Raw genomic sequence first — 42,906 nt, 5'->3', positions numbered from 1 at the left:
AAGACCCCTTGAAGACGACGAGGTAGATAGGCTGGGGGTGGAAGTGCAGCAATGCATGGAGCTGACCAGTACTAATCGGTCGAGGGCTTATCCAAATAAGCAAGCTAATGAGCGTAAGTTTCGTTTCGAATCTAGTTTTCAGAGAACAACACTCTGAATGATATGGAAAGAAGATAAACTTCGATCCAATCGCGTTTGGTGGCGATGGCGGAGGGGTTCCACACGTACCCATCCCGAACACGACCGTTAAGCCCTCTAGCGCCGATGGTACTTGGACCGCAGGGTCCTGGGAGAGTAGGACGCCGCCAAGCAACTGGAAGACACACTTGATGAACATTAGGTGTGTCTTTTTTTATTTTTTTTGATGTATACGATATGAGAATACAGGACATGTCTTTCCGTTTGGACTTCTTTTATACATAAAATACTGCCCTTTCCATGGACTAACCTGTGATACAATAGGTGGGGTCTATATATAAATACGGAACACGCATATGTACGAGGAGGAAAAGTAACACCATGAAATCAGCCCCTTTTATTGCCGTTGAAGGTCCGATTGGAGCGGGAAAAACAACGTTGGCCACGATGCTTTCCCAGGAATTAAACCTTCCTCTGGTTAAAGAAATTGTTGAGGAGAATCCATTTCTGGCCTCCTTTTATCAAAATATTGACGAGTGGAGCTTTCAGCTTGAAATGTTTTTCCTGTGCAACCGATTTAAACAGCTGGAGGACACGGGGGCACATTTTATTAAGCAGAACAGCCCGGTTATTTCGGATTATCATATCTACAAAAATATGATTTTTGCTGAACGTACTTTAAAAGGAACAAAGCGGGATAAATATCGCCAAATTTATCATCTGTTAACAGATGATTTGCCAAAGCCGAATCTGGTGCTTTACATTGAAGCTGAGCTCGATACGCTAATGTATCGGATTAACAAACGTGGACGTTCGTTTGAGCAAAATATGGACCCGGCATATATGAAGCAATTGATCGCTGATTACAAGACAGGCATGGATACTCTCGCAAAAGGAGAAAATCCGCCACTTATTCTAAAAATTAATGCGGAGCAGCTTGACTTTGTGCAGTATCCTGAGCATTTCAGGCAGATCGTTAATCAGGTAAAGGAGCTTATGATATGAATAACTATGGCATTCCAGCGAATGCATTGATTACAGTAGCAGGAACAGTAGGTGTGGGGAAATCGACATTAACAGCAGCGCTTGCCGAGCGTTTGAATTTCAAAACCTCTTTGGAGCAGGTGGATCATAATCCGTATTTGGAAAAATTTTATCATGACTTTGAACGCTGGAGCTTCCATCTGCAAATCTACTTCCTCGCAGAACGGTTTAAAGAGCAGAAGAAAATTTTTGAGATGGGTGGCGGGTTTGTACAGGATCGTTCGATCTATGAGGATACGGGCATTTTTGCACAGATGCATGCGGATCAGGGAACGATGTCGGCTACTGATTTTGAGACCTACAGCAGCTTGTTTGAAGCAATGGTTATGACGCCTTATTTTCCACACCCGGATGTTCTGATTTATCTGGAAGGCAGTCTGCCTTCGATTCTGAACCGAATTACGGAGCGTGGACGTGAGATGGAAATTCAGACCGACCGCTCGTATTGGGAGCATATGCATGAACGCTATTCGGTGTGGATTAACCAGTTTACTGCGTGTCCTGTGCTGCGTCTGAACATTGACGAATATGACGTGCATGACCCAGCATCGCTTGATGCTATTTTGGAGCAGATTGCGGCTGTTATACAGCCTTCTCAAGAAGCTCAGGTATAATAATCGTTTGAACCTCTGGGTCCAAACGATGGGAAATAGACATCTCTTTTACAGTGAAATCAGGCTGTAGAAGGGGTGTTTTTTTAGTTAAGTCAGCAGTGAAAAATGTGTATCAGGTGAGAGAATCTTATCAGATAGAGTTACATATGGGTAAAGAAAGTAGAAAATTGTTGAAATTTGAAGCTTTATGTGGTTTTATAGTAAAGGTGAATTATGGAAAAATAGTATTAAAATGACTCAGGAGGGAAAGACATCGTGGAAAAAAAACAGGGAATTACAATCGGGATGCCGATGATCGGTGGTTTGATTGCTGCCATACTGGGAGGTGTGGTATGGGCTGCGGTTGCAGCTATGACGGAGTATGAGGTTGGGCTTATCGCCATACTGGTAGGGGTGCTGTGCGGTTACGCTGTAGTGCTGTTCTCAAACAAACAAATTGCGACGGTACACAAAATCATTGCTGTAGCATTCTCACTCGTAGGTATTCTGTTGGGCAAGTATTTGACGGTTGTATATTTTACAGCGGAGTTGTACACGGATATGGGTGTGATGAGTCTGATGTTTAAAGGAGAAATGATCAGTGCGTTTGCAGAAACATTCGCGGAATATTTCAGTGAGCCCATTGATCTGTTGTTTGTCGTTTTGGCTATCGTCTCTGCTTGGCAGATTCCAGGCCGGATGGCGAAAACAAGTATGGCAGCAGAGGCTCAGGCCCCGAATCAAGCACCTGGAGCTTAGGAGACAGGTCAAGCTGATACGGAATGCAAATGCAGAACACGATTTAACAGGAAGATGTAAAAAAGTATTCGGAGTGAGCTTCATTAAAAGGGCTCATATTGCGGCCGTGATACTTTAATTACTTCTTAAAGGGTAAGGACGATACGCCATAGGCGTAACGTCCTTTTTTGATGTGTATTTTGATAATGCAGATCATGTCATGACTGCAACTGGCTCGGCGTTCTAGAGCAGGGGTATGAATGAAGGAGACCCTTGGGAAGCTAGTTGTCGATGAGGTCTGCAAATACGGCCATCGCCTGGCACATAAACGGTGCCAGTCCCTCGCCAAATTGATCCATATTTCGGGTGAAGCGTTCATCTTCTACATACATTTGACCAAGTCCTTTGAAGGCAGCTGGAGTGTAGTTTCCAATCTGATTCAAATATATATACCATTGCTTGATCTCAGCCTGGGCTGCTGCGGAATCAGGTGCCGTGTGGCGAAGTGCTGCCAAGCGTGCCAAAATATCGTTCATTTGGTTAGCCAGTGCTTTCTGTTTGTCGGCGGGCTGCTGCTGTAATTTCTGATTGGCCTCATTCACGGCGTGATCCCCCCAGCGTTCGCGCGCTTCTTTTTCGTAAGGGTTATGGCTGAAATCGAAGCCTTGGAATTGTTCTTTGGCAGTCATCTTAATTTCTCCTCTCAGGTGCAATACGGTTTTATCAATGGTTGCAATCATTTGGTCCAGACGCTGACGTTTGTCCAGCAATATGAGCCTGTGCATATGCAGTGCTTCCTCCGCGCTGAAGGAGGGGTCATCTATTATATTTTTGATTTCTTTCAGGGAGAAGCCGAGCTCTTTGAAAAATAAAATCTGCTGCAACCGTTCCAGATTGGCATCGGAATACATGCGATACCCGGCAACGGTAATCTCATCCGGGACGAGTAGCCCGATCTCGTCATAGTGATGCAGTGTGCGCACACTGATGGAAGCCAGTTCGGAGACTTCCTTAACTTTCATGGACATGAGTAAGACCTCCTTACTACATGAATTGTACAGTGTCACGTTACGTGAGAGTCAACATGCAATTTGCGGAAGGACGTGTCTATGATGGGCTTCAATATGAGATACATGCACAGTAAGGATTCATCAGTTAGAGGGCTGGTGCTGTGAGGCCCATATATATGTGTGGAGTTCGGGAGGGCAAGTGGCTGAATAGGTTATAAGGAGAGACGGGGTGCAGAAGTGTGAATGTAATGGAGGTGTAGAGATAACCGTGATGAGAAGAAGAGAGTGAGGTAGATAGACACTGAAGGGGCGTATGAGAAAGCGGAGTGTGAAGAGGGGAGGTTAAGACAGGAGAGATTATAGGAGAGCTGGAGTTGGAGAAAGGAAGCAAGGGGCATGAATAGTAAGGGTGATGGAAGTGAAATAAACATGGGGGAAGCAAGTGAAAGAAAGCAAGATGCAGAAGTGCATGGATGCATCTTGCTTTTTGTTGGGTGTTCGGGGAGCGCGGCTATGCCTGCTCCCCGGACACGATCGCAGCGAGCTGTGCAGCCGCTGCGCGTACATCGGCCGCACCCGCGATGGCGGAGATGACGGCTACGCCGTCGGCTCCAGCCGCCATCACGGCGGCCGCGGTATCGGGCGCAATGCCGCCGATACCAACCACCGGAACTGCGATGCCTGCGGCGCGCAGTTCCGCAACCCCTGCGGGGCCCAGCACGGCGTGGGCATCCGCTTTGGAGCGCGTCGGGTACATCGGCCCGACGCCAACATAGCTTGCGCCCGCCTGCACGGCACGGCGGGCCTCAAGGGCGGAGTGGGCGGATACGCCAAGCATCCGCCCTTCTCCGATGCGGGCGCGTACCAGCGCCGCGTCCGCATCGCCCTGGCCGACATGCACGCCGTCGGCCTCCACCTGCACAGCCAGCTCCATATCATCGTTCACGATGAACGGCACCCTGTGCTGGCTGCAAACCTTGCGAAGCCGCCACGCAAGCGCGACGCGGGCTTCGCCTGCCAAGGCTCCAGTTCCCTTCTCTCGGAACTGGAACATCGTAATGCCGCCAGCAATCGCCTGGTGCAGCACCTCCACCGGGTCACGCGTCGTATTGACGCTGCCCATCACCAAATACAGACGCAGCGCGCAACGCACCGCTTCGGTATCCCATGCTCGCATCAGCGCTCACCCCGCTGTCTGCGCTGGTACGCAAAGTGATTCGTTGGTCCGTGTCCGGCCCCGATTCCCAGCTCATCTTCGATGGCTGCCTGGATAAACGCGCGCGCGGTTGTAACGGCATCCACAACAGCCGAGCCCTTGGCCAGTTCGGCCGTTATGGCAGCAGAGTATGTGCAGCCGGTTCCGTGGGTGTGACGTGTCATTACACGCCGGTTCTCCAGATAATGAAAGGCCTGTCCGTCATACAGAACATCTACAACCATGCTGCTCCCAGCGTCATGTCCTCCTTTGATCAAGGCATACGTTGTGCCCATCTGCACTAATTGTTTCGCGGCTTCTTCGCGTTCGCTCAAACAGCTAATGCTCATGCCTGTAAGCAGCTCTGCTTCGGGGATGTTGGGCGTGGTAATCAGGGCATGAGGCAAAAGCTCCTGAATGAGAGCCTGCACAGCTTCCTGCTGAAGCAGCGGCGCTCCGCCTTTGGCTACCATTACCGGATCAATGACCAGATTGGACCAACCGTATTGTCGCCATTTAGTCGCAACGAGATGAATGATCTCGGCATTATACAGCATGCCGGTTTTGACTGCACGTGGCTCAAAGTCTGCTCCTGTCGAATCAAGCTGCTGAGCAATGCCAGCGTAGCTGATGGGAAATACCCCTTGGACACCGGTTGTGTTTTGTGCTGCAATCGCTGTAATCACCGTCATCCCGTATACCCCGAGCTCCTGAAAGGTTTTGAGATCCGCCTGAATACCCGCACCACCGCCGTTGTCGGCACCTGCTATTGTTAAAGCCTGGGCTACACTCATCGTACACCTCCACGAATCTGACGGATCTGTGCATGGGCTGACAACAGCTCGGGTGTCACCTTTGCAAGCTGGTTTAATAACTCGATCTGGAAGCTGCCTGGACCCAGTTGAGCGGTTAGAGCGGCAGCTTGTTCAGCTGCAACACCGTAAAATGAAACGGCCTGGGCAATGCTGCTCAGTAAATCATCTCCCGGCTGGGCGACGGCGGCAAAAGCACCAACGACCGAGCTGAGAAGGCATCCCGCGCCAGTGACCTGCGTAAGCAGCACATGTCCGTTGCTGGCGATAAACGTCTGATACCCGTCTGTGATGATATCGTACTGACCTGTAATGACAACAATGCATTCAAGCTGCTGTGCAGCCCGCTCGGCGATACTGATGCGATCGCCCTCACCTGCTCCCGCATCGACACCTTTAATAGTCCAGGGGACGCCAATGACATGGGCTACCTCGGCCACATTCCCGCGTAATACAGTCAGACGAAGGTCACGGACAAGCTGCTGCACCGTCTCGGTACGATATGCAGTCGCCCCGGCACCGACAGGATCAAGCACAACAGGTACATGATTTGCATTAGCGGACTGACCTGCCAGGCGAATGGAATGAACCACCTTTTCATCTAACGTACCAATGTTCAGTACAACTGCACCAGCAATACGTGCAACGTCAGCAACCTCTTCTTGTGCGTAGGCCATGAATGGAGAGGCTCCAAGGGCGAGTAGTCCATTGGCAGTGAAAGGAGCTACCACCAGATTCGTAATGTTATGAACCAAAGGATTAAGTGCGCGTACACGCTCAAGATAAGACATCTCATTACCTCCTTGATCTAAAATGAATGGCAGGGTGACACAAACAGGTATTGTACAGACCATTACATAGGTGAACCTGCAATACGGCTGGTTTATGCCTGAATCTCTATGAACATCCGCTTTGTACTCCAAAGTTTCTAAGGTCATACCAGGGAAAGCTGTACATTCATCTGGCTGTTATTCTCCCGATCACAACAGCCTCTTTAGAGCTTTTTTGTGAAGCTTGTGTTTGAGCTGTTGCTTCCCTGGTTTTGAACTTTGTTCAGAGCCAAACGTCGCTCCATTTCGATCACTCGCTCCAGCCATTTAACTACTGTTTTTAAGGTTCATACGCGGCGAGAGCAAGCCTTTCATAAACGTAAACCATGCGATGAGAACACAAAAAAAGCTCCACTCATTTCCAGAGGAAATGAGCGAAGCTATAGAGGTTTAACTAACGTTGGAAACTGCCAAAACCATGCAGAATCCATTACCAATAAGAGCCGCTCCACTTCCCTCCGCTGGTATGATCCAGATCAGGTTCAAAGGGTCCGAATGAATAAATTCGTCTCAGCCGTAAGGCTCCCCCAGTGTGATGTGCAACAAAATATGCAGTTATGATCCAAGCATATATCACATGTGTCCAGAATGTAAAGGGGGATGGGGCATGACGCTGATTTGGCGACGCTGCGGTTTACCGATTTACCTTCGCTCGTTAACCCGATATAATGGGGATTGGCCCACATGGCCGTATCACGAATGAGGGTAGGAATTGTTTCACGTTTCCTCCCGGCAGAATGGGGACCCGGAGTTGAAAACATTCAAGAAAGTATATATCGAGATCACTAGCATCTGTAATCTGGCATGTAGCTTTTGTCCACAAACAAAGCGCGCCAAAGGATTTATTGACCCTGAAGTTTTTAATCATATATTGGATCAGATCAAACCGCACACCAAACATATTTACCTGCACGTCAAAGGGGAGCCCTTGCTTCATCCCAAAATTGACCTGCTGCTGGATTCCGCTCATGCGAAGGGATTCAAGGTTAACATCACAACCAACGGTACGCTGCTGCCGAAGACACAGCATAAACTGCTGGGCAAGCCTGCACTGAGACAGATGAATTTCTCTCTGCACAGTTTCGACGGACATGAGGGATCGACAGATCGCGATGGCTATTTGGCTAATATTCTGTCGTTTGCTCGTGAGGCTGTGAAGCATAATGTGATCATTTCGTTCCGCCTGTGGAATCTGACACAGGATAATTTTACAAATGCCCAGATGAACCGAAATCGGGAAACCCTTGAGGTGCTGGAGCGTGAATTCAATCTGGATTTCCGTATCGAAGAGAAGGTCGTTCCGGGCAGCGGTGTAAAAATTGCACCCAATGTATATTTGAATCAGGATCACGAATTCCAGTGGCCGAGTCTGGATGCACCCGAAGATGATGGCAAAGGCTTCTGCCATGCGCTGCGCAGTCAGGCTGCGGTGCTGGTGGATGGAACGGTTGTTCCGTGCTGTCTGGATGGAGAGGGCGTCATTAACCTTGGCAATATTCATGAGCAGTCCTTCTCTGAAATAGTGGACGGGGAGCGGGCTAACAATCTGGTATACGGCTTTTCGAAACGGGAGGCTGTGGAGGAACTGTGCCGCAAGTGTGGATATCGCCAGCGGTTTGGCACGGGTGCTTGAGGCTGGATGACTCTATGCCCTTCGGATTTTGACCGATTTGAGAGATGAGACCCTATTGTCTGTAAGCAGCCAATAGGGTCTTTTCTGTTATTCTGCCTTATGAAAAAGGGGTAAAAGCAGCATATTGCTAGTTAATATCGGTACATATCAATTGAATTCGAATGCTAGGAAGTGGAGACTACATTTAATTCTTTGCTGGAATTGGTAAATCTAATCCAGGGATTATTCCTGTAATCCTCCTTTTTTTGTATGGTTGGATCAGGCTCCGTACAAGGGGTGAGCCCGCAGGGTGCCTGTAGACAAGCCAGCGGCTTGTTTATCAAATTACTTAAATTAAGGGAGGATGTTGATGATGAAAAAAATGTTAACGCTCTTGCTGTCTGCCGGTCTTGTTGCTTCCATATTTGGTGTAATGCCTGCCGCGGCTGCGCCAACCGTCGTCAATTCAACGATCGTTGTACCGAAGGGCACGACCTATGATGGACAGGGGAAAACCTTTGTAGCGAATCCCTCTACATTAGGTGACGGTTCTCAAGCGGAGAATCAGAAGCCTGTATTCCGGCTGGAAGCAGGGGCAACTTTGAAAAATGTTATTATTGGTGCACCCGCAGCGGATGGTGTGCATTGTTACGGCAGCTGTAATATTTCCAACGTTGTATGGGAAGATGTAGGCGAGGATGCATTGACACTGAAATCATCAGGAACCGTTAATATTACCGGCGGAGCAGCGTATAAGGCTTACGATAAAGTGTTTCAGATGAACGCTTCGGGTACGATTAATATCAAAAACTTCCGTGCGGATGATATCGGCAAGCTGGTGCGGCAAAATGGAGGAACCTCCTATGCGGTTAACATGACACTGGATAATTCCAACATATCCAACGTGAAGGATTCCATTATGCGCACGGACAGCAGTGTATCTCAAGGGAAGATCACGAACACACGTTACTCCAAAGTGCCAACGCTGTTCAAGGGCTTTGCTTCAGGCAAGACGAGCCAGTCCGGAAATACACAGTATTAACGCACGCTTGCAGTAAAAAATAAAGAAGCGGCTGAAGTTCAAGTACCACCTGCTCAGCCGTTGAGGAGAACCAAATAAAACGGGATGAACCAGTCAACATGGCCTCATCCCGTTTTGATTTGGTTTGTTTGGTTACAGCCATGAATCTGTATCCATATCGAATTACTTCTCTCCAGGCACCTCAACGAACAGTTTGCCTTGGGATGGAGCAGCAGAACCGCTATCCAAGGAGCCGGATTTGTTCATGATCTCATAAGCGGTTTCCTCCAGCATGCGAGAATATTTGAAGGATACGAGCGTTTTTCCGGCTACAGATGGACGGGTTCCTGCCTCGGCAACGGGTTTTGCCTTGATAAAGAACAGGTCACCAATGGTTCCGGCTTGTTTGCTCAGATTGGCTTGCCATTTCAACAGTGCATTTCCGTTCTCCATCGTATAATAACTGACCAGATCATTATCCTCTATCGTGAAGAAGCGGTCCTTCTGACCTTGTTCAAAAATATACGCCGTTGACGCATCGACGGGTCCAAGCGGATTGCTTACCTTCAGGCGAGGCTGACCGAGATCCGAAAATTGAGGCAGCTGTATTGCGGCTTCACGAGCCGCAGTCAGATCAGAGTTGTTGTAATCTTTTAATAAGTCGGCATTCGTATTATAAATATAAGCTTCCTTGGCGGCTTGATTCCAGCGTACCTGTGCGCCAAACGTTTCACCGATCGCCCGAAGCGGCAGCATCGCTTTTCCCTTAACGAGAATTGGAGCTGAGGACAAGGAGGCCATCTGTCCATTCTTTTTCATCGTTTTGCTATCCGGTGTAAGCACGTATTGGTCAATGCCAGCGGAGATTCTGATTTGTTTGCTTTTATTATCGTAACCAAAAGTATAATCTCCAAGGAATTGCAGTTCAGTTAATGCAATGTACGTAACACCTTGGCGGATGACCACATCATATTGTGCAGGCATATTGTTAATATAAGCCGCTGGTTTAACTGTGGTGGCTGCTTCAGCCACTGAAGGGGTGAACAGTGCAGGAGCTGCTCCTGCGGTCAATATCGAGGCGGCCAGCATCATCTTCCATGTTTTCTGCTTCCAACGTGTGCTGTGTGATGGGTTTGTTGTGTTCATGTTCATTCTCCTTTCAATTTCATTAGACGGACTGTTTATCCCAAAAGTTGCATATTAATGGAATACTCATTAGATATTAACCCAAAATCTGTATGATAACCTTCTGAACGCAGGGCGAAATCATATAGTAACTTTTGAGAGAGACGGAACGTCTTATATGGAAATAAATTCTATTGGGGGATGGGTAGACGTGAAAAAAGGACCTGATCGCAGAACATGGTTTTACACATGCACAACGTTAACTGGAATAGCGGCTGTGTTGCTGAGCGGAACGATGCTGTCGGGTACCCGGACAACGTTAATGGATGGACAGGTTCAGGATTCCGCATCACAAACGTTGGAGGCAAATGCCCATACACAAGTCCCGAGCACCGCTTGGACTACCTCAACGTTATCTCATTCGCCAGCTCCAACTTCAATCGAACCCATTGCAATCAAAGGAATGACGGAGCGGAATATTCACGTACCTTACAAGAAAGGCGAAAAAGTAACACTGAGCGACGGTCTGCCGTTATTTAGCGGACCGAAGGATCACCGTACTGCAACCGATCAGATGAAGATTACACATCGCACATCCAGAGCGGAGAAGTATACCTTCGCAGCGGTTCAGGGCGAATGGATCAAGATCAAAACCAAGGAGCAAGATGGCTACTGGCTGCCCGGCTGGTATGTGCTCAAGCAGAGCCGCAGCATGACAGAGACATCCCCCAGGACGTTCAACGTTCGAACCGGAAGCAAGCTGCATTTGACTCCAGACAGTACAGCTATCTGGCCCTCCAGCCAAGCGAAGCTAAACGAAGCACTGATTGTCGCAGAATGGAAAGAATGGTATGGCGTAACGATTGCCCCGCGCAATTGGAAGACTGAATCAAGCGATTATCATCATGTGCTGCTATGGATCAGGAAAACCGATATTACGGACCAGACCCCTGTTACCGATGGATGGTTTACGAGAGAACAGCCCTTGTCATTGCCCTTCATTCAGCTTCTTGCCGATACCAAGCTGAGCCAGGCCACAACCTCCAAGCAGGCCGTGAAGTGGTTGGGCGAGCCGGATTGGAAGGAACATTCGAGAAATATGAAGGATACAGGATATACGATGCAGCTAGGACAAACCTGGAGATATGAGCGCCAGGATGCACATCTGCTGCTGACTTTTAATCCAAAGGGCAGGTTGATTGAGATGCGGTGGAATAAGCCAGCAGATCCGGGGAATGGTGAGCCCTACTACCGGGACTACGGTCGCTTTGATGTATTTTCTTACACGACTGAAATCGCTGGCAGGGTTTTGCCGCAGACACTTCCCTGGAAGCCTGAATGGGTGAATCAGGGGGATTTGAATTATACCTTTTTGCAAGCGGGTACAGAGGATGTTCTCCTAATGAAGGGAGATGACGGCGGATTTAGCGGTATGCACTTCGAGAGCTCATACTATGCGCTGAATCGGCATACAGGCCAATTGCTCTGGAGGATACACAGCGGTGCTGGCCTTGCCCAAGCGTTTATCAATAACAAGCGTGATGCGGTTACGTTATTCACAAGCTATGACACCGACCATAAAGAATATCGGGACCGGGTGAGGCACATCGGCCTCAAGGATGGAAAGCTTCGATGGGAATATAAGCACGAGGCGCTGGCAGTGAAAGGGATCAAGACGGCTCAGGATGTGGTCATTGTGGATAGCTCTGTTGCTGATGGCTCCACGAACGGACGGATTCATGTGCTGAATAGTTCAAATGGTAAGCGGTTATGGAGCAAAAAGCTGACTACAGGTTATCGTTTGCTGAATCGAAGCGCAGACGAGCCTTATGTTCTGTACTGGGATCAAGACCAGCTCACTGCAGCAGACCCCATGACTGGACGGATCGTATGGCAGATTGAAGCTGCACAATCATCGGAGATGAGTCATATTGAGAACAACTCTTATTTTGATGGCGTGGATCGTTATGATCCGTTTGGCACGGTGTCCCTTGAGCGATGGATGCCACTCGATCATCAGTGGGTGCTGCTTGATCTGAATTCAGGCAAGAAGTTATCGCAATTTCCTGTTCATGCAGGCCAGGAATTAGAGGTGCTGAATGATGGCATGGTGCTGATTCGGGATAATCAAAAAGGAGACCAATACGGTGATTACGAGGATTTCAGAACATCTTTGTTTGATCCGAAGACAGGAGAGCTTCGGTGGACACGTGACGTAAAGCTGCAACGGGGGTTGGTTGAAGGGGAGCAGCTATACATCATCATGAACGGCTATCCTGCCGCTGTGGATTACAGGACCGGGAAGACGCGCTGGAGTGCGAAGAGAGCGCTCGGCTCAGCTAAATATACGACGAATCAAGGCAGCTATCTGATCATCGGAGATCGGCTTTTGCTTCCGCTGAATGATGATTTACTGGTGATGCACAAAAGGGAGGGTACACTGCTAGGGTGTGTACACGATGTTGTTATGGGTACACCGGAGCATCGGGATCGTGAGGCTAAAAATGGCATGATCAACCAGATTGGCAATAAAGTGTACATCGGATCAGCCAATGGTCGTTTCCGGGTCTTGCCAGCCAGTGGTTTTGAAGGAGAAATCTTACCCTAAAGCTTGTCTGACTGGTGATGTTGTTTTATTATATATGAACAGGATTGCTCGCGCTCCGGATATCGGCTGTGCGGGCTTTCTTCATGTGTTCTGGGAAGAACCATGGTTGATCATTCACGGGAGGAATCTCCATGATTTCATTAGATGGTGTAAGCAAAAGATTCTATGAGCGCGGTTCCCGTGCAGATCAGGGATATGAGGCGTTACGTTCTGTTTCTCTCGAAGTGAAGCAGGGGGAGATTCATGGCATTATAGGTTCCAGTGGGGCGGGCAAGTCTACTTTGCTGCGGATGCTTAACGGACTGGAGCAGCCTGATGCAGGCGATGTTATCGTGAATGGCCAGCATCTGACCCGAATGAGTGACCGTGCATTGCGACAGGTACGCCAGTCTATTGGCATGATCTTTCAGCACTTTAATCTGGTCAGCAACAGAACGGTGCTCGGTAATGTAAGCATGCCGCTGGAGCTTGCCGGGGCATCACGTCCAGAGCGGCGCGAGCGAGGACTTGAAGTGCTGCGCTTTGTCGGACTGGAAGAGAAAGCGAGACAATACCCGGCCCAGCTGAGCGGAGGACAGAAGCAGCGTGTTGCCATTGCCAGAGCACTGGCCAGTCACCCGGCAGTGCTGCTCTGTGATGAACCTACATCCTCTCTTGATCCCCAGACAACGGGAGGAATTCTGGAGGTGCTCCGTCATGTGAACGAAACGATGGGCGTGACGATTGTGCTGGTTACACATGAGATGGAAGTGGCTCGGCGATTATGCCACCGGATCTCCGTGATGAGGGAAGGGCAGCTCGTCCGCACACTGTCTGAATCCGAGGTTAACCGTATTCCGGCTCCGCAGCCAGATATGCTCACTTCATTGCTCGAAGGCGATTCATGGGCTGGCACAGGTTCGGATACGCAGCGTTTGAAGGAACAGGAGGACAACGAAGATGTTACCTGAGTCGGTGCTGAAATATCAGCATGAAATCTGGCAGGCCATTGGAGAGACCTTTGTGATGGTTGGTATTTCCATCGCAGCAGCGGTATTGATTGGCCTGCCGCTTGGCACACTGCTGTATCTGTGTCGCAGAGGTCAACGATATCAGAATCAGGTATTAACTGTCGTGCTGGGCAGTCTGGTGAATATCATTCGTTCGTTTCCATTTCTGCTGCTGGTGGTGTTCCTGATCCCGTTCACACGTATGATTGTAGGCACATCCATCGGTACGTTAGCGTCAACGGTGCCCTTGTCGGTCATTGCGGTTGCTTATTACGCTCGGCTGGTCGAGCAGGCTCTGCTGGATGTACCTAAGGGAGTTGTTGAAGCGGCGTCATCCATGGGGGCATCGACGGTACAGCTTGTCGTGAAATTTCTGTATGTGGAGGCGCGCTCAGGTTTGGTGCTTGGGCTTACCACCGCAACGATCAGTTTTATTTCCTATTCTACGGTCATGGGCATTGTTGGCGGCGGCGGGGTGGGTGATTTTGCTATTCGTTACGGTTATCAGCGCTTCGAAACGGAAATTATGATATTTACGATTATCATTATGATTATTCTGGTGCAGATGATTCAATTGACAGGCAGCGGGCTATCACGCTGGCTTGATCGGCGATCCTGAGGAACGCAGCGACAGTATGGAAGTACAGGAAGCACAGCAGGACTTCGATTCGTCAGAAAGACAGATTCTAGAGAAAACCAATTGCGATGATGAGATCGCCTGTAATGACTATCAGATTATACAGAGAAGGGGTAAATATTTAATGAAAGCCAAATTAATGCTCATGCTGCTCGCAGTTATGCTGGTTGTATCTGCCTGCGGCAAAAAAGAAGAAACACCTGCGGCTGAGGGCACCAAGCAGGAAGCACAAGCTGGACAGGCAGTTACACTGAAAGTAGCAACGTTGATTCCACCAATGACCGATGTACTTGATATCGTTAAACCACTTCTTAAAGAGGATGGCGTGAATCTGGAGGTTGTGGTGCTGTCAGATAACGTACAACCCAATACAGCACTTGCCAACAAGGAAGTAGACGCGAACTTTTTCCAGCACGTGCCTTATATGAAGCAGTTTAACGAAGCGAACAATGCCAATCTCGTTCCTGTACAGCCCATCTACAATGCAATCTATGGGGGGTACTCCAAAACATACAAGTCCATAGATGAATTGCCTGAAGGTGCAGTCATTGCGATTGCCAACGATCCTTCTAACATTGGACGCTCTCTGGTGATGCTGGAGCAAAATGGTCTGATCAAGCTCAAAGAAGGTGTAGGTTTTAACGCTACGCAAGCGGATATCACAGAGAACAAAAAGAACTTCAAGTTCAAAGAGGTGGATCTGTTGATGCTTGCCCGTATGATGGACGATGCAGATCTGGTAGCCATGACTCCGGCCTATGCCAGCCCGCTCGGTCTGACACCGAAGAAGGATGCGTTGCTGACGGAAAAGGATGATTCCCATTTTGCCATTACACTCGTAGCCCGTGAGGATAATAAAGATTCTGAAGCGATTCAGAAGCTGGCTAAACGAATGGCGGGTCCTGAGGTTAAAGCCTTTTTTGAGAAAAACTACGCGGATATTGCGATCCCGGCATTCTAGATGTTCCTTATTCAACAGAGATCCGAGCCATGCTGCTCGGATCTTTTTTTTATTTGTCGTTTATGAACGAGTCGCGTAGCGCGGAATACATGTTAGAGGAAAGGAGGCAAGTTTGGCCAAAAACAGATCAATATCTGCAATTGAATACAAGGGTTTCACGTAATATGATTGATTATTGTTGAGGTGAAAGTTGTGGATGTGGTTTGTCTTTTTTTGTATTAAGTTCTACTGAAGTCGTAACTTGGATGGTGAAATTTGCTGCGCGATCTGGTTTTAAATTTTACGTTAATACTGATTATTGTCTTTCTGGTTCATCACTATCTAAATCAATTGAGCAATCGACAGGAATTGTCGTTTACCTCAAAAGTGATTATAGGTATTTCTATGAGTATGTTAGGCACAGCTTTGTACTATTTCTCGATTGTATTAAAAGATGGTACGATATTAAACTTTCGTTCTATTGTTTATCTTTTGGCTGCGTACTACGGTGGAGGAGGAACGGCATTTATTACGTATGCTGGCTTATGGATGTTTCGGATAAACGTAGGAATGTGGCCCTCGATTGAGAATTGGGAGTATGCGATGTATGAGGGAATATTTGTTCTAATCATTACGCTGAATTTCAGGTATATTGATGGCTTTATCCACCGCTGGATATCCGGGTCATTGCTGCTGATTTCAGCTTATCAGTTGACCACGTTAATTACCTCTTATCCTTCGACCCTCCAAAGCAGGGGCATACTCTTGATATGCCAGTTCCTCTGCATGCTGCTGCTTGTATTATTCATCTATTATCTCAATCAGAATCATCATTACAGACATCTGGTGGTCCAGAAGGAGCAGGAGATGATCAAGATGCTTCGTATGCAGCCAGGATTTACGTTAAAATTTCGCAAGGCTAACGGGAAATTTGAATTTCTTTTGCTGGAAGGCGAGATGTTGTCACAGCTTGGAATGGATATGCAAAGTCTGGAGGAGAGTTTGCAGCTGGGCACGATAAACGTTCTGCCGCCGGAGAAAATTCAGTTTCTGAAAACACAGTTTAACAGGGCCTGGAAAGGTGAGTTCTTTTTTTTTGAAATCGAGCATCAGGGGAGATATGCACTCGTCAAATTGGGGCCATATGTAGAAGATGAAGTGGTGAAATATGTCATTGGATACGGACTTGATATTACAGAGCATCGAGCGGTCAGACGCAGAGTTCAGGAGAGCGAGGAACGCTATCGTATGCTGGAGCGAGTATCTGCGAATTGGGTGGCGGGTCTGGACAGCAGAGGTACAATCGTGTCAATTAATCAGAAGTTTCTTGATGTTCTTCAGGCAGGAAGCGAGCAGGTAATCGGTCGTGAGCTTGGCGACTTGCTTGTGATGGAGAAATCGGAATGCTGGTTTGCGGTTTTGAAGAACGTACTGTCATCCGGAGCTACGCAAGAGACGGAGTTAATCTTCCGTATAGGGGAAAGTGAAGAGCTGCATGTTCGCGTTCATCTGCATCCGCTCAAATCATCGAGGTCTAAAGAGAAGATTAGAGCTGTTTTTCAGGATATTACAGATCAGCACAGACGTATGAAGGCCGATAAGGCAAGTCAGGCAAAGAGTGAGTTTCTGGCATTAATGAGTCATGAGCTGCGGACACCGCTGAATAGTATTACCAGTTTCAGCTCTTTGTTACAGCGAACGGATCTTACCCCGCAACAGCTGGATTATGTGGGCAAAATCATGATTTCCTCTCAGTCCTTGCTCACCCTGGTCAAGGATATCCTGGATTTTTCGAAGATTGAAGCCGGGAGATTCAATGTGGAGCATGTTCCTTTTTCATTGGAAGGGGTTTTTAAACGTGTGGCGGATCAGATCAGCACAGCTATTGGGCATAAGGATATTAAGGTCATTTTCCAGACTGATTCCGATCTGCCTTTAACGGTGCTTGGTGATCCATTTCGACTGGAGCAGGTACTTATCAACCTTCTGGGCAATGCAATTAAATTCACGGATCAAGGGTACGTGATCCTGCATGTCGAAGTGCTTGTACTTGAAGAAAAAAGTGTCGAAGTGCGTTTTGAGGTTCAAGATACAGGAATCGGGATTTCATCCGAACAGATGGAGCGTTTGTTTGAGCCCTTTAGTCAGGCTGAGCCGGCAACGTATCGAAAGTATGGTGGCTCTGGATTGGGCTTGGTTATTTGTTATCTCCTTATCACCTCGCTCGGGGGCAGCATGCAAGTGGAGAGTGTGCTTGGCGAATACAGCATTTTTTCTTTTGACCTGATGTATGAACTGACGGAAACAGAAGAACGATCATTCCTTCCAACCTATCCTTTATTGTATGCTGTCAATGATGTATTCATTGTGGATAGTGACATGAGAGTGGCTGAGAATCTGGAACAGATGCTGCGTTCGTTTGGTCTTCGACCGTCAATCTACGCTTCTTTTCAACAGGTGCTGGAACAGGTTAATGATGATACAGAAGCAGAGGAATCTACTTGCCTCCTCATTATGCTGGATATGGATACAGAACAAATATGCTTGGATTCGGACTGGAGCAGACTCATGGCCCGGTTAGGGAATACTCGAATTCGGGTGTTAGGATATACGCGTGCAATCAGTGAATTTGCAGTAGCCCGTGAGCAACATTACAGTGCTCCCCAGGTCATTCTGTCCAAGCCAATTACTCGTGTTGGACTCTTTGAAGCTGTGCTTGCTTGTCAGGATGAAGAGGTGCAGCAGCTTAACCCGATGCGATCAGACGATGCGCAACTTGCACAGAGTAATCGAGGCTCAATTTTAGTAGCGGAGGATCATGAGATCAATCAGATCGCCATCCGCACCATGCTGCAACAATTGGGATATGAAGTGTGTGTCGCAAATAATGGAAGGGAGGTTCTGAGCAAGCTTCACATACAGCAGTGGAAGCTGGTATTCATGGATCTGAATATGCCTGAAATGAACGGAATTGAGGCGGTTAAACAAATTCGACAAATGAGACAGTATGACCAAATACCCGTTATAGCGCTTACTGCAAACGGAGCAGCAAAGGAGCGTGAAGAATGGATCATGGCTGGCATGAATGCCGTCGTGACCAAGCCGATTGATGAGAAGCAGATCAGAGCTATATTAGATGCCTGGATTGGTCTGAAGGGCATACTTGAAATCAGGGGAGTAGAGGCTGAAAAAGCATTGAAACAGATGGATGACAAACCACATATTCTCCAGTATGCACTAACCAGGTTCTCTCTTGAATACAGGGATTTTGAATTCAAAATGCAAACCGGTCTGCGTCAGAAGAATACGGAATTCATCGTACGAAGTACGCATTCTCTTGTGGGTGTTGCTGCGCATCTACATGCTGTAAATCTGCTGCAGGCAGTGATTCGTCTGGAAGCCATGTTATCGGTTCCGTTCTCGGAAACGGAGCTGAATTTCTTGCTGCAGAAGGTGCAGCAAGAAATTGATTGCATCATCGAATCGCTACCGTGGTGATCATCATGTGCAGCATAGGGTGATTCGCTCATGGTGTGAATTTATACCCGACCCCCCATACCGTTTGAATATATTGGGGGGTTTTTGGGTTGTCTTCAATTTTTTTGCGCAGGTTCGTAATGTGTACATCTATTGTTCGATCATGGATATAGGCATCAATCCCGCGAATAGCCTCGATCAGGGCGTATCGACTGAATACCTTGCCGGGATGAGCGACAAACAGCTTCATTATTTCGAATTCTGAAAAGGTCGTCTCGATTCTGCGATGATTCAGCAGAATGGTTCGACGAGCCAGATCGAGCGAGATTCCAGTGTCATGTTCAACCACGGGGGAACTTTTCAGCAACGTATACCTTCTCAATACAGCCTCGATACGTGCCTTCAACTCCTGCATGCTGAAGGGCTTGCAGACAAAATCATCCGCACCGTCGGTTAAGGAGCGAATACGCTCGGAGACCTCGGTTAACGAAGATATGACGATGATGGGGACTGAGGTATGTTCACGCATCAGTGCGCATGGATGCTTCTCTTTGGAATCGGGTAACAGCAAGTCCAGTAAAATGATATCCGGTCTGGTTTCAAGCTGTAAAAGGCCGCCCCAAATGGTATCAACACGACATACTTCGTACTCTTCTCCTTGTAAATACAGGGATAACGTATCACCCAGCATGTTGTCGTCCTCTATAATAAGCACTTTAGTCATGGTGTCCCTTTCTCAATCCACGTTATATAAGTGTATTGTCTATTAATGCATCATTTCTGTTCGTAGGCATGTCGTTATCAAACTTCACTGGCACGCTCCAGCAACTGTTGTAGCTTGCGCTCTGTTGAGGTTTCTGGTGCCGGAGTATAGATGCTGCAACGCAAATCGGCATTGCCCTGCACCTGTAATGAAGTGAGATCAAACAGCATCTTGCCTGCTTTGGAATGTCTGAATTCGATCCATACATCCGGAGCACTGCTTACGCTGCTTTGTTTCCATAATGTCTGAAAATCAGGATGGCGTCCTATCATGTCATTCAAAAATAAATTATACCATTCATCGTCCACATAACGACCATAATAGCCACGAAAAATAGATAAAAATCCGCTCACAAAGTCCTCCCAGTTCACCGCAAGTCTGCGTAGCTCCTTCCGATCAAATAACAGACTGATCATATTGCGCTGCTCCAGCGGAATGTGTTCAAAATTCATAAAGACCTGTGCGGCCGCTTCATTCCATCCCACAATAAAGCAGCGCCGATCAGAGATAATGGTCGGACAATATCGCAGTTCCTGCAAAATTTTCTGTAGGGACGGATGCAATTGAAGGGTATCCGGTTCGGGGGCGGGCAGATCTGAATAGTGCTCCAAAGCAAGTGAAAACAAATAGTTACGTTCATCGGCAGTGAGTCTGAGGGCAGAGGCTATGCTGTCCAGCACGGCATGAGAAACCTGAATGCCTCGCCCTTGCTCCAGCCAGGTATACCATGTGGTGCTTACCCCGGCCAATTGGGCCACTTCTTCTCTTCTCAGACCTGGAGTTCTTCGCCGGCCTCCGGCAGGTAAACCAACGGATTCCGGGGATAATCTGGCACGTTGTGTTTTCAAGAAAGCGGACAGGGCCTGTAAGCGAGTCGTTTCACTCATATCATCATTCCTCCACTTTATCATAGTAGTTATTATACTATGATAATTGACAACTTGTAATAGGATATATATACGTGGCACTATGAAGACGTAAGCATCAGGAAACAGAAAAATATAGATCGTTACGATAATTGGAAGGGAGAAGCACGGGGATGACAATAGAACGTGTTGTGATTACAGGGATGGGTGTGATCTCTCCACTCGGGAATGATGTGGATACATTCTGGAACGCATTGAAGGAAGGGAAATCGGGAATATCTTCACTCGAGCATCTGGACAGCGAATTATATAAATCAAGAATCGGTGGCATCGTTCGTAATTTTGACGGGGAAGCGCTCTTTGGACGAAAGGAAGCACGGCGTATGGACCGATTTGTGCAATTCGCTGTTGCAGCGGCCGATCAGGCGTTGATTCATTCGGGGCTTGTGCTGGATTCAATAGATCGGGAGCGTGTCGGGGTGTATATTGGCTCCGGTATAGGAGGCATCCAGACCTTGATGGAACAGGGCAGTGTATTAAAAGAGCGGGGAGCAGGGAGAGTCAGCCCCACGCTTGTACCGATGATGATATCCAACATGGCAGCAGCGGCGGTGAGCATGAGATTTGGCTGTTGGGGCCCAACGCTTTCCCCGGTAACAGCTTGCTCTATCGGCAACACGGCTATTGGTGAAGCGTTCAGGCTCATTCGTCATGGAGGAGCAGATGTTATTTTTGCTGGCGGGACGGAAGCGGCAGTTACAGAAATATCTCTTGCGAGTTTTGGCAATGCAACAGCGTTATCCGGGAGAAATGAAGAGGTTACAGCGGCAAGTCGCCCGTTTGATGCGGGCAGGGATGGATTTGTCATGGCTGAGGGTGCGGGCGTTCTGGTTGTAGAATCCCTGTCTCATGCGCGGGCAAGGGGAGCAGCTATTCTTGCCGAGGTTACAGGGTATGGGGCGACATCGGACGCTTACCACATGGTGGCAACTCATCCTGAAGGCAGAGGCGCATTTCTGGCGATGAGGGCAGCACTGCGTGATGCGGAACTGGAGCCTGGTGATATAGATGTTATTAACGCTCATGCGACCAGCACGGAGGCGGGGGATTTATCGGAAACGAGAGCGATCAAACAGCTTTTTGGCGAGGCGGCCTATCGTATTCCCATCACAGCCAATAAATCCATGACAGGGCATATGCTTGGTGCAGCCGGAGGAGCCGAAGCGATATCCCTTGTGCAAACACTGCAGCATGGCATTATTCCACCAACAATTAATCAGGAGCAGCAAGATGCAGAATGTGATCTGGATTATGTTCCGAACGCTGCCAGAGAAGCTGATCTACAGATAGGCATGTCCAACTCCTTTGGCTTTGGCGGGCATAACGCGGTTATTATTCTTCAGAAGTACTCGTCCTGAACTGACGACAGTCCGTGTTGGGTGTTACTGAGATATCTATATCGAGTACGAGATTGTAAATGCGTTAATATAATGTTATATGATTACAAGCCACTCATTCCCTGATTATGCGGGATGGAGTGGTTTTTATGTTTTATGCGCAAATAGGTACTAGTTCGCAGGTTCGATGTAAACATGATTATTGGCCCATGAAAGAGAAATTCATTTTGGTTATGATGTTCATTAGGGGTACATATGTACGTATTTTATTTGGTTTGAGTTGCCCGAATTTGGGGTATTCATTGAGGGCTGTCAAAGTCTACATGCAATTGGTTCAATCTGGATGAATAGAATTCGATGAGAAGAGGGGCATTTCATTGGATATATGGGTTACAGTGAAAAGTTTGGGGAAACGCAAGCCGGCTCTCGCCAGGCAAGCAGTCGAGGTTCCAGAAACAACCCGCACGCTTAGGCTTCTTATTGAAAGCATGGTCGAAGCACAGGTACAAGCTTTCGAGGAGAGGAGAAATACTTCGTCCATGCTTGCTTATCTTATGCCGGAGGAGATCGGAGCTCAGGGCGCTGCGGGAAAGGTTGGTTTTGGCTCGGTAAATGGCGAGGGCGTTCCTGATCTGGCCGAGGCCAAGGAGGCCGCAATACTTGCCTACGAGGATGGGCTCTACAAAGTATTTCTGAATGATCATGAGCTCGAAGCGCTGGATGAGCCTCTGTCCATTGAGGATGGTGCCGATGTGGCATTTATTCGTTTTACAATGTTAGCAGGACGTCTATGGTAGTCAAAAGCAGGATGACAAGGAGGAGAACAGAATGAATCAGGAAGATCAGGTACAAACGTATATTAAGGGATTGCAGCAGAAGGCAGGCACTCTTACCGGAGTACAGCTGGAATTGGCAAAATACATGATTACTTTGGCAGAGTCAACGTATTTGCGCGGGGATGAAGAGAGCTATTTCAGCGCGGAAAGACAGCTGGTGAGTCTGGCATTGGAGAAGCAGCAGCCTCTATTTCAACCCATTATTGAAGTGCTTGAACGCTTGACCCATGATACGTTTGTTGCCCGATTCCGTTATATTGCTGAAGGAGCAACTCTTTATCCTTATAGTACCAGCTACGAACGCAGGCCATTTCGGACATCCGATCCAAGGCAGCATGTCGTTCATGTGCTCCGTAAGCTGCTCGGTTTATTTCGTATGGAGGCCAGAGGTTTACACTTGATGGATTACCTGACCCTTCGTGAGCCGGATAAGTTTAATCTGTATGAATACCGAAGTGTGCTGCCGGATTGTATAGCATATGAACTGGATCATATGAATATTGAAGTCAAGCAAGCGCTACACGATATGATTTATGGGGATAACCAGGCTGCATTGCTGACAGGTGAAATAATCAAGGGTATTCTCATGAGCGAGCAGACGGATGCTTATCATATGATCGGTGAGCTCTTGATTGCGGCAAGACTGCAGGAGGGATTACGCCAGAGCATTGTGGAGCGAATGGACGAAGGAACGGTCGAAGCTTACATTTACATATTAAAAATCATTTTGGACAACAATCTGACCCGGTTCAGTTCTGTCGTTAGAGCTTTGGGAGTATGGACCGGGCTTGGGCTTGAAGCTGTGAACCAGCGTGTAGTGTCCCAATTGGCCGAACAGGCGTACGAGGCACTTGTCCATAAAGAAGTTCGTGAGGCATGGAGACAGGAGAAAAACGCCAATAAATTATATATCAGCCTGTGGGCTACAGCAGTTATTGAGGAGAATGATCTTCAAGGCAAGATTGTGGAGATTATGGATCAGGGTGAATTGTATCAAAAAATCGTAGCACAGTACATTCTGGCCAACAGTCAGCATTTGGGACTGCGGCTTGCTATGGCACGTAATGATCTGGATGTACAGGACCTGGAATTGATGCACTGGGTTGTGCAAAATTATACCGCTGCATACACGCATAATTGGAGCTTTGAAGAGGGAGAGCATCAACGAAGTGTATATGTTCCTCGCTGGGATGTGCTTGAAGATAAAGCCGCGCGCCGTCATGATTTTGATTCATTCAAAAAGATGCTGGATTTCATTCCGAAGGGCGGTTCAAACGGACCTTCAAGAGTGCTGGATTATGTTCAATATCGTATGGATGCAGATGACATAATTAAGAAGATGTTATATCTGGCCGCCTATGATATGGATGCTGAATGGATTGCTGAAGTCATAATTTTGAAGGAGCGCTTGAGCCCTGAGTTACGTGGCGAACTGTTAACCCAGTTTGTGCAGGAGCCTGATAACGAGGTGCAACGGCAGTTTGTGTTTGAGAGTTTATCCGACAAGAGCATCAGCAATCGTGAAAGTGCACTGATCAAGGTGAAACGGCTCTCGCTGACTGGCGAGGAGATGCAGCAGATGGAAGCGCTGCTGAAGCTCAAAACGGGCTCTCTTCGACAGAAGGTCATTCAAGTTCTGCTGCTGCAGTCGGTTGAAAAGCTGAAGGATTCGGTCGGGCGTTTACTCCAGGCCAAGAGTGAGCTGCAGCGTTTGGGGGCACTTGAGCTGTTAACGGAGATACAAGGGGATGAAGCGCGAGCAGAGCAGCTGGAGCAGCTCAAACCTTTGGCGGAGCAGTTGGATAAGCCTACAGCCAAGGAGCAGAAGCTCTTGGACAAACTGCTTGAAAAAGGCAGCCGCTACACATCCTCCAATGGATATGGTCTGTTTGATCCGAATCGACATGAACCGTTGCTGAATGAGGAGCGTGACCACAGCGGCAACGGTCCAAAGGATATTTTTCGATTATCGTTAGATAAGATTCGAGGCATTCTGGAAGGCTTGAATGCACTGGTGCATGAACATAGGGATTATGAGTATGTTGTGGAGTATTATGCCGGATATAGAGAGACGCTGCTCGTCGGGGCCGGCTTGCGTTCAATGGTTCCTTATGCAGAACGATCCAAAATGAAAGAGATGGATCAATTCCCGCTGACTGAAGTGTGGAAGCAATATATCGAGCAGAGCGGGCTTACCGGAATGGAATGGCTACAGTTGTATGTAGAATTGCAGTTAGGTAAGCTGAACAGCAAACTGAATGAACATTATTCGTTCTATGTGAACCAATATGAGTATGATGAATTAAGAAAGATTTCATTGCTCGAGGGTTGGCGCCACACATTTGCAGAGCAGATTTATCCGTTGAATGAGATTGTCAAGCTACATGAAATGATGGAGGCTCTCACGTATAAGAATCAGGTTCAGGCTCTGATCTTGGCGGCATTTCTGGATTGTGATTCAATTGAGATTTTTGAGGCTGCGGAGAATGCCTGGGCTTTCATTATTTCAAGCATGCCAGCGGAGCAGCTGGAAAAGGAAACAGGCATGCTTCACGTCCTGACAGGTCCGTGGAATAATGTTGTGAGAAATAACGTATATGACAATGACAGTTTCAAACGTTACTTCCAGACAGCCTATCAATTCTCTCATCTTGTGGAGCCGTACTATCCGTTATCGTTGCTGTCGCTGGATGATTTCCTGCGTGCCTATCAGTTAGAACTCATTGATGAGCAGGAAATATACCAGCAGCTGTTTACGGGGCATCAACGTTTTGTCTTCATCCGTGACATGACATCGACTCGTACAGAGCGTATTAAAGATGATCCAAAGCTGATGCAACTGCGGGATACTGCCGTGAATCGCATTCTGGAGATTGAGCTGACTCGAGGAGAATTGTCCACGGAAGTAAGTACACTTGCGATGAAGCTGGAACGAATCGAGGGTATGGAGCATTGGGTTCATCTGGTCTCTGCGATGGATCAGGATACTTTTGTCCGTGGTTATATCTACAGCTATGGGGGCAATACGACTCGTAAAGAAACGTTTAGTTATCTAATTAAGCAGTGTTACCCTCGGGATGGCGAGGATGAGGTGCTGCTGGGTGAACTGCTTCAGAAGTACCCGTTTAACGAGAAAAAGCTGCTGGAGGCAGCGATGTATGCGCCTCAATGGATGGAATTAGTAGCGAAGCATCTCGGCTGGGAAGGACTTCGTAGTGCAGCATGGTATTTCCACGCGCATATTAACGAACAGTTTACCGCAGAAAAGGAAACGATTGTTGCGCACTATTCGCCAATCACTGCGCAAGATTTTAACGATGGAGCCTTTGATATTGCCTGGTTTGAAGAAGCCTATGCGGCAGTAGGGGAAGAACGTTTCAATTTGCTGTACGATTGTGCCAAGTACATCTCTGGCGGGGCTAATCATCGCAGATCGCAATTGTTCGCTGATGCCGCGCTGGGCAAGCTTAGCCTGAAGGAGATGCGTGAATCCGTTGCAGACAAACGCAACAAGGATCATTTATTGACCTATAGCTTGATTCCACTAACCGAAGAACGTGAGCAGGATTTACGTGAGCGTTACGACTTTATTCAGAAATTCCTGATGCAGAGCAAGCAGTTTGGGGCACAGCGCCGTGCAAGCGAGGGATTGGCATCGCAGATAGCACTCGGCAACCTTGCACGTAATGCAGGTTATGTGGATGTAACACGTCTGATGTGGGATATGGAGGCTCGCAAGCTGGATGAGATGAAGTCTTATTTCGAGCCTCATGCACTTGATGAAGATACCACGGTACATCTCGTTATTAATGATGAGGGCCAATCCGATCTGGTTATTGTCAGCAAAGGCAAAACACTGAAGTCTGTACCGGCACGATTCAAAAAAGATGGTTATATTGCAGAATTGAAAGAGCTGAAGTCTGATCTGGCTGATCAGTATCGTCGGGCCAAACGGGAACTGGAGCGTTCGATGAACGCAGGCACGGCTTTTAGATGTCAGGAGATTGTCAATCTGATGAGCAATCCAGTCATTCAGCCGTTGTTAAAAACATTGATATTCCAGTCTGGTGAGCAGCTTGGCAGATTCGATGCGAAGGCGGGTGGACTGATTACTCCAGGAGCAGAAGGTACAGTCCATATGCTCAAGGAGGAAGATGCTCTGCTGATTGCACATCCGTTGCATCTGTATCAGAGCGGCGAATGGAGCGAGTTCCAAAGAGAGCTGTTTGATCGTCAGGAGCGTCAGCCGTTCAAGCAGGTTTTCCGTGAGCTCTATCTGCCTAACGAGGATGAGCTTGCACAAGGGACAGTATCACGCAGGTATGCCGGTTATCAGATTCAGCCGAACAAAACAGCCAGCCTGCTGAAAGGCCGTCAATGGACTGTAAGTTATGAGGAGGGCTTGCAAAAGGTAAGTTATGAGCATAACTTGATTGCCAGTCTCTATGCGATGGCTGACTGGTTCTCTCCGGCAGATACCGAAGCCCCTACGCTGGAAACAGTGCAATTTTATGATCGTCGTACGTATAAACCGGTGGAATTAAAGGACGTTCCGCCCGTGTTTTTCTCCGAGGTAATGCGTGATGTTGATCTGGTCGTCAGCATTGCTCATGTAGGTGGTGTTGATCCAGAGGCAAGCCTCACAACGATTGAAATGCGTCATGTCATTGTGAAGGAATCCTTGCGTCTGCTCAAAATCAATAATGTGCGCCTGGATGGCAACTATGCACGTATCGAGGGAGATTTGGGTGAATATGCTGTTCATTTAGGAAGCGGCAATGTCTTCAAGCAGGCCACAGGTGCATTGCACATAGTGCCGGTGCACAGCCAGCATCGCGGACGTATCTTCCTTCCGTTTTTGGATGAAGATCCAAGAACAGCCGAGATTTTGTCCAAGATCGTACTGTTGTCCGAGGATACAAAAATTAAAGACCCGCAGATTCTCGCACAGCTACAGCACTAATGATCATAATGAAATGATTAAAGGCCGCCCTGGATGGGGCGGTTCTTTGGGTAAGGGTGAGGTTACCGGGCAAAGCGAGATGATCTGCTTGAGGATGTTTTTGTGAAGCGGGATGTATCCGCGCTAATTTACAGATGCCTTGCAAATCGGGACATGTTAAGATGTACACAGCTGGAAGGGGTGCACAAAACCAATTACCAATAGGATCAGGAGTGAGCCCCTCAATATATGTTACTTGGCAAAGGAGAGTGCATTGCATCATGTTAATGATACCTTATCGGGAGCAGGATCACGCCAAGCTGGTAGCGGTCTGGGAGCGTGCAGTTCGAGCTACGCATACATTTCTGGAGGAGCATCATATTCTTTTTTATAAACAAATGGTGAGTGAGGCTTTGGAGCAAAAGCAGGCTGAGGTATGGGAAGTGCTGGATGTCGAGCAGGAGCCTATTGCCTTTATTGGTCTGGATCATAGCTTTATTGAGATGTTGTTTGTAGACGAGCATTTTCAGGGGCAAGGTGTGGGAAAGTTTCTAGTCTTTCAGACGATGAAAATGAAAGGCTCCGAGCTGAGGGTGGATGTGAATGAACAGAATGAAGACGCTGCCCGCTTCTATGCCAAGATGGGATTTGTGCAGACAGGTCGTTCTGAGCTGGACGGTTCCGGTAATCCTTTTCCGCTGCTGCATCTTGAAATGAAGCGAACAGGTGTGTGATTCATAACGTTGGTGGAGAGATCAGGCCTGTCATCCTGCTGGTGACAGGCTAATAACCCCCGGCGGTGGCTCCTGAATAGGTGAGTCGCTGCCGGGGGCTTCATTTGGCTTACCGCTCAGCCGCGGTCATTGGACCGGGCAAAAGGGGGCTTTTTTTTCAAAAACATTAATGTGTCTCTTCGTCCAGAAACGGTTTGTTCACCGCATAATACATAAAGCCCATCAGCAGCACGCCGCCCACCAGATTGCCCAAGGTCACTGGCACCAGGTTGTGAATCACACCGCCAAACGAGATGGTTCCTGGGTGGTTTAACACAAGTGCAATCGCAAACGTACACATATTCGCAATGCTGTGCTCATACCCCGAGATGAAGAAACAGAAAACAAACAGCATCATGGCAAACATTTTGGCGCCATTCTCCTTCATGAACATCGGTACGAAAAACGCCAGGCACACAAGCCAATTACAGAGAATGCCACGGAAAAAGAGCTGCATCGCAGGCGCTTCCATCTTGTGCTCGACCACACTCAGCAGAAAACCGTTAACCTGTGATGAATCAAACAGTCCTGTCAGGTAGATCAGCAAGGCAAACACGGCCGCACCCATCAGATTTCCGCTATAGCTCGCAATCCATAGCTTAACGACTTCAAGCCAGCGGAGCTTTTTGCGCAGTGCCGCATACGTGTAATAGAACGTGTTGCCCGTAAACAGGTCACCGCCACCGTAGGCAATCAGGATAATTGCTGCACCGAAGGTGATTGCTGCCATAGGGTATGTAAACGGGGAATCCTCCATATAGAAGAAGTTTCCTGTTTTGAACGCCACAATCACGCCGAAGCCGATAAACATGCTGGCCAGCATAGAGCGTGCCAAATAGCGAAGCAGGCTTTGCTTATAAATTTTGTGCTTTTTCAGAGCAAGCTGCTCCACACCGCGTAAACCTTCCGTTTCCATCATTCGCCTCCTGTATGTAATGAATCCGCTAGTATTTCTATATTATACCTATAATTTGCGTTAATAGTTCATCGAAATATATGAATTCGAAGTTTAGGATTCCGGTATGAACGGGTCCGCAGGAAAAGGGAACATACAGCTCCGCCAAATCTCATTCCGCTCTGCGGCTGTACGTTCATGCGAAACATGCTCTTCAGCGTAAGATCGCTCCAGCTTTTCCCGCATAAATATCTCCAGGTAGTCATTAGGACGAGAGTGAAATCTTTTGATAAATTCGCTATTTGCATCGACTTCTCTCATTTTGCTTAGTGCGCTATTTAATAAAGGGCTGCCCGCATACAACAATGAGGAGGTCTCTTCACATTCGAATTTGAGGAAAAGAAGCGCCTTCTGAATGGCATGAAGCTCGCCTTGAGTAAGGTATACGGCTTGGGTCGCCTCCTCTGCGGTGTGTTCTTTACGCTGTTCGTATGAACGCTGTTCATCGTTGGAGTTCATTGTTTATCACGTCCCGATATAGATTGAAATTCCCGTGTTGCCGCAGGGCTAAGGTTTGTAACGCATAGTTCTGCACATGCTCGTCTTCTTCCGAGCTACGTATGAGCTGTCCTGCTGCTTCGCGGATATTTTTCAAAAGTGGAGATGCTCCTGCCATTCCTAAGGCCCGCCAGGCTTCAATACGTACCAAATCCTCCTCCAGTGCATTCATGCCAAGATCAAGCACTTGCTGAGTTAATGCAGGATCATGTAATTCGATGATCTGACGGAGTGCTTCCTGTTTCTCTTATGAAGTGGCTGAGTCGAAATCAATGTTCAAGGTTGGGGCGGGAGTTGGATGGGGCGTGCTTGAAGTGCTTCTTCCACAATCTGCTCCGCAGTTAATTCACGCTCATCCCAAAAAATTAGATTACTCACCTCTGCATAAGGCAGCGCCTGCTGCACCTCGGTTAACATGTCGTGCAATTCCTGCTCGGTTCCTTCTGCATTCATAATTTTACGAACTAACATCACAAGATGTTCATGATTGGACATCATCATACCTCCTGAATAATTGACCTAATACATCGGAAAGCGACAGTCCGTTTAGTCGGATATTTTACAGTTACGTACAATGTTGCGCTGCATATGACGTTGAAGAAAACGAGTCAAAAGCAAATCCCCCAACCGCGATGACCATGTCTATGCATAGTCTATCATTGATAGGGGGAAAGATCATGGTCACAAGGTCCTTTTTAATCAATCTGTATAGCAATATTGCCGAACTGCTCGCCTTTTTCCATGCGTTCAAACGCCTGTGTCGTATCTCGCAATGAATAGATGCTGTCTACAACGGGACGAATCTGATGCTGCTCTACCCAGTTCAACATCTGCACAAACTCTTCGCGGCTGCCCATCGAGGTTCCAATCAAGCTGATCTGTGGAAAAAAGATCGAGCGAATCGGCAAATGCAGCTCGTCGCCAGAGCTTGCGCCAAACATCACAATGCGTCCACCCGGTCTGATGATCTGCTCGTATTTGGGAAACATCACTTGTCCGATACTGTCCAGGATGATGTCTACAGGATTGTCTTTGTTCAACATATTTCCCCAGTCTGCATGACTATCCAAGGCTTGAAACGCTCCCAGACGCATCGCCTCGGCTCGTTTAGCTTCACTTCTGGAGCTTACGGTTACTTTTGCACCAGCTGCTATTGCCATGAGCAGGGCATACGTAGCCACACCACCTCCAATGCCAGGAATGAAGAGATGTTCACCTGCTTTCAGCACGCCTTGAGTGAACAGTGCCCGATAGGCTGTCAGCGCGGCAAGAGGTAATACGCCAGCTTCGATCCAGGAGAGGTGGGCAGGCTTGGGCAGCACATTACCGGCAGGCAGTGCGATATATTGCGCCAGCGTCCCATCCGAAGGGCCGCCGACGATTCCAGGAACCACAGGCACGTCTGCGGTATGTTCCCAGTCGAGCGTAGGATGAATAATTACCGGGTCTCCAACGGATATATGGTGCACGCCTTGGCCAACCTCCACCACAACACCTGCGCCGTCCGATCCGGGAATGAGCGGTGTGTCTTGAGGCTTACGGTCTGACATAATGAAGAGATCACGGTGGTTTAAGCCCGCAGAGCGAAGCTGCACCACGACCTGTCCGGGTGCTGCTGCCGGGATTGCACGGCTTGAATAGTGAAGACCGTTCAGACCGGCTTGGCCGGAATGTATCATTGCATTCATTGCTTTTATAGCTAACATGATATTACCTCCCTGAATAATATAGGCAAGTTACTTATATACACATCATCGTAGTGTTCGTGTAAAGATAAATAACCTATTACCGGGTCATTGTACAGGCAGGCGGTAAACACGTAAAATAAACAAAAATGAAGGTCAGTATCAAGAATGATCATAGTGAAGAATAACGGAGAGACGGAAGAGTATTGGCTTGATGTACAAGCTCTTGATATGGCAGAATGGCTCTCATATAACGATAAGCGGGTGAAGATTTTGGATGCTGGTGATTTGAGAATATTTCAGGCGGTTGCTCGCGAAGGCAGTATCAGCAAAGCGGCAATTACCCTTAATTATGTACAGTCCAACGTGACAACACGGATCAGACAACTGGAGGACCAACTACAGGTCCCGCTGTTTCATCGTTCGAATCGTGGAATGCTGCTTACCCCTGCGGGCGAGAATCTGCTTGGTTATGCGGATCGAATATTGCAATTATTAGACGAAGCGGAGCATGCTGCACAGGAAGGAAGTCCACCGGCAGGAAATCTTCGTTTAGGCTCCATTGAGACGGCGGTCTCCCGTTTCCTGACACCGCTCTTGGCAGAGTATTGCTCCTGCTATCCAAAGGTACGTTATTCTCTTGTCACTGGAGGCACGCATGAGCTGAACCAGAAAGTATTGAAGCATGAGCTTCATGGAGCCTTGGTGTATGGTCCAGTAGAGCATGCGGAGCTGCAGTATATCAAAATGTATGAGGATGAGCTGGTGCTGATTGCTGAGCCGGATGAACATGATATATCTGTATTGCTTAACAGGCCGATGCTATTTTTTGAAGCGGGATGCAGCCATCGAGCTCAAGCTGAGAGTTTTCTGAAAACCCAGGGCATTCGTGCATTACATATCATTGATTATGGGACACTGGATACGATAATTCATGGTGCTGCTACAGGACTCGGCGTATCCTTGCTGCCGCGTTCCTCGGTTGCTCAGGCCGCGTCTAGAGGTGAGATCGTCATTCTGCCTGTCCCCGATCCGTATTCTCGTTTGGAAGTAGGATTTGTATACTCTCGTGGTGAACATATATCTAGTGCGCTTCATGCGCTGATCGAGATTATGGCTGAACCGGAACAGTAAGGGAGAGATGAATTGTGCAGGATCAAAATAGTGCAGTAACGCTGGCAGATGCATTCAATCAGGCCACTTATATTATAGGCGGGCATGGAAGCCGAAAAGTGAAAGTATTGCAGGAAGCGCTGGAGCAGGTGGATGGAGAAACATTCAGTGACCACTATGGCAATGGTTCGATTATAGATGAGTTCCAGCAGGAGATGGCGGAGGTGCTGGGTAAGGAGGCGGCTGTATTTTTCCCGAGTGGTACGATGGCACAGCAGATCGCACTTCGCATCTGGTGTGACCGGGCTGATGTTAAACGGGTAGCCTATCACCCGCTGGCTCATCTGGAGATCCATGAGGAGGACGGGCTGAAGGAGCTGCATCACATCGAAAGCATTTTGCTGGGGGAAGCGAATCGCTTGATTACACTCGAAGATGTGAAGAGCATGAAACAGGAGGTCGCCTGTCTACTGCTGGAGCTGCCGCAGCGAGAGATTGGCGGGCAATTACCCGCCTACGAGGAACTGGAGTCCATCTCGGCGTATTGCCGTGAACACGGGATCAAGCTTCATCTGGACGGGGCACGTCTATTTGAGATCACGCCTTATTATGAGAAAACACCAGCAGAGATTTGTCGTTTGTTCGACAGTGTGTACATTTCTTTTTACAAAGGTATTGGCGGGATTGCGGGGGCCATTCTTGCTGGTGATTCAGACATGATGCAGGAATCCAGAGTATGGAAACGGCGGCATGGCGGTGATCTGATCGGGCTGTATCCGTATATTCTCAGCTCCCGGTATTATTACAATGAACGTATTGGCAAAATGGGGCGTTATTATGAGCAGGCCAAGGAACTGGCGTCACTGTTTAATGCATGCCACGGAATCCGAACGATTCCCGAACGGCCCGTATCCAATATGTTTCACGTTCATTTTGCGCTTGCAGCTTCTGAAGTTGAACCGCTGCTCGTACACATGGCGCAGGAGTACAGTACAGCCATTACATCCTATTTGAACAAAACGGGTGGAAACAGCTGTTCCTTCGAAATGTCAACAGGGGATCGTTATGACCTGGTGCCGCAGGACAAGCTGCGAGACGCGCTGACTTGGCTGGACGGGGAGATGAAGAAGAAGCGCTTCTAACATACCATGCGCTGTCCGCTGTGTATCGTGAGTACAAGAAAAAATATGACCTGCCCGGTGCGAATACTCTCACTGCTCCTGAAAATATTTGCGATAGAGGGCAGGCGTAATTTCCTCGAACTTTTTAAAAATTTTAATAAAATACCCCGACTCATTAAATCCCAGCTCATCGCTGATCTGTGATACGGGCATGTCCGTGACCTCCAGCAGCTGCTTGGCCCACTTGATTTTGAGCTTGGCGAGATAGGTGGTGAAGTTTTCACCTGTTTCCTTCGCGAATAAGCGGCTGAAGTAGCTTGGGCTCAGGTGACAGAGGTCGGCTGCTTGTTTCAGAGACACTTGTTCACTTTTATGCGCGTGAATATATTCAAAAGCAGGCTGGAGCACCGGATTCACGCTGTCCGTATCACTCGGGCTATTTTTGAGATAAGCATCCGCAATGGCGTTGGTCATTTCCTTTTTGATCGACTCAATGTTGCGAATCGAATAACCGGGCAGGATCGTGGACAGGTTCACGGACTCCTGATTGCCGGATGCCTTCTCAAACATCTCCACCAGCAGGTTTTTGTTCAGCGCCTCCTCCACAATATAGTTGCAGAGCAGGGACAGCATATTCGAAATCTTCACAATCTCCTCATACGTCATGACGGGCAATTGGTCGTAATCTGCCTGTAAATGCTCCATTTTGGCATCATGCATGGACACATTTTTGGATCTCACGATCTGCTCCAGATCGGTCCCCTTCTCCGGGTCAGCGAGCTTGACTTGTCCAGCCATGACTGCACCGATGTATTTTCCATCAATCGTAATGGGAATCGCTATGTCAATAATGTTGAAATGACAGAGGTAAATATAGGGTTCGTTGAGCCGAACAGCCTCCAGACCGCCGCGAGAGTCGCACTTTTGACAGTAGGGCAGAAGCTCAGGGTCTTTGCGAACGTTCTGACAGAAAGCCTGGCAGCTGCTGTGGCTGGTTACAGGAATGCCTTTATAATCAACCGTTAGTATGGCGAGTTTGGTTACTGTGGCAAGGGAATCCTGAAGGCGTTTCCATTTATCCAGATCCAGTATTTTGTTGATGTGCAGATATTCTTTAATCATGTGAAAACCTCCGTAATTAATCATTTTCATGGATCGGAGAGTCGTTAAAAAGTTAAACGTTTGTACATATTAAGACGTGAACATAGCGGGTAATCGGAAATGTGAGGTCAAAATTGAACCATCTCATGACAATAACATACCACGATTGCGTGAAAAAGCAAAAAATTACGATTGCAAATTATAATAATTTGTTATCAAAGTCCACTGTAAACCTCTTGCGTCTGCGTTATATTTAGGTCAATTGCAACAGTTAAAATTTGATGTAACACGGAGCAAGGCACCTTGACGTCTGAATTGCATGTGAAACAGGACAAGTGCTGCTTCGCAAAAACCATTCTAGCGATTATTAATTTTAGGAGGCATATCATATTATGAGAAAAGCATTTATCAGCCCAACGAAATATGTGCAAGGCGAAGACGAATTGTTGAACCTGGGATACTTCGTCAAATCCTTCGGAGATTCTGCATTGTTGATTGCGCACCCGGATGATGTACAACGTGTCAAAGCGAAGCTGGATGCAACAGCAGCCAAATTTAATATCACTTTTGTTGAAAGCGGTTTTAAAGGCGAGTGTTCGCGCGAGGAAGTGGCACGTTTGCAAGAGATTGCCAAAGAAAAAGGCTGTACTTGCACCATTGGTCTTGGTGGTGGTAAAGCGATTGATGCAGCGAAATGTGTGGCTGAAGGCGAAGCGTTGATCATCTGCCCAACCATTGCAGCAACAGATGCACCAACAAGTCACTCTGCGGTGTTGTATACACCGGAAGGTTCCTTCGATGATTATGCTTACTTCAAGCAAAGCCCAAGCGTTGTGCTTGTGGATACAACTGTTATCGCTAACGCGCCAACACGTTTCCTCGTATCCGGTATGGGGGATGCACTGTCTACTTACTTTGAAGCGAGAGCAACATCCAAATCATATTCTCGTGTAAATGCAAGCTTGCCTATGGGTTCCCGTGAAGGATACACACCATCTGCTGTAGGAACAAATGCAGCGCTGGCACTTGCCAAACTGTGTTACGAAATGCTGCTTACTGACGGTGCGAAGGCAAAAGTAGCGTGTGATAGCAACGTCGTAACTCAAGCACTCGAAAACATCGTAGAAACTAACATTTTGCTCTCTGGTCTTGGATTCGAAAGTGGCGGTTTGGCTGCGGCACATGCAATTCACAACGGTCTGACTGTGCTTGAAGGCACACACCACTACTTCCATGGTGAAAAGGTATCCTTCGGTACGATTGCACAGCTCGTGCTTGAAAATGCGCCAACCGAAGAGCTGCATCAGGTGATGGACTTCTGTCTATCCGTAGGATTGCCTGTTAGTCTGGCAGATATCGGGGTAGAGACGATTACACAGGAAGAATTGTTGAAAGTAGCAGAGATTGCGTGCATTCCAGAGGAATCCATCCACGCGATGCCATTCCCGATCACAGTTCCTGAAGTAGCCGCAGCGATTGCAGCAGCTGACCGAATCGGACGGGAGTACAAAGCTCGCCAGGAGGCAAAATAAATGAAAAAAATCATCAATCAGGCTGAACATGTTGTTATGGAAATGTGCAACGGAATTGCGCTTGCGCACCCGGAGCTGGAATTCCTGAAAAAATATAAAGTCATCAAACGCAGAGAGATTCAGGCTGACAAAGTCAGTCTGATCAGCGGAGGTGGTAGCGGTCACGAACCGGCACATGCAGGTTATGTAGGTAAAGGTATGCTGGATGCAGCGGTATGTGGAGATGTATTTGCTTCACCTTCTCAAATTCAGGTGTATCAAGCGATCAAAGCAACGGCGAGCAACAAAGGTACACTGCTCATTATCAAAAACTACAGCGGCGACATGATGAACTTCAAAAACGCAGCACATCTGGCGGAAGAAGATGGCATCAACGTACAGTATGTACGTGTTGAGGATGACATTGCTGTGCAGGACAGCTTGTATACCGTAGGACGCCGTGGTGTAGCTGGTACGGTGCTGGTTCATAAAATTGCTGGCGCAGCAGCGGAAGAAGGCCGCAGTCTGGAAGAAGTGAAGGCAGCTGCAGAGAAAGCAGCACAGAACGTACGTAGCATCGGCTTTGGCTTCACATCTTGTACGGTTCCAGCGAAAGGAACACCGACTTTCGAGATCGCAGAGGACGAGATGGAGTTTGGTGTAGGAATTCATGGTGAGCCAGGTATACGCCGTGAGAAAATCGTATCGGCTGATGAACTTGCGGGTCGAATGGTTACAGCTCTGCTTCAAGACATGAAGCTGGATCAGGATGCTTCTGCCGAGATCGCTGTGCTTGTGAACGGCTTTGGAGCGACACCGCTGCAAGAGCTGTACCTGCTGAACAACTCGGTTCAACGCGAGCTTGCAGCACATACAGGGCTTCAAGTGGCGACGACATTTGTCGGCAACTATATGACCAGCATTGATATGGCGGGGGCATCAGTGACGATCCTTAAGCTGGACGATGAATTGAAAACGTTGCTCTTCAAAGAAAGCGATACGCCTGCATTTAAAGTGTCCGGCCCTCCGGTGGCACAGGTGGCTTACTCCGAAGCGCTGGAAGCGGTTGTAACGGAGGATGCTCCGGTATCCTATGAGGTACAGACGGATGCGTCAGCAGCAGTAATTAGCAACAATCAATTCTCGCTCGACAATATGGTGTACCTGATTGATAAAATGGGCGAGATTATCATCAAGAACGAAGTACCGTTCTGTGAGCTCGATTCCCATGCAGGCGACGGCGATTTCGGGATGAGTGTAGCCAAAGGCTTCCGTCAATTGAAGCGTGAATGGAACCATATCATTCATGAAGAGAAAACGGATATCGGTTCATTCCTGAATGCATGCTCTCTGGTTATTATGGAGTATTGCGGCGGAGCATCAGGCCCGATCTGGGGCTCGGCATTCCGTGCAGCAGCCAAATCGGTGGGCGAGAAGCAACATCTGGATGTAGCTGACTTCGCTGAGATGATGCAGGCGGCTGTGCAAGGTATTCAGGCTACAGGTGAGCGTTCCTTCGGACGTGGTGCGGTTGTTGGCGACAAAACGCTAATTGATGCATTGGTACCATGTGCAGATGCCTGGACACAAAGTGCCGAGTCTGGAGATGACTTCAAATCTGTTTTTGCCAAAGGTGCAGCAGCAGCGGTTGAAGGTGCGAAGAAAACCGAAGATATCGTTGCCCGTATGGGCCGCGCAGGCACGGTTGGTGATCGCAGTCTGGGGTACCCGGATGCTGGCGCATATGCGCTGGGTGTTATTTTCACCGAGCTGTCCGAATCTTTGAAATAGGTTAACGTTTGAATCCAATAGTGTAAATGTAAACATAGATCATATAGGCAACAAACTGACACAGGTGACGGCGCCGAAGTCCGGCGTCGTTACGTGTGCCTTTTTTAGACTATAGTGAGTCAAAATTTACATGTTCTCATTTACACCTATTTTGAAATATTTTATTTAGCTTCCGGGATTGGCTTGTAGTGTTAGTTGCATTGTTGCAGGCTGCTTCGCTCTATTCGACGATTGCAGCGTGTACGCAATGATATCTATTTATCTAGTATTTTATATTATCTAAAGGAGCCAACCAATGAGAACAGTCACATCATTCTTGAAAAAACCGCAGGGGTTGCTGGTTTTATCACTCGTTCTGGTTATTTTCGGCAGCTTGTTCGCAGGTATGTTCAACACATCCTTCTATTCCGTCAAGGTTAAAGAGATCAAATTCCAGGCCGATCACGGAACACTGTCGGGTCTGCTGTACATGCCGAAAGGCGCGGGCGCAGATGACAAAAGGCCAGTTATTATTACAACGCATGGTTATTTGAATACCAAAGAAATGCAGGATGCACCTGCTATTGAGATGTCCAGACGCGGTTACATTGTGCTTGCGCTGGATATGTACGATCACGGGGATTCCCGCTGGAGTGCGCCGATCCCGGTGAAGGATATGTTCGGCACGTTCTGGATTTATTCTCAGTTTGATGCTGCTAAATATATCTATAATCAGGACTTTACGAAAAAGGATGACAAGGGCAACGCATATGTTGCGGTCAGCGGTCACTCCATGGGTGGTTTCTCCACATTGCTCGCAATGTACATGGACGAGATGACTTCACTGCAAACTGGACACCGCATGATCTATACAGGCATTTCTGTAGGTGCGGATTATTCCTATGCCGCAGCCGTAGCTCCGCAGGATCAGCTACAAGCTGCTTTTGGAAGCCGTACGGTAGGTATGATTGCCGGCAAGTATGACGAGTTTTTCTTCAATAAATCCGACGAAGAGAAAACAGCGGCCGAGAAAGCCATCAAAGGAACCGTTATGCGCAAGGATTTTGCTGCGACGACTTCGGGTAAAGCGTTCCTCGGACTGGCAGCAGATGCGCAAAGAGCGGAGACAGACAAGTTTACGGAGGTGCAGTCTGGTGACCTGATGGTGGATGGTAAAGTAGTGCGCCCTTCACAAACGGGGCAGCACATTATGTACACGCCGAATCAGACACACCCTTGGAATCACTTTTCGCCAACAACAACGGGACATCTGATCGACTTTTACGCCCATGCCTTTAATGGGGTGACATCACCGAACCAGACCAATGTAAATCTGGGATCGGGCAATCAGATCTGGTGGGCGAAGGAAGCCTTTAACTTTGTAGCATTGATCGGCTTCTTCCTGATGATTGTACCTTTGATCACACTGCTGCTCAGACTGCCATTGCTGCGCAAAGCGGCAACGAGCGAGATTGCTACGGTATCCGCGGCGGTCAGCGGCAAGCAAAAGACGATGTACTGGCTCGCGATCGCGTTCAGCACGCTGATTCCGGCTATTCTTTTCCCAACGCTGATGGATAAATCGGCAGACGGATTGAATGTACTTCGAGTGATTGCTCTGATCTTGCTGATTGCAAGTGTGCTGGGTGCAGTGATTGGCTTTGTGATGGCTGGAAGTAAAAAGAATGATTTTGCGGCAAGCCGTCGTCTGAAAAACATCGGAGTAGGCAGCGTGCTGCTGGCTGTTGTATCTCTGGTGATGTGGATTGTGTTTAACTATGCAAGTAAAATTGTCGTTACAGGCACCTACTTTAACGAACCGACCACCAACCAGATTGTATACTGGGCATTGGTGTCCGCGTTGATTATGATTCTGGTGACCTTTGCGTTCCACTATTTCTCCAAAAAGGATGCGGGTACCCGCTTCAGTGATTATGGCATCAGCCTGAACGTTGGAACGATCCTGGCGAGCCTTGCAACTGCTGTAGTTGCTGTTGTTATCGGTTACGCCTTGCTGTTCGCTATGCAAGCGATCTTTGGAACCGACTTCCGGATCTGGACGTTTGCAGTACGTACATTTGAACAGGCGCATTTCGTTACAGCACTGCGTTATGCTCCGCTCTTCCTGATCTATTACTTTGTAAGTGCGGTTGCTTTGAATGCGAATACCCGTGGCAAACGTGGTGGGATGTTCCTTGCCATTGTGCTGAATGTAGGCGGCTTGGTCTTGTGGATGCTGGCTCAGTACGGCAAAGACTTTATCACAGGTGTGGCGCTGTATCCAGGTCAGGCATTGAACGGCATTCTGTTGTTCGCACTGGTGCCATGTTTGATCATCGCTGCGGTATATGCACGCAAATTGTTTGAGAAAACGAACAATGTATGGCTCGCAGCATTTGTTAATACGTTGCTGTTTACGATGGTGACGGTGGCAAATACGGTGCTCTTCTGGAACCTGGTTTAATGTGAAAAAAGATATGGCGTGGCCTTTAGATTACACTTGACCACTCCGATGGCGACTATGCTGGTTGTGATAGACACACGGAGAACTTCACAGCCCATATCCAACGTTTTTTACATCAAACTCTGGGTAGAATATAGACCGCTCTGTAGGCTTGGCTTACAGAGCGGTCTTTTTTGTGTTGGTTGGAACGTGGCTGTGAAGAACTTCCTCATATACAAACGGATCGAATTGGCAATATTGGCGTTAGCTATGGGAAATAGTGTAATCTGAACATGGAACTACTCACTTGAACGAGAAGGGAACGAATCACTCTAATGACACAAAAACTTTATTATGACTCTGCGTACACACGCGAGTGGCATACACATATTACCCATCGGGTGACGAAGGAGGATGGAGTCTACGTCACGCTGGCCGAAACGGCTTTTTACCCCCATGGAGGTGGTCAGCCTTGTGATCTGGGGCAGATCGGGGGCATCGCTGTGCTGGACGTCAATCTGGAGGATGGAGACGTGTGGCATAAGCTGGAGCGTTCTCCAGAGCAGGATGAAATGCAGTGTGAGCTGGACTGGGATCGCCGGTTCGATCATATGCAGCAGCATACGGGTCAGCATTTGTTATCGGCCGTTACATTGAAGCTGACGGATGCGATGACACTCAGCTTTCACTTGGGTACAGACTATGACACCATTGATGTCGCTGCGGAGGTGCTTAGCACAGAACAGCTCGATGCTGTCGAGCAGGAGGTGAATCGGCAGATCGTCCGCAATGCACCGATTCATACGTCTTGGGTTACTGCCGAGGAAGCGGCGCGTTTGCCGCTGGTGAAGCAGCCTACGGTGACGGAAGACATTCGCATCGTGGAGATTGAGGGTGTAGAGCACAACGCATGCGGCGGCACCCATGTTGCGGCAACAGGCGAGATCGGTCTGATTAAGCTGCTCAAAACCGAGAAGGTGAAGGGCGGCACCCGCATTTATTTTAAATGTGGCACAAGAGCCTTGAATGAATTTGCGGCGGTACAGCAGGTGCTGAACGGCATTACGACCAAATTAAAGACAAGCCGGGACGAGCTGCTGGAGCGTATTGTAAAAATGGAGCAGGACCAGAAGCTGCTGCAAAGCGAGCTGAATGCGGTCAAAGCCACCAACGACACGTACTATGCGCAGGAACTGCTCGCTCAACGGGAAGGGCTGGTCATCGCGGAGGTGTTCGAGGACAAGTCGCTCAAGGACATGCAAAGCCTTGCGACCAAGCTGACCGAAGAGCATGAAGGTTTGGTGCTGTTTGCCAGCATTTCGGAGGCGAAGGTGGTATTGGCACAGAACGGACAGCCGGCGGAATGGGCGTGTGGACCTTTTTTCAAAGGCAATCTCGGGGCTTACCAGGGCAAAGGCGGGGGCAGTGAGAAAATGGCCCAGGCAGGCTTTGCCAGCAGCGAGGATGCGCTTGCGTTTTACGAGTTTACCAAGGAACAGTTGGGACACCATTCGTAAGTCGTGAGGAGGCCGAAGCATGACCGAGCGTATTCCGTGTATACGGGAAGGCTGTGAGCATATGATTCTACCAGCCACGGCAGCCAAAACAGGCGGGTACTGTATGCCCTGCAAGCAAGAGATGGAACGTGAAGCTCACCAGCGTTATATTGAAGCGAATCGGCGTGATGTGAATCTGTATGATGGTGTTACGGATGATGTGCAAATTCTGAAAATCATGCATACACCGCGGGCCTATGATCCGCTTATTCGGTATATACCTTATAAATATTCGATGGAACAGCTATACCTGTCCCTTTCTACCGAACAGCAGTTGGAGATGAAGCGGTATGCGATGGAACTGATCCACTCGGAGGATGAGGATACGGGTAAGGATATCCTGTTATATCTCGTGTGTTACCACGACCTGCCGCTGACAGCAGAAATTCCAGAGCTGCTGGAGCAGGAGATATTTTATCCAGCGGTTTTGTACAAGAGCGCTTCAGGCGAGACACGGGATCATCTGCTGCAGCAGGTGCAGACCGATGGGGAGAATCGCAACCATATCCTGATGATGCTGGCCTACATTGGCGACGAGGTGGCTGTACAGCAGTTCTGGCAGTGGAAGCAATCTCCCCCTGACTGGGCAAGCGAGCTTTATGTGGCGCCTGAGAGGTATGCCTTGCAAGCGGGTTGGGAGTTAACGAGTGAAGGTCAACGCAGAGAATTATTTAGTACCCCGTGTTATTCACTATATGAAGTAAGAGTGAAAGTGGAACTAGAATAAAAAGTGGACACCCGTTAACGGACAGAAGGATAATAAGGCTAACGGAGGTGTGTCCATATGGGAGAACAACGGCAACGATA

At 48.2% G+C, this 42,906-nt stretch carries 34 protein-coding genes, 2 rRNA genes and 1 riboswitch; of the genes, 23 read left to right on the top strand and 13 right to left on the bottom strand.

Going from position 1 to position 42,906, the window contains the following annotated elements:
• The 5 genes from DFQ00_RS27260 to DFQ00_RS27240 form a co-directional block, all read left to right on the top strand.
• Window positions 1-95: ribosomal RNA gene (locus DFQ00_RS27260) — 23S ribosomal RNA — on the top strand; the annotation flags it as partial.
• 99 nt (window positions 96-194) lie between these two features.
• Window positions 195-311 (top strand): 5S ribosomal RNA (gene rrf, locus DFQ00_RS27255).
• Window positions 312-519: 208 nt separating this feature from the next.
• Entirely contained in the window at window positions 520-1,143 is a 624-nt protein-coding gene (locus tag DFQ00_RS27250; protein WP_110899565.1) for a deoxynucleoside kinase, read from the top strand.
• On the top strand, window positions 1,140-1,796 hold the full coding sequence (locus tag DFQ00_RS27245; protein WP_110899564.1) for a deoxynucleoside kinase: 657 nt from the start codon (window positions 1,140-1,142) through the stop codon (window positions 1,794-1,796). Before DFQ00_RS27250 ends, DFQ00_RS27245 begins: the two co-directional genes overlap by 4 nt.
• Window positions 1,797-2,051: 255 nt before the next feature.
• Complete coding sequence (locus DFQ00_RS27240; RefSeq protein WP_244214012.1) at window positions 2,052-2,534, top strand: hypothetical protein; 483 nt, start codon at window positions 2,052-2,054, stop codon at window positions 2,532-2,534.
• Between the two features lie 260 nt (window positions 2,535-2,794).
• On the opposite strand, the gene DFQ00_RS27235 is transcribed toward DFQ00_RS27240, so the two are convergent.
• The 4 genes from DFQ00_RS27235 to thiM all read right to left on the bottom strand — a co-directional run bounded on the left by DFQ00_RS27235 (window position 2,795) and on the right by thiM (window position 6,321).
• Entirely contained in the window at window positions 2,795-3,541 is a 747-nt protein-coding gene (locus DFQ00_RS27235; RefSeq protein WP_110899563.1) for a MerR family transcriptional regulator, read from the bottom strand.
• A 493-nt stretch (window positions 3,542-4,034) separates the two neighbouring features.
• Window positions 4,035-4,700, bottom strand: coding sequence for a thiamine phosphate synthase (thiE, locus tag DFQ00_RS27230; RefSeq protein ID WP_110899562.1), 666 nt, complete (start codon window positions 4,698-4,700; stop codon window positions 4,035-4,037).
• Window positions 4,700-5,512: a bifunctional hydroxymethylpyrimidine kinase/phosphomethylpyrimidine kinase gene (gene thiD, locus DFQ00_RS27225; protein ID WP_110899561.1), complete on the bottom strand. Its 813-nt coding sequence runs from the start codon at window positions 5,510-5,512 to the stop codon at window positions 4,700-4,702. Before thiD ends, thiE begins: the two co-directional genes overlap by 1 nt.
• Window positions 5,509-6,321, bottom strand: coding sequence for a hydroxyethylthiazole kinase (gene thiM / locus DFQ00_RS27220; protein ID WP_110899560.1), 813 nt, complete (start codon window positions 6,319-6,321; stop codon window positions 5,509-5,511). Before thiM ends, thiD begins: the two co-directional genes overlap by 4 nt.
• Window positions 6,322-6,796: 475 nt before the next feature.
• A riboswitch (TPP riboswitch) is annotated at window positions 6,797-6,899 on the bottom strand.
• 212 nt (window positions 6,900-7,111) lie between these two features.
• Between thiM and DFQ00_RS27215 the strand changes: the two genes are divergently transcribed.
• Together DFQ00_RS27215 and DFQ00_RS27210 are read left to right on the top strand one after the other, a co-directional pair.
• Window positions 7,112-7,993: a radical SAM/SPASM domain-containing protein gene (locus tag DFQ00_RS27215; RefSeq protein ID WP_110899571.1), complete on the top strand. Its 882-nt coding sequence runs from the start codon at window positions 7,112-7,114 to the stop codon at window positions 7,991-7,993.
• Window positions 7,994-8,345: 352 nt separating this feature from the next.
• On the top strand, window positions 8,346-9,014 hold the full coding sequence (locus DFQ00_RS27210; RefSeq protein ID WP_174812328.1) for a pectate lyase: 669 nt from the start codon (window positions 8,346-8,348) through the stop codon (window positions 9,012-9,014).
• A 162-nt stretch (window positions 9,015-9,176) separates the two neighbouring features.
• Here the strand turns inward: DFQ00_RS27210 and DFQ00_RS27205 are convergent, their stop codons facing one another.
• Complete coding sequence (locus DFQ00_RS27205; RefSeq protein ID WP_167433856.1) at window positions 9,177-10,139, bottom strand: copper amine oxidase N-terminal domain-containing protein; 963 nt, start codon at window positions 10,137-10,139, stop codon at window positions 9,177-9,179.
• A gap of 190 nt (window positions 10,140-10,329) precedes the next feature.
• On the opposite strand from DFQ00_RS27205, the gene DFQ00_RS27200 reads away from it, so the two are divergent.
• The 5 genes from DFQ00_RS27200 (at window position 10,330) to DFQ00_RS27180 (ending at window position 18,790) form a co-directional block, all read left to right on the top strand.
• A complete protein-coding gene (locus DFQ00_RS27200) occupies window positions 10,330-12,726 on the top strand; it encodes an outer membrane protein assembly factor BamB family protein (protein WP_167433855.1) in 2,397 nt (798 codons plus the stop codon).
• Window positions 12,727-12,857: 131 nt separating this feature from the next.
• Entirely contained in the window at window positions 12,858-13,676 is an 819-nt protein-coding gene (locus tag DFQ00_RS27195) for a methionine ABC transporter ATP-binding protein (protein ID WP_110899557.1), read from the top strand.
• Window positions 13,666-14,334, top strand: coding sequence for a methionine ABC transporter permease (locus DFQ00_RS27190; RefSeq protein WP_110899556.1), 669 nt, complete (start codon window positions 13,666-13,668; stop codon window positions 14,332-14,334). The genes DFQ00_RS27195 and DFQ00_RS27190 overlap by 11 nt, the downstream gene beginning before the upstream one ends.
• Before the next feature lie 142 nt (window positions 14,335-14,476).
• Window positions 14,477-15,313, top strand: a complete 837-nt coding sequence (locus DFQ00_RS27185) for a MetQ/NlpA family ABC transporter substrate-binding protein (protein ID WP_110899569.1) — start codon at window positions 14,477-14,479, stop codon at window positions 15,311-15,313.
• A gap of 384 nt (window positions 15,314-15,697) precedes the next feature.
• Window positions 15,698-18,790 carry a hybrid sensor histidine kinase/response regulator gene (locus DFQ00_RS27180; protein WP_244214011.1) on the top strand — a complete coding sequence of 1,031 codons (3,093 nt, stop codon included), beginning with the start codon at window positions 15,698-15,700 and terminating at the stop codon, window positions 18,788-18,790.
• Between the two features lie 28 nt (window positions 18,791-18,818).
• On the opposite strand, the gene DFQ00_RS27175 is transcribed toward DFQ00_RS27180, so the two are convergent.
• Together DFQ00_RS27175 and DFQ00_RS27170 are read right to left on the bottom strand one after the other, a co-directional pair.
• Window positions 18,819-19,493 carry a response regulator transcription factor gene (locus DFQ00_RS27175; RefSeq protein ID WP_110899554.1) on the bottom strand — a complete coding sequence of 225 codons (675 nt, stop codon included), beginning with the start codon at window positions 19,491-19,493 and terminating at the stop codon, window positions 18,819-18,821.
• A 77-nt stretch (window positions 19,494-19,570) separates the two neighbouring features.
• The gene (locus DFQ00_RS27170) at window positions 19,571-20,419 is read right to left on the bottom strand and encodes a helix-turn-helix transcriptional regulator (protein WP_110899553.1); all 849 of its coding nucleotides are present in this window, start codon (window positions 20,417-20,419) and stop codon (window positions 19,571-19,573) included.
• A 158-nt stretch (window positions 20,420-20,577) separates the two neighbouring features.
• On the opposite strand from DFQ00_RS27170, the gene fabF reads away from it, so the two are divergent.
• From fabF to DFQ00_RS27150, 4 genes are all read left to right on the top strand, one after another.
• Window positions 20,578-21,816: a beta-ketoacyl-ACP synthase II gene (fabF, locus tag DFQ00_RS27165; protein WP_110899568.1), complete on the top strand. Its 1,239-nt coding sequence runs from the start codon at window positions 20,578-20,580 to the stop codon at window positions 21,814-21,816.
• 356 nt (window positions 21,817-22,172) lie between these two features.
• On the top strand, window positions 22,173-22,592 hold the full coding sequence (locus DFQ00_RS27160) for a hypothetical protein (protein ID WP_110899552.1): 420 nt from the start codon (window positions 22,173-22,175) through the stop codon (window positions 22,590-22,592).
• A gap of 31 nt (window positions 22,593-22,623) precedes the next feature.
• A complete protein-coding gene (locus tag DFQ00_RS27155; protein WP_110899551.1) occupies window positions 22,624-27,594 on the top strand; it encodes a DUF4132 domain-containing protein in 4,971 nt (1,656 codons plus the stop codon).
• Between the two features lie 260 nt (window positions 27,595-27,854).
• On the top strand, window positions 27,855-28,307 hold the full coding sequence (locus tag DFQ00_RS27150) for a GNAT family N-acetyltransferase (RefSeq protein ID WP_110899550.1): 453 nt from the start codon (window positions 27,855-27,857) through the stop codon (window positions 28,305-28,307).
• A 166-nt stretch (window positions 28,308-28,473) separates the two neighbouring features.
• Here the strand turns inward: DFQ00_RS27150 and DFQ00_RS27145 are convergent, their stop codons facing one another.
• The 5 genes from DFQ00_RS27145 to DFQ00_RS27125 form a co-directional block, all read right to left on the bottom strand.
• Window positions 28,474-29,262 (bottom strand): formate/nitrite transporter family protein, encoded by a 789-nt coding sequence (locus DFQ00_RS27145; protein WP_110899549.1) that lies wholly within the window; start codon window positions 29,260-29,262, stop codon window positions 28,474-28,476.
• Window positions 29,263-29,355: 93 nt separating this feature from the next.
• A complete protein-coding gene (locus DFQ00_RS27140) occupies window positions 29,356-29,760 on the bottom strand; it encodes a hypothetical protein (RefSeq protein ID WP_110899548.1) in 405 nt (134 codons plus the stop codon).
• Window positions 29,744-29,971 (bottom strand): hypothetical protein, encoded by a 228-nt coding sequence (locus DFQ00_RS27135; RefSeq protein ID WP_110899547.1) that lies wholly within the window; start codon window positions 29,969-29,971, stop codon window positions 29,744-29,746. The genes DFQ00_RS27140 and DFQ00_RS27135 overlap by 17 nt, the downstream gene beginning before the upstream one ends.
• Before the next feature lie 104 nt (window positions 29,972-30,075).
• Window positions 30,076-30,294: a hypothetical protein gene (locus DFQ00_RS27130; RefSeq protein WP_244214010.1), complete on the bottom strand. Its 219-nt coding sequence runs from the start codon at window positions 30,292-30,294 to the stop codon at window positions 30,076-30,078.
• A 200-nt stretch (window positions 30,295-30,494) separates the two neighbouring features.
• Complete coding sequence (locus tag DFQ00_RS27125; protein ID WP_110899567.1) at window positions 30,495-31,487, bottom strand: zinc-binding dehydrogenase; 993 nt, start codon at window positions 31,485-31,487, stop codon at window positions 30,495-30,497.
• Window positions 31,488-31,757: 270 nt separating this feature from the next.
• On the opposite strand from DFQ00_RS27125, the gene DFQ00_RS27120 reads away from it, so the two are divergent.
• Window positions 31,758-32,618 (top strand): LysR family transcriptional regulator, encoded by an 861-nt coding sequence (locus DFQ00_RS27120; protein WP_110899566.1) that lies wholly within the window; start codon window positions 31,758-31,760, stop codon window positions 32,616-32,618.
• 14 nt (window positions 32,619-32,632) lie between these two features.
• Entirely contained in the window at window positions 32,633-33,739 is a 1,107-nt protein-coding gene (locus tag DFQ00_RS27115) for a threonine aldolase family protein (protein WP_110899545.1), read from the top strand.
• 69 nt (window positions 33,740-33,808) lie between these two features.
• Here the strand turns inward: DFQ00_RS27115 and DFQ00_RS27110 are convergent, their stop codons facing one another.
• A complete protein-coding gene (locus DFQ00_RS27110) occupies window positions 33,809-34,840 on the bottom strand; it encodes a PocR ligand-binding domain-containing protein (protein ID WP_110899544.1) in 1,032 nt (343 codons plus the stop codon).
• Between the two features lie 371 nt (window positions 34,841-35,211).
• Between DFQ00_RS27110 and DFQ00_RS27105 the strand changes: the two genes are divergently transcribed.
• The 5 genes from DFQ00_RS27105 to DFQ00_RS27085 all read left to right on the top strand — a co-directional run bounded on the left by DFQ00_RS27105 (window position 35,212) and on the right by DFQ00_RS27085 (window position 42,826).
• Window positions 35,212-36,351 carry a glycerol dehydrogenase gene (locus DFQ00_RS27105; RefSeq protein WP_110899543.1) on the top strand — a complete coding sequence of 380 codons (1,140 nt, stop codon included), beginning with the start codon at window positions 35,212-35,214 and terminating at the stop codon, window positions 36,349-36,351.
• A complete protein-coding gene (gene dhaK / locus DFQ00_RS27100; RefSeq protein WP_110899542.1) occupies window positions 36,352-38,121 on the top strand; it encodes a dihydroxyacetone kinase subunit DhaK in 1,770 nt (589 codons plus the stop codon).
• A 295-nt stretch (window positions 38,122-38,416) separates the two neighbouring features.
• Window positions 38,417-40,564, top strand: coding sequence for an alpha/beta hydrolase family protein (locus DFQ00_RS27095; protein WP_110899541.1), 2,148 nt, complete (start codon window positions 38,417-38,419; stop codon window positions 40,562-40,564).
• 314 nt (window positions 40,565-40,878) lie between these two features.
• Entirely contained in the window at window positions 40,879-42,060 is a 1,182-nt protein-coding gene (locus DFQ00_RS27090; RefSeq protein ID WP_110899540.1) for an alanyl-tRNA editing protein, read from the top strand.
• 19 nt (window positions 42,061-42,079) lie between these two features.
• Window positions 42,080-42,826: a hypothetical protein gene (locus tag DFQ00_RS27085; RefSeq protein WP_110899539.1), complete on the top strand. Its 747-nt coding sequence runs from the start codon at window positions 42,080-42,082 to the stop codon at window positions 42,824-42,826.
• Window positions 42,827-42,906: the final 80 nt, after the last annotated feature.

Origin of the sequence: Paenibacillus barcinonensis, from assembly GCF_003217495.1 — a bacterium.
Taxonomy (GTDB): Bacteria; Bacillota; Bacilli; order Paenibacillales; family Paenibacillaceae; genus Paenibacillus; species Paenibacillus barcinonensis.
This window is presented reverse-complemented; position numbering and strand designations above follow the sequence as displayed.

Bases quoted from the DNA above. Each gene is read 5' to 3' on its own strand.
- DFQ00_RS27250 (WP_110899565.1), top strand. From the start codon at position 520: ATGAAATCAGCCCCTTTTATTGCCGTTGAAGGTCCGATTGGAGCGGGA.
- DFQ00_RS27245 (WP_110899564.1), top strand. From the start codon at position 1,140: ATGAATAACTATGGCATTCCAGCGAATGCATTGATTACAGTAGCAGGA.
- DFQ00_RS27235 (WP_110899563.1), bottom strand. From the start codon at position 3,541: ATGTCCATGAAAGTTAAGGAAGTCTCCGAACTGGCTTCCATCAGTGTG.
- thiE (WP_110899562.1), bottom strand. From the start codon at position 4,700: ATGCGAGCATGGGATACCGAAGCGGTGCGTTGCGCGCTGCGTCTGTAT.
- thiD (WP_110899561.1), bottom strand. From the start codon at position 5,512: ATGAGTGTAGCCCAGGCTTTAACAATAGCAGGTGCCGACAACGGCGGT.
- thiM (WP_110899560.1), bottom strand. From the start codon at position 6,321: ATGTCTTATCTTGAGCGTGTACGCGCACTTAATCCTTTGGTTCATAAC.
- DFQ00_RS27210 (WP_174812328.1), top strand. From the start codon at position 8,346: ATGAAAAAAATGTTAACGCTCTTGCTGTCTGCCGGTCTTGTTGCTTCC.
- DFQ00_RS27205 (WP_167433856.1), bottom strand. From the start codon at position 10,139: ATGAACACAACAAACCCATCACACAGCACACGTTGGAAGCAGAAAACA.
- DFQ00_RS27195 (WP_110899557.1), top strand. From the start codon at position 12,858: ATGATTTCATTAGATGGTGTAAGCAAAAGATTCTATGAGCGCGGTTCC.
- DFQ00_RS27190 (WP_110899556.1), top strand. From the start codon at position 13,666: ATGTTACCTGAGTCGGTGCTGAAATATCAGCATGAAATCTGGCAGGCC.
- DFQ00_RS27185 (WP_110899569.1), top strand. From the start codon at position 14,477: ATGAAAGCCAAATTAATGCTCATGCTGCTCGCAGTTATGCTGGTTGTA.
- DFQ00_RS27180 (WP_244214011.1), top strand. From the start codon at position 15,698: ATGAGTATGTTAGGCACAGCTTTGTACTATTTCTCGATTGTATTAAAA.
- DFQ00_RS27175 (WP_110899554.1), bottom strand. From the start codon at position 19,493: ATGACTAAAGTGCTTATTATAGAGGACGACAACATGCTGGGTGATACG.
- DFQ00_RS27170 (WP_110899553.1), bottom strand. From the start codon at position 20,419: ATGAGTGAAACGACTCGCTTACAGGCCCTGTCCGCTTTCTTGAAAACA.
- DFQ00_RS27155 (WP_110899551.1), top strand. From the start codon at position 22,624: ATGAATCAGGAAGATCAGGTACAAACGTATATTAAGGGATTGCAGCAG.
- DFQ00_RS27150 (WP_110899550.1), top strand. From the start codon at position 27,855: ATGTTAATGATACCTTATCGGGAGCAGGATCACGCCAAGCTGGTAGCG.
- DFQ00_RS27145 (WP_110899549.1), bottom strand. From the start codon at position 29,262: ATGGAAACGGAAGGTTTACGCGGTGTGGAGCAGCTTGCTCTGAAAAAG.
- DFQ00_RS27140 (WP_110899548.1), bottom strand. From the start codon at position 29,760: ATGAACTCCAACGATGAACAGCGTTCATACGAACAGCGTAAAGAACAC.
- DFQ00_RS27135 (WP_110899547.1), bottom strand. From the start codon at position 29,971: ATGAATGCACTGGAGGAGGATTTGGTACGTATTGAAGCCTGGCGGGCC.
- DFQ00_RS27130 (WP_244214010.1), bottom strand. From the start codon at position 30,294: ATGTCCAATCATGAACATCTTGTGATGTTAGTTCGTAAAATTATGAAT.
- DFQ00_RS27125 (WP_110899567.1), bottom strand. From the start codon at position 31,487: ATGAATGCAATGATACATTCCGGCCAAGCCGGTCTGAACGGTCTTCAC.
- DFQ00_RS27110 (WP_110899544.1), bottom strand. From the start codon at position 34,840: ATGATTAAAGAATATCTGCACATCAACAAAATACTGGATCTGGATAAA.
- DFQ00_RS27105 (WP_110899543.1), top strand. From the start codon at position 35,212: ATGAGAAAAGCATTTATCAGCCCAACGAAATATGTGCAAGGCGAAGAC.
- dhaK (WP_110899542.1), top strand. From the start codon at position 36,352: ATGAAAAAAATCATCAATCAGGCTGAACATGTTGTTATGGAAATGTGC.
- DFQ00_RS27095 (WP_110899541.1), top strand. From the start codon at position 38,417: ATGAGAACAGTCACATCATTCTTGAAAAAACCGCAGGGGTTGCTGGTT.
- DFQ00_RS27090 (WP_110899540.1), top strand. From the start codon at position 40,879: ATGACACAAAAACTTTATTATGACTCTGCGTACACACGCGAGTGGCAT.
- DFQ00_RS27085 (WP_110899539.1), top strand. From the start codon at position 42,080: ATGACCGAGCGTATTCCGTGTATACGGGAAGGCTGTGAGCATATGATT.